Raw genomic sequence first — 49,005 nt, forward strand, 5'->3', positions numbered from 1 at the left:
GGGTTAGGGGGGTGGGTGGCGAGCGTCAGCGAGCTTCCTGCCCTCTCCTTTTAGAGCGCCGCTTGCGCGGCGACCCACCCCCGGCCCCTCCCGTTTACGGGAGGGGGGAGACAAGAAAATGGTATCGCACTCCGGCCTTCTGACCGTCATGGAACGCGCCGCGCGCAAAGCCGGCTCCAAACTGCGCCGCGACTTTGGCGAGGTCGAACATCTCCAGGTGTCCCGCAAGGGGCCGGCGGATTTCGTGACCAAGGCCGATCAGCAGGCCGAAAAGACCCTGGTGGAAGAATTGCAGAAGGCGCGTCCCGACTGGGGTTTCCTGCTGGAGGAGGGCGGCGAGATCGCGGGCGATCCAAGCAAGCCGCGCTGGATCATCGATCCGCTCGACGGCACCACCAATTTCCTCCACGGCATCCCGCATTTCGCGATCTCCATCGCGGTCGAGGAACCGCTTTACGGCGGCAAGCGGGAGGTGACGACCGGCCTCATCTACCAGCCCGTCACCGACGAAAGCTATTGGGCGGAAAAGAGCCGGGGCGCATGGCGGCACGACCAGCGGCTGCGCGTGTCGGCGCGGCGCGATTTGGGCGATTGCCTGATCGCCACCGGCATCCCTTTCATGGGTCATGGCGATTTCGCGCAGTGGACGCGCATCTTCGGCGCGGTGGGGCCTTCGGTGGCGGGCATCCGCCGCTTCGGCGCGGCTTCGCTGGACCTCGCCCATGTCGCCTCCGGCCGCTATGACGGCTTCTGGGAAAGCGGTCTCCAGCCCTGGGACGTGGCGGCGGGGCTGCTCATGGTGCGGGAAGCGGGCGGTTTCGTGTCGGACTTCCGCGGCGGCGATCAGGCGATAGAACGCAAGGAAGTCATCGCGGGCAACGACGCCATCCACAGCAAATTACATAAGTTGGTGGCTGGAGCGCTGCGCTGAAGCCCGGCTTTGATTAGGATGATTCAGTCCCGGCCATTGTTGCGAATCATTCTCATGCCTCCGGGCCTTGCTTCGCATATGCACCGGGCTTAAAGCGCGCCTCATTAATCATTGACCCAGGGGATACCGTTGGTCGATCTAGCTGAATATCTGCCGATCCTGATATTTCTCGGGATCGCCCTGCTGCTGTCCAGTGCATTCGTGTTCCTGCCGATGCTGGTGGGCCGCCTGACCGGAGCGCATCAGCCGGACCCAGCCAAGCTCAGCGAATATGAATGCGGCTTCCCGGCCTTCGAGGAACCGCGCAGCCAGTTCGACGTGCGCTTCTACCTCGTCGCGATCCTGTTCATCATCTTCGATCTGGAAGCGGCGTTCCTCTTTCCCTGGGCTGTCAGCCTCGACCAGATCGGCTGGGCCGGCTGGGCGACGATGATGATCTTCATAGCGGAGCTTGTGCTTGGCCTCGTCTATGCGTGGAAGAAGGGAGCACTCGATTGGGAGTAGAACTTGAGCGGCCCGCGCCCGGCACCTTGCTGCCCGCCGGGACCCAGCCCGACCAGGATTTCTTCAACGCGCTGAACAGCGAAGTCAGCGACAAGGGCTTCCTCGTCACCTCGACCGAGGAACTGTTCCAGTGGGCGCGCACCGGCTCGCTCTGGTGGATGACCTTCGGCCTTGCCTGCTGCGCGGTGGAGATGATCCACGTCAACATGCCCCGTTACGACATGGAGCGTTTCGGCGCCGCGCCGCGCGCCTCCCCGCGCCAGTCGGACGTGATGATCGTGGCGGGAACGCTGTGCAACAAGATGGCTCCGGCGTTGCGCAAGGTTTACGACCAGATGTCCAATCCGAAATATGTGATTTCGATGGGAAGCTGCGCGAACGGCGGGGGCTATTATCACTACAGCTATTCGGTAGTGCGCGGCTGCGACCGGATCGTGCCGGTCGACATCTATGTGCCGGGTTGCCCGCCGACCGCCGAAGCCTTGCTCTATGGCGTGATGCAGTTGCAGCGGAAGATCCGCCGGATCGGGACAGTTGAGCGTTAATATGGGTCATTCTGCTCCTAGGATCGCGACCATCGACGGGATCGCGCAGGAAATCGCCGGGTTGCTGGGTTCGATGCTGGTCGAAACCGTCGACCATGCCGATGAACTGAGCTTCACCGTTGTTCGCGAAAAGCTGGCCGATGCCTTGGTCGCGCTGCACGACAAGGCGCAATATCAGCAGCTTATGGAAATTGCGGGCGTCGACTATCCTGAACGTCCCGAACGGTTCGAGGTCTGCTACCATCTGCTCAGCGTCACGCGGAACCACCGGATTCGCGTCAAGGTTTCGACCGACGAGGACAGGCCCGTTCCCACCGTCACGCACCTCTGGCCGGTCGCCGGCTGGCTGGAGCGCGAAGTGTTCGACATGTACGGCGTGATCTTCGAGGGCAACGCCGACCTGCGCCGCATCCTGACCGACTATGGTTTCAAGGGGCATCCGCAGCGCAAGGACTTTCCGCTGACCGGCTATGTCGAACTGCGCTATTCCGAGGAAGACAAGCGCGTCGTCTATGAGCCGGTGAGGCTGGCGCAGGACTTCCGCAGCTTCGACTTCATGAGCCCGTGGGAAGGCGCGCAATATGTGCTGCCGGGCGACGAGAAGGCGCCGCAAGCGCCCGGCGCGCCGAGCGCCGCGCCTGCTCCGCCGCCACCGCCAGCCGCGCCCAAGGGCGAGCCGAAGGCGGATACGCCCAAGACGACGGACAAGCCCGGCGTCAGCGGAGCAGGGGAGCCTGCCGACAGCGAGGCGAACAAAAAGTCTGAGGACAAGGCCTGATGTCCGACTATCTGGAAAAGCTGGACCATTTGACCGATGCGGCGGACCCGTCCTTCGGTGACACGGAAATCCAGAATTACACGATCAACTTCGGTCCGCAGCACCCGGCGGCGCACGGCGTGTTGCGTCTGGTCATGGAACTGGACGGCGAGATCGTCGAACGCTGCGACCCGCATGTCGGCCTGTTGCATCGCGGCACCGAAAAGCTGATCGAATATAAGACCTATTTGCAGGCGCTGCCCTATTTCGACCGGCTCGACTATTGTTCGCCGCTCGGCATGGAGCACAGCTATGTGCTGGCGATCGAGAAGCTGCTGAACCTGGAAGTGCCGCTGCGCGCGCAATATCTGCGCGTGTTCTTCGCGGAACTGACCCGCATCTGCAACCACATGCTGAACCTGGGTTCGCACGTCATGGACGTCGGCGCGATGACGCCGAACCTGTGGCTGTTCGAAATCCGCGAGGATTGCCTCAACTTCTTCGAGCGCGCTTCGGGCGCCCGCATGCACTCGGCCTGGTTCCGGCCGGGGGGCGTGCATCAGGACGTGCCGCTCAAGCTGCTGACCGACATTGCCGACTGGCTCGACACGCGCCTGCCGCGCCTGTTCGAGGATGCGATGAGCCTGGTCGTCGACAACCGCATCTTCAAGCAGCGCAATGTCGACATCGCTGTCGTCTCCAAGGAAGACGCGCTGAAATGGGGCTTCTCCGGCCCGATGATCCGTGGCTCCGGCATCCCCTGGGACATCCGCAAGGCGCAGCCCTATGACGTCTATGACCGGATGGAATTCGACGTTCCGGTCGGCACCAATTTCGACTGCTATGACCGTTTCATGGTCCGCGTCGAGGAAGTCCGCCAGTCGGCCCGCATCATGAAGCAGTGCTTGAGCGAAATGCCCGAAGGGCCGATCGCCAGCTTCGACCGCAAGGTTTCGCCGCCCAAGCGTGGCGAGATGAAGCGGTCGATGGAAGCGCTGATCCATCACTTCAAGCTTTATACCGAGGGCTTCCACGTGCCTGCGGGCGAAGTCTATGTCGCGACCGAAAGCCCCAAGGGCGAGTTCGGCGTCTATCTGGTCGCGGACGGCTCCAACAAGCCCTATCGCTGCAAGATCCGCCCGACGGCTTTCTCGCACCTTCAGGCGATGGACTTCATGATGAAGGGCCACATGCTGGCCGATACGACCGCTGTCCTGGGCGCCATGGACATCGTGTTTGGAGAATGTGACCGCTAATGGCTGACGCAGTTCATATCCCGGACGAGGCCGAAACCCGCGCGCGCTGGGGCGCGTTCGCCTGGACGGCCGAGAACGCCGAACAGGCGAAGAAGGTCATCGCCCGCTATCCCGCCGGTCGTCAGCAGTCGGCGGTGATGCCGTTGCTTGATCTGGCCCAGCGTCAGGTCGGGGCGGAAACGCAGACCAACGGCTGGCTGCCGGTGCCGGTGATGGAATATATCGCCGACCAGCTCGATATGCCGTACATGCGGGTTTACGAGGTCGCGACCTTCTACACCATGTACAATCTGGCGCCGGTCGGCCGCTATCATGTGCAGGTCTGCGGCACGACGCCCTGCATGTTGCGCGGTTCCGACGACGTGTTCTCGGCCTGCAAGAACAAGGGTCTGGTGAAGGGCGGCACGACGCCGGACGGCCTGTTCACGCTGACTGAGGTCGAGTGCCTCGGTGCCTGCGCCAACGCGCCGATGGTTCAGATCAACGACGATAATTTCGAAGACCTGACCTATGACAGCATGAGCGCGATCCTCGACGATCTCGCCGCTGGCAAAAGTCCTAAGATTGGGCCGCAGATCGAGCGTCAGACGAGCGCGCCGGAAGGTGGGCCGACCACGTTGAAAGAGATGGTCGGTGAGAATCATGATTATCGGGGGGAGTGGGCGTGATGGCCGCCAACATTCTCCGTTCGTCCAAAGTAGCCGCTGAGCTTGTCGAAGCGGCGTATCGAAGGACAGATGTTTCGCGTGACCCTTCGATACGGGTCTTCGACTTCGCTCAGCCCCTACTCAGGGCGAACGGGTTTGAGTTTGGAGTGGCCGCATGAGCGACGTCATCGCACCCCTTGCCGACAAGGATCGCATCTTCACCAACGTCTATGGCTTCCAGGATTGGGGCATCGACGCGGCGATGAAGCGCGGCGATTGGGACAATACCAAGAAGCTGATGGAAATCGGCCAGGACGAGATCATCGAGCGCATCAAGGCCAGCGGCCTGCGCGGTCGTGGCGGCGCCGGCTTCCCGACCGGCATGAAGTGGAGCTTCATGCCCAAGGAAAGCAAGGACGGCCGCCCGAGCTTCCTGGTCATCAACGCCGACGAATCCGAGCCGGGTTCGTGCAAGGACCGCGAAATCGTCCGCCACGATCCGCACAAGCTGATTGAAGGCGCGCTGATCGCCGGTTTCGCGATGCGGGCGCGCGCTGCCTACATCTATATTCGCGGCGAGTTTATCTATGAGGCGAAGATACTCTTCGCTGCCGTCGAGCAGGCCTATGAAAAGGGCTTTCTCGGCAAGAACGCCTGCGGTTCGGGCTATGATTTCGACGTCTTCGTCCATCGCGGCGCGGGCGCCTATATTTGCGGCGAGGAAACAGCGCAGATCGAAAGCATCGAGGGCAAGAAGGGCCAGCCGCGCCTGAAGCCGCCTTTCCCGGCGGGCGCGGGCCTCTACGGCTGCCCGACGACGGTGAACAATGTCGAATCCATCGCCGTGGGTCCGACGATCCTGCGCCGCGGGTCCGAATGGTTCTCCAGTTTCGGGCGGGAGAATAACAAGGGCACCAAGCTGTTCCAGATCAGCGGCCATGTGAACAAGCCCTGCGTCGTCGAGGAATCGATGGGCATCAGCTTCAAGGAACTGATCGACCGGCATTGCGGCGGCATTCGCGGCGGCTGGGACAATCTGCTGGCGGTGATCCCCGGCGGTTCCTCGGTCCCGCTGGTTCCCGCCGCGCAGATCATGGACGCGCCGATGGATTTTGATGGCCTGCGTGCGCTTGGCTCCGGCCTTGGCACCGCCGCCGTTATCGTCATGGACAAGTCGACCGACATCGTCCGCGCCATTTCGCGTCTCTCCTATTTCTACAAGCATGAGAGCTGCGGCCAGTGCACCCCCTGCCGCGAAGGCACCGGCTGGATGTGGCGGGTGATGGAGCGTCTGCGGTCGGGCGATGCCGACATCAGCGAAATCGACATGCTCCATCAGGTGACCAAGCAGGTCGAAGGCCACACCATCTGCGCGCTTGGCGACGCGGCGGCTTGGCCGATCCAGGGCCTGATCCGGCACTTCCGGCCGGAAATCGAGCGGCGGATCAACGAGAATAAGGGTAGCGCCCCCGTCATGGAGGCAGCGGAGTGAAGCTCGCGCGACCCATAATCGGCGCAGTTGTGGTTGGGTTGGCTCTGTGCGGGTCCAAGCCTGCGTTTGCGAAAGCGCAGTCATTAAAAGAAATCAATAAGATACGGTCTATCACAGTTCAGTTCGGCGATTGTGTGATGAAGCATAATGCCGCTCTTGGGCGGGCGGTCGTTTTGAGCAATTTGTCGAATGATGTCATTTTGCATAGCGCGTCGCGCCTGATCGATGGGAATTGCTTGAATCGCACGGACGCCGGTATGGGCGCTCAAATGACTTTCACCGGCGACCAATTCCGCTATGCGCTGGCGGGCGCATTGGTTCGCATGGATTATCCTGTGCGCCGCCATTTTGATTTTACGAGCGTTCCACCACTTGTCCATGCTATCCCAAAGCCGATTGATCCTTCCCTGAAAAAGGGAAGTCGCAAGGCCGCAAAGGCGGAGGAAGAATATGCGAAGGATCAAGCCTTTCTCTTTCTTTCCCGCTTTGGCGAATGTGTAGCCCGTCGCAATCCCGACCGGACACAGGGTTTATTGCTCGCGGACATCGGAACGGTGGAAGAAAGGGCCGCTTTCAACGAATTGTCGGCACCGTTGGGAGAATGTCTTGGCGATGGCCAGATGAGTTTCGGTCGGGAGATGTTGCGAGGATCGCTTGCCCTTAACTTCTACAGGCTTGCAGGCGCGCCGTTGGACGCGCGGGTAGTGACCCTGAAGGTGGATAACTAATGCCTAAAGTCAAAGTAGACGGCGTAGAACTGGAAGTCCCGGCCGGGGCGACGGTTCTTCAGGCCTGCGAACTGGCGGGGAAGGAAATCCCGCGTTTCTGCTATCATGAGCGGCTGTCCATCGCGGGCAATTGCCGCATGTGCCTGGTCGAGGTGAAGCCCGGACCGCCCAAGCCGCAGGCTTCGTGCGCGCTCCCGGCCAGCGAAGGTCAGGAAATCCGCACAGACAGCGAAATGGTCAAGAAGGCGCGGGAAGGGGTGATGGAGTTCCTCCTCATCAACCATCCGCTCGACTGCCCGATCTGCGATCAGGGTGGCGAATGTGATCTTCAGGATCAGTCGGTCGCCTATGGCAAGGGCAGCAGCCGCTTCGAAGAGAATAAACGAGCTGTCACCGAGAAATATATGGGGCCGATCGTCAAGACGGTCATGACCCGCTGCATCCAGTGCACCCGCTGCGTGCGCTTTGCGGAGGAAGTCGCAGGCGTGCCGGAAATCGGCGCTATCTATCGCGGCGAAAATATGCAGATCACCACCTATCTCGAACATGCCGCCAAGAGCGAGCTGTCGGGCAATGTGGTCGATCTTTGCCCGGTCGGCGCACTGACTTCCAAGCCTTATGCGTTCGAGGCGCGCCCCTGGGAGTTGAAGAAGACCCACGCCATCGACGTGATGGACGCGGTGGGCACCAACATTCGTCTCGACAGCCGGGGCCGTCAGGTGCTGCGCGCCGTGCCGCGCATCAATGACGACGTGAATGAGGAGTGGGCGAGCGACAAGACCCGGCACAATGTCGACGGTCTGGTGCGCAAGCGGCTCGACAAGCCCTATGTCCGTAAGGACGGCAAGCTGGTTCCGGCGACCTGGAATGAGGCTTTTGCCGCGATTGCCGACGTGAAGCATGGCGGTTCGGTCGCAGCGCTGGCGGGCGATTTGCTCGATTGCGAGACGATGTTCGCGGGCAAGGTGCTGGTCGAGAAACTCGGCGGTTCGCTGCTTGAAGGGCGTCAGACCGGCCTTGCCTATGACGTGTCGAGCCTGAGCGCGGTGAACTTCAACACCACACTGCCCGGGATTGAGACCGCTGATGTGATCCTGCTGGTCGGCACCAATCTGCGCTGGGAAGCGCCGCTGGTGAACACCCGCATCCGCAAGGCGATCAAGAAGGGCGCGAAGGTCTTTGGCCTCGGCCCGCAGGTCGACCTGACCTACAAGGTCGAGTGGCTGGGTAATGATGCATCGCTGCTTGCCAAGCTGCCGGAAGCGGTGGTGGAAGCGTTCGGCAAGGCGGCGCGTCCGGCGATGATCGTCGGCGGCGGCGTGCTGGCCAAGGATGGCGCGCATGGCGATACGCTGGCGCTGGTCGAGACGCTGGGCCTGATCAAGGACGGCTGGAACGGCTATAACGTTCTGCACTTCGCGGCGGCGCGCATGGGCGGGCTGATGCTCGGCTATGCGACCGACGGCGGCGTTAAGGCGGTCGCGGCTGCCAAGCCGAAGCTGCTCTTCTCGCTGGGCGCGGACGAAGCCGACTATTCGGCTTTCCCGGACAGCTTCAAGGTCTATGTCGGCCACCATGGCGACAAGGGCGCGCATGCGGCGGACGTGATCCTGCCGGGCGCAAGCTATGCCGAAAAGGCGGGCACCTACGTTAATCTGGAAGGCCGGGTGCAGCGCGGCGAAAAGGCCGTGTTCGCGCCGGGCGATGCCCGCGAGGACTGGTCGATCCTGCGTGCCCTGTCCGAAGTGTTGGGGGCGACGCTGCCGTTCGACAGCTTCGAGCAGCTTCGTGCCGAAATGGCCAGGGCGGTTCCGGCGCTGGGCGTAGAGGGGCTGGCCGATTATGGCTGGTCAGTCCCGTCGCTGCCGACCGGCGCGACCGGTGAATTCGGTTCGCCGATCAAGGATTTCTACCTGACCAACGCCATCTGCCGCGCCAGCCCGACGATGCAGCAATGCTCGGCGGAACTGATCCATGGTCAGACCTATGCGGAGGCCGCAGAGTGACCGCTTTCTTCCAGAATCTCGGTCTGCCTTTCGAGGGCGCCTGGCTGCTGTCGACGATCATCGGCATATTGGTGATCGCCCTGCCGCTGATGCTGGCGGTGGCGATGATCATTTATGCCGACCGCAAGATCTGGGCGGCGATGGCGCTGCGTCGCGGTCCGAACGTCGTCGGTCCCTTCGGCCTGCTCCAGTCCTTCGCGGACGGCGCCAAGGTGTTCCTGCAAGAAACCATCATCCCTTCAGCGGCCAACCGGACGCTGTTCCTGATCGCGCCGATCATCACCTTCACGGTGGCGCTGATCGCCTGGGCGGTGATCCCGTTCCAGGTCGGCGTTGTGGTCGCCAACATCAATGTCGGCCTGCTCTACATCCTCGCCATCTCGTCGCTCGGCGTCTATGGCGTGGTGCTGTCGGGCTGGGCGTCCAACTCCAAATATCCCTTCTATTCCGCGATCCGCGCCAGCGCGCAGATGATCAGCTATGAAGTCTCGATCGGCTTCATCCTGGTTTGTGTCGTGCTCTGGGCCGGCAGCTTCAACCTGACCGCCATCGTGGAGAGCCAGCGGGGCTATTATGGTTTCCTGAACGGCAACGGCTTCAATCCGTTGCTCTTTCCGATGGCGATCATGTTCCTGATATCGGCCATGGCGGAAACCGGCCGCGCGCCCTTCGACCTTACGGAAGCGGAATCGGAACTGGTCGCGGGTTACCAGACCGAATATTCGTCCATGGCCTTCGCCCTGTTTTGGCTTGGCGAATATGCGAACGTGATCCTGATGTGCGGCCTGAACGCCATTCTGTTCTGGGGCGGATATCTGCCGCCGTTCGATTGGGCGCCGCTTTATCTGGTGCCAGGCATCATCTGGTTCCTTGCCAAGATCCTCTTCTTCTTCTTCGTCTTCTCCTGGGTGAAGGCGACGGTGCCCCGTTACCGTTACGACCAACTGATGCGGCTGGGCTGGAAGATATTCCTGCCGACCTCGCTCTTCTTCGTCTTCCTGGTTTCGGGCTTCCTCATGCTGACGCGCTATGGAGGCGCACAATGAGCCTCGGTTACTACGTCAAGAGCTTCACCCTCTGGGAGTTTGTGAAGGCGCACGCCCTGACCTTGAAATATTTCTTCAAGCCCAAGGCGACCATCAACTATCCCTATGAGAAGAACCCGATTTCGCCGCGATTCCGGGGTGAGCATGCGCTGCGCCGCTATCCCAACGGGGAAGAGCGCTGCATCGCGTGCAAGCTGTGCGAGGCGATCTGCCCGGCGCAGGCGATCACCATCGAGGCGCAGCCGCGCGAGGACGGCAGCCGTCGCACCACGCGCTACGACATCGACATGACCAAGTGCATCTATTGCGGCTTCTGTCAGGAAGCCTGCCCGGTGGACGCGGTCGTCGAGGGGCCGAATTTCGAGTTCTCGACCGAAACCCGCGAGGAGCTGATCTACGACAAGGCCAAGCTCCTCGAAAATGGCGACAAGTGGGAGCGGGCGATTGCCGCGAACCTTGCCGCCGATGCACCCTATCGTTAAGCCGCCGGCGTCAAAGGGAATATGATCCTGTGATTCACGTCCTCGCCTTCTACCTGTTCGCCATTTTGGTGGTGAGCAGCGGCGCGCTCACGATATTGTCGCGCAATCCGGTCCATTCGGTCCTCTGGCTGATCATGGCCTTCTTCAACGCGGCGGGCCTGATGGTCCTGCTGGGCGCAGAATTCATCGCGATGCTGCTCGTCATCGTCTATGTCGGTGCGGTCGCCGTGCTGTTCCTGTTCGTGGTCATGATGCTCGACATCGACTTTGCCGAACTACGCGCCGGTTTCGTCAATTATCTGCCGTTCGGGCTGCTGATCGCTTTCGTGCTGCTGGCTGAGATTGTCCTGGGCATCGGCCTGTGGAGCGCCGGTCCCATCGAACTGGCGCAGCGCGCCGCGCCGGTGAACCCGGAGCTTTCCAACATCCAGGCGATCGGCGGGCTGCTCTACACCCGCTACATCTTCCTGTTCGAAGCGGCGGGCATCGTCCTGCTGGTGGCGATGATCGGCGCGATCGTGCTGACCCATCGCGCTCGCGGCGGCGTCCGTGGCCAGAATGTCGCGAAGCAGAACCGCCGCCGTCCGCAGGATGCCGTGCACAACGTCAATCAGCCCGTAGGGCAGGGGGTGGAGCTGTGATCGGCCGCACTACCCCACCTCCGTTCGGTTCGAGCAAAGTCGAGAACCGCATGCGCAACCGCTTCTCGACTTCGCTCGAAGCGAACGGAAAGAGGGAGATCAAGGCATGATCGGCCTTCAGCATTATATGGTCGTCAGCGCGATCCTCTTCGTGATGGGCGTGCTGGGCATCTTCATCAACCGCAAGAACGTCATCATCATCCTGATGGCGATCGAACTGATCCTGCTCAGCGTGAACATCAACCTCGTCGCCTTCAGCGCCTTCCTCGGCGATCTGGTGGGCCAGGTGTTCAGCATGTTCGTGCTGACCGTCGCGGCGGGTGAGGCGGCCATCGGCCTTGCCATCCTCGTCATTTACTTCCGTGGTCGCGGCACCATCGCCGTCGACGATGTCAACCGGATGAAGGGCTGAAGCTCGATGATCCAGCTTATCGTCCTTCTCCCGTTGCTAGCTGCTGCCATCGCGGGCCTCGGCAACAAGGCCCTTGGCAAGCTGCCCGCAAAGATCGTCACCACCGGCGCGCTGTTCGCATCCTGCGCGATGAGCTGGCCGATTTTCATCAGCTTCCTGACCGGTCACGCCGAACCCTATGTGGCGCCGGTCTTCACCTGGATCCAGTCGGGTAGCTTCGACGCCCAATGGGCGCTGCGGGTCGACACGATGACCGCCGTCATGCTGGTGGTCATCACCAGCGTGTCCAGCCTCGTTCACCTCTATAGCTGGGGCTATATGGAGGAGGAGCCGGATCAGCCGCGCTTCTTCGCCTATCTGTCGCTCTTCACCTTCGCGATGCTGATGCTCGTGACGGCGAACAACCTGCTCCAGATGTTCTTCGGCTGGGAAGGCGTCGGTCTGGCATCCTATCTGCTGATCGGTTTCTGGTTCCGCAAACCCTCCGCCAATGCCGCCGCGATCAAGGCGTTCGTCGTCAACCGCGTCGGCGACCTTGGCTTCATGATGGGCATTTTCGGCACATATCTGGTGTTCAACACCATCTCGATCCCGGAAATCCTGGCCGCCGCGCCTTCCATGGCGGGTTCGACCATCGGGTTCCTGGGTCACCGGTTCGACACCATGACCGTGCTTTGCCTGCTGCTGTTCGTCGGCGCGATGGGCAAGTCGGCGCAGCTTGGCCTCCACACCTGGCTACCGGATGCGATGGAAGGTCCGACCCCGGTGTCGGCGCTGATCCACGCGGCGACCATGGTGACCGCGGGCGTGTTCATGGTGTGCCGCCTGTCTCCGATGTTCGAGGTCAGTCCGACGGCGCTGCACTTCGTCACCATCATCGGTGCCGCCACCTGCCTGTTCGCGGCGACCGTCGGTACGGTGCAGACCGATATCAAGCGCGTTATCGCCTATTCGACCTGCTCGCAGCTTGGTTACATGTTCTTTGCGGCGGGCGTCGGCGCTTATGGCGCGGCGATGTTCCACCTCTTCACCCACGCCTTCTTCAAGGCGCTGCTGTTCCTGGGCGCGGGTTCGGTCATCCATGCGATGCACCATGAACAGGACATGCGTTACTATGGCGCGCTGCGGAAGGAGATTCCGATCACCTTCTGGACGATGACGCTGGGCACGCTGGCGATCACCGGCGTCGGCCTTCCGCTCGTCGGCGTTGGTTTTGCCGGTTTCTATTCGAAGGACGGCATTCTCGAAGCGGCTTATGCTTCGGGCGGTGCGGGCGTCGGCGCCTATCTGGTGGGCGTGTTCGCGGCATTGCTCACCAGCTTCTATTCATGGCGTCTCGTGTTCCTGACCTTCTTCGGCAAGCCGCGCTGGGCCGCGTCGGAGCATATTCAGCACGCCGTCCACGGCCATCATGAATCGCCGGAGGAAGAAACCGTTCATGACGGCCATGGCCATGACGCGCACGCGCATGCCCATGCCCATGACGATCATGGTCATGGTCATGAGCAGACCGGCACGGCTGGCTATCACCCGCATGAAAGCCCCTGGGTCATGCTGCTACCGCTCGTGGTGTTGAGCCTGGGCGCGGTGTTCGCGGGCTTCGCCTTCCATGATCAGTTCATCGGTCCGGAGGGCGGCATCGAATTCTGGAAGGGCGCGCTCGCGTTCGACAGCCATCTGATGCACGCCGCGCATGAAGTGCCGACCTGGGTCAAGTTCGGCCCGTTCACGGTGATGCTGACCGGTCTGGTGATCGCCTGGCTGGCCTATCTCAAGTTCACCGACTGGCCGCAGCGCTTCGTCGCGACCTTCGGCGCGCTGTATCAGTTCTTGCTCAACAAATGGTATTTCGACGAACTGTACAATTTCCTCTTCGTCAAGCCTGCCTTCGCCATCGGCCGCTTCTTCTGGAAGTTCGGTGACGTGGGCTTCATCGACCGCTTTGGGCCCAATGGCCTCGCCGCGCTGGTCGTGCAGGGCAACAAAGTCACCCGTCGGCTTCAGTCCGGCTACCTCTATACCTACGCGCTGGTGATGCTGATCGGCCTCGCCGCGGCCGCAACCTGGGCGATGACACGATAATGGACGGCTTCCCCATCCTTTCCCTGATGATGGCAGTGCCGATGGCGGGGGCCATCGCCTGTCTGTTCGCAGGCGCCAACCAGGCCCGCTGGATCGCGCTGCTGGCAACGCTGGCCGATTTGGCGCTGGGCGTCATCCTCTGGATGAACTTCGACCAGTCGGGGGGCGCCGCTCAGTGGCAGTTCCAGGAATATGCGCCGATCTTCGGTCGCTTCGCCTGGGCGCTCGGCATAGACGGCATCGCGCTGCTGCTGATCGCGCTGACCGTTTTCCTGATGCCGATCTGCATCGGCGCAAGCTGGCTTGCGATCGAAAAGCGCGTGCAGGAATATATGGCGGCCTTCCTGTTCATGGAGGTGCTGATGATCGGCGTCTTCACGGCGCAGGATCTCTACCTTTTCTACATCATGTTCGAAGCCGGCCTGATCCCGATGTACCTGATCATCGGCATCTGGGGCGGCGCGGATCGCATCTACGCTTCGTATAAATTCTTCCTCTACACGCTGCTCGGCTCGGTCCTGATGCTGATCGCGATGATGTGGATGGTGCATGAAGCGGGCACGACCGACATTCCGACGCTGATGGCGTATAATTTCGATCCGCATATCCAGACCTGGCTGTGGCTGGCCTTCTTCGCCAGCTTCGCGGTGAAGATGCCGATGTGGCCGGTCCACACCTGGCTTCCCGACGCGCACGTCCAGGCGCCGACCGCCGGTTCGGTCATCCTGGCGGGCGTGCTGCTGAAGATGGGCGGTTACGGCTTCATCCGCTTCTCGCTGCCGATGTTCCCGGAAGCGTCCGCGCAGCTTGCGCCGCTGGTCTGGGGCCTGTCGATGGTCGCGGTGGTCTATACCAGCCTCGTCGCGCTGGTGCAGTCGGACATGAAGAAGCTGATCGCCTATTCGTCGGTCGCGCATATGGCCATCGTCACCATCGGCCTGTTCGCCTTCAATCAGGCGGGCCTGGAAGGCGCGATGATGGTGATGCTGGGCCATGGTCTGGTGTCGGGCGCGCTGTTCCTGTGTGTCGGCGTCATCTACGACCGCCTGCATACGCGGGAGATCAACCGCTATGGCGGCCTTAGCATCAACATGCCGAGATATGCGGTTCTGTTCATGCTGTTCACCATGGCGTCGGTGGGCCTACCGGGCACCAGCAATTTCGTCGGTGAATTCCTGTCGCTGATGGGCATCTATCAGGCGTCGAGCTGGGTTGCGCTGGTCGCCACCACGGGCATCATCCTGGGCGCGGCCTATATGCTCTATCTCTATCGCCGAATCTGTTATGGCGAGCAGAAGAATGCGGACGCGGCGGCCATGCCCGACCTGTCGATGCGTGAACTCTGGCTGTTGGCGCCCATCGCCGCGGCTGTGCTGTGGATGGGCGTCTATCCGGAGAGCTTCCTGGCGCCGATGCGTCCGGATATCCGCGCTCTGGAAGCCCGCCTTGCCCCTGCCGCTCCGGCTGGAGATTCCCGGATCAAACTGGGCGCGCCCAAGCCTGTCGAGGACGCCCATCATGAAGAAGCAACTGCAACATCTCATGAAGAAGCGTCGGGGGAGGCGCACTGATGATTGATTCCGCTTCCCTTCTGGCGGTCCTGCCGGAACTGATACTGACGGCCGGTGGCCTGATCCTGATGCTGATCGCGGCCTATGGCGGCGATGCCACGGCGCGCATCGTCAACTGGCTGGCGGTGCTGACGCTGGCGGCGGCCGGTCTGGCGCTGTCCTGTTCGCTCGCCCATGGTCCCGACGCCTTCGACGGGCTGGTCCGGGCCGACGCCTTCTCCGTTTTCGCCAAGGCGCTGATCTATGGCGCGGCGGCGGCGGCGATCCTGCTGGCTCCCCGTTATTTCTCGGTCGGCGGCGTACCGCGTCCGGAATATCCGGTGCTGATCCTCTTCTCATCCATCGGCATGGGCATGATGGTGTCGGCGGGCGATCTGCTGACCCTCTATGTCGGGCTCGAAATGCAGTCCCTCGCAGCCTATGTGCTGGCAAGCTTCATGCGCCAGGACGAGCGGTCGTCGGAAGCGGGCCTCAAATATTTCGTCCTGGGTTCGCTGGCGAGCGGCATCCTGCTCTACGGTTCGGCCCTGCTCTATGGCTTCACTGGCAGCACCGGTTTTGACGGCATCGCGGTCGCGCTGAGCGAAGGCGTGTCGAAGGGCGAGTTGTTCGGCCTGGTCTTCGTGCTGGCGGGCCTTGCGTTCAAGATCAGCGCCGTGCCGTTCCACATGTGGACGCCCGACGTCTATGAAGGCGCGCCGACCCCGGTCACCACCTTCTTCGCCAGCGCGCCCAAGGTGGCGGCCATCGGCCTCACCGTCCGCGTGGCGATAGAGGCGCTCGGCCCGGCAGGTCTGCAATGGCAGCAGGTGGTGATTTTCGTCGCACTGGCTTCGATCCTCTTCGGCGCGGTCGCGGCGATCGGCCAGACCAACATCAAGCGCCTGATGGCCTATTCGTCGATCAACAATGTCGGCTTCGCGCTGATCGGCCTGGCCACCGGCACGCCAGCGGGCGCGGCGGCGACGATGAGCTACATGGCCATCTATGTCGTCATGACCATCGGCGGCTTTGCCTGCATCCTCCAGATGCGCGATGCGGAGGGCCGTCCGGTCGAAACCATCGCCAGCCTTGCGGGTCTGTCGCGTTCGCGCAAGGGTCTGGCCGCGGCTCTGGCGATCTTCATGTTCTCCATGGCGGGCATTCCGCCGCTCTTCGGCTTCTGGGCGAAGTTCCTGGTGTTCGATGCGGCGGTCGCGGCGGGCCTGACGGCGCTGGCGGCCTTCGGCATCGCCATGTCGGTGATCGGCGCATTCTATTATCTGAAGATCATCAAGACGATCTATTTCGACGAACCGGCCGCGCCCTATGAAGCGCGCGGCGGGGCTGTCGAGAATGTCATCCTGACGGCGTGCGCGGCGGTGATCGTCTTCGGTTATTTCCTCAATCCGCTGCTCGACAGGGCGAGCGCGGCGGCAGCGGCGTCGCTGTTCTGACCGATCTTCGCTTCGTAGAGGAGACTGGCTCCACCAACGCCGACATGCTGGCCTTGGTGGAGCAGGGCGTTTCGGAGGGATGCTGGCTGCGTGCAGGGCGCCAGACCGGCGGGCGCGGGCGCATGGGGCGCGATTGGGAAAGCCCCGACGGCAATCTTTACTGCTCGACCGTGATCCGCCTGCGGGACGGAGATCCGCTGCCCCATACGCTGGCGCTGGTCGCCGCCAATGCCGTGCATGCGCTGGTGGCGCCGCTTTGCGCGGGGCAGGCGCGGATCAAATGGCCCAACGACATATTGGTCGACGGTGCGAAGATCGCCGGAATCCTGCTGGAGCGGGCGGGTGACGCCATCGTCGCGGGCATCGGCATCAATGTGACCGGACATCCGACGGGACTGGACCGTCCGGTGACGAGCCTTTTCGCGCAAGGATCGACGGAATCAGACGCCGCGGCACTGCAAGTCCGCTTGGCGCAATTATTCGCCCATTGGCTGGCGATCTGGCGGGCGCAGGGGCTGGAACCGGTGCGGACACACTGGTTGCTCAACGCCCATCCGACCGGCACGCCGATGCGCGTGGTGCAGCCCGACGGCGAAACGGTGGAGGGCAGCTTCGATACGCTGGACCGCCACGGAATGCTGATCCTCCGCTTGGCGAATGGGCAGAGCCGTGCCATTCATGCCGGCGATATCTTTCTCATCTGAGGGACGGGCCATGCTTCTCGCGATCGACGCGGGCAATACCAATGTGGTTTTCGCGCTGCTGGAGGGACGGGAGATCCGCGCCCGCTGGCGGATCGCCACCGACCCCCGGCGCACCGCGGACGAATATGCGGTGTGGCTGAACCAGCTTCTGATGCTGGAGGGCTATAAGATCGCCGATGTCGAGGCGGTGATCATTGCCACGGTCGTGCCCCGCGCCCTGCACAATCTTCAGGTGCTGGCCGATAAATATTTCAAGACGACCGCCCTTGTCGCAGGGCAGGCGCCGGTGGAATGGGGCATCGAACTGGACGTGGCCGAACCGGCCTCGGTCGGTGCGGACCGGGTTGTAAACGCCATCGCCGCCCACCATCTTTATCCCGAAGACCTGATCGTCATCGATTTCGGGACGGCAACGACCTTCGACGTGATCGATTATCATGGCGCCTACAAGGGCGGCATCATCGCGCCGGGCATCAACCTGTCGCTCGATGCGCTGGTGGCCGCCGCCGCGAAGCTGCCGAAGATCGCGATCGCGCCGCCGGAGAACCGGTCGGTTATCGGTCGGACCACGGAGGCGCAGATGCATATCGGCGTCTTCTGGGGCTATGTGGCGATGATGGAGGGGCTGGTCGCCCGCATGCGCGCGGAAATCGGCCGTCCCGCCAAGGTGATTGCGACAGGGGGCCTGGCGGTCCTCTTCGACGACAATAGCGATATTTTCGATGCGATCGCGCCCGATCTCACGATCCTGGGCCTCGCATCATTATATGAACGGAGTTTGAAAACAGAATGATACCCGGAAATGAGCTGATTTTCCTGGCCCTTGGCGGGTCGGGGGAAATCGGCATGAACGTCAATCTCTACGGTTGCCAGGGCAAATGGGTGATGGTCGATCTGGGCCTGACCTTTGCCGATCCCGCCTATCCCGGCGTGGACCTGATATTGCCGGACCTCGCCTTTATCGAAGAGCGCAAGGACGACCTTCTCGGCATCGTGCTGACCCATGGGCATGAGGATCATATCGGCGCCATTCCCTATCTCGCCGCCGACCTGGGCGTGCCCCTCTACGCCACGCCCTTCACGGCGGGCCTGATCCGGCTCAAGCTGGAGGAGGAAGGGCTTAGCAAAGAGGTGGAACTCAACGTCATCGACAATGAGGGCAGCTTCGCGCTGGGTCCGTTCGGCTTCCGCTACGTGCCGCTCGCCCACTCCATTCCCGAAGGCAATGCGGTGCTGATCGACACGCCTTATGGGAAGATATTCCATACCGGCGACTGGAAGCTGGACGAAACGCCCCTGCTGGGCCAGCCCTCTACCCCGGAGGAACTGACCGCGATCGGCGATGAGGGCGTGCTGGCACTGGTGTGCGACAGCACCAATGTCTTCAATCCCGAAGCCAGCGGCTCCGAAGGCGATGTCCGCGAAGGGCTGATGGAGACGATCAAGGGCGCGAAGGGACGGGTGCTGGTCACGACCTTCGCCTCCAACGCGGCGCGCCTGCAAACATTGGGAGAGGTCGCCAACGCCGTGGGGCGCAAGCTTTGCGTGGCGGGGCGGTCGCTCGACCGGATCATCTCGACCGCGCGGACGGCGGGTTACCTCAAGGATTTCCCACCGACCGTCGATTGGGACGATGCCATGGCGCTGCCCCATAATGAGGTGATGATCATCGCCACGGGCGGGCAGGGTGAGGCGCGGGCCGCCCTGTCCCGCATCGCCTTCGACAGCCATCCGATCAAGCTGGACGAGGGCGATCTGGTCGTCTTCTCCTCCAAGCAGATACCGGGCAATGAGATCGCCATCGGGCGCATCCAGAATGCGCTGGCGGCCAAGGGCGTGCTGATGGTGACGGATCGCCAGGCGGAGGTGCACGTCTCCGGCCATCCGGGGCGGCCCGAATTGCAGGCCATGTATCGCTGGGTGCGGCCGCAGATATTGCTGCCCGTCCATGGCGAGCGGCGGCACATGGCCGAACAGGCGCGGCTGGGCCTGGCGAGCGGAGTGCCCTCCGCCGTGGTGCAGTCCAATGGCGACCTGTTGCGTCTGGCCCCGAACGGGCCGCAGATCATCGGTCAGGAAGCGACCGGACGGCTGGTGCTGGACGGCGACGTCATCCTGCCGTCGGACGGATCGACCATGAACGAGCGGCGCAAGGTCGCCCTGCACGGGCAGATCAGCGTCGCCGTGGCGATGGACGGCAAGGGTCGGGTGATCGGCACGCCGGCCCTGCGCACCCAGGGCGTGCCGGTGGAAGAGGACAAGGCCGCCTTCCTGGAGGAAGCGGCGGAGGAAGCCGCCAGCGCGGTCGCCAAGGGTTCGCGGGATGAAGAAGCCCTGCGCGAGCGGGTGCGGCTTGCGGTGCGGCGCACGGCCACGCGCTGGACTGGCAAGAAGCCGGTGGTGGACGTGCTGCTCATTCAGGCCTAAGTCCGACGCCATGAACTGGTATGCGATCTTCGCCATCTATGTGCTGTTCTGGGTGATCAGCGCGTTTATCGTCCTGCCCTTCGGCATTCGCACGCCCGATGAAACGGGCGAGGCGCTGCTGAAGGGGCAGGCGGACAGCGCCCCCAGCAATTTCCGGCCCGGCACGGTCGCCGTCCGGGCGACCATCCTGTCGGCGGTGGCGTTCGGCCTTTATTACGCCAATTATGTCGAAGGCTGGATCACGCTGGAGCGGTGGACGCATATCGGCTGAGCATTTCGCCGAAGCGCTGATTCAGCCTGGAGCGATTACCATCATGTGCATCCGCGCCCGCACGCGAAAGCCCAGCCTTTCGTAGAGCGCCACCGTCGCTTCATGCGCGGCATAGGCGTGGAGGAAGGGGGTCTCGCCCCGTTCCAGCATGGCGCTGGCGACGATTCGCATCAATTGTTTCGCATGGCCCCGGCCGCGATGGTCGGGATGGGTGCAGACGCCGCTGACTTCGGCGAAACCGGGCATGCGCATCCGCTCACCCGCCATGGCGATCAGCTTGCCGCCCTCCCTGATGCCGATGAAGCGGCCGAGTCGATGGGTGAGGGGCAGGAACGGTCCCGGCTTCGTCAGGAGGGCCAGGGCGCGCATCTCCTCCGCATCCGCATCGGTCAGGAGGATATGGTCGACTGGCGCCGATTCCCCCAAAATCTCTTCCGCCACCATCTGCGCCAGCACGGCTTCGCGCACCAGGCGCGTGCCGGGCGGCGGCGCGGGGGCGTCAGGCTCCACGATCCATGCCTCGCCCCCCTCCGGCACGAGCGCGGCCAGCGCGCCTTGCGCCGCCGGGCCGTCATCCGCCGCGGCGGCGAAGGGGCCGTAGCGCGGATCGATGCGCAACGCCTCCCCATCTCCCTGCACCAGCGGCTTCCAGCCGCCATGAAGGGCGTTCCAGACCGGTCGATGCAAGGGATGATGGGGCACGATGGCCCTATTTTTCGGCTAAGTTGCGGAGAAAGCAAGCCCATCCCGTCCTTGCCCCGCGCCCCGGCGGCAAAAATCGCTCGATCGCGTAACAATCGGCATTTCAGGCGCGTCTTGGCGGGTGCGATTTACCAAATGGAAATCATGTTTCGGCAATGGTGGCGATGACGTGTCACGCCCTGAACGAAACTTGATCGCATTCTTGCGCGGGCGCATGGCGCCGGAGACTCAGCAAAGCGCTGAAGTGCAGGCGAATCTCGTCAAATCGCTCTATGCTTCCCCGGCATCGCTGATGATCGGCGCGGTCGCGGGCGGGGCGCTGGGCCTCGTCATCGCCTGGCATGCGCATATCGCCGCCATCACCGTCATCGCCGTCCTGATCGGGCTGGTCGGGCTCAGCCGATCGATCTCCGCCGTCTATTTCCAGCGGCAGCTTGCCCATGAAGGGGGCGGAACCCAGCCTATCTGGGGGCTGGCCTACGAACTGGGCGCGTGGTGCTATGCGGCGCTGCTGGGGATATTGTCGTTCGCGACCCTTTTGCTGTCCCACGACGCGAAGCTGCATGTGCTGGCCGTGTGTCTGGTGGCTTCCTATTCCGGCGGCATTTCCGGCCGCAATGCGGGGCGCGTCCAGGTCGCGATCGGCCAGACATGCCTGTCCTTGCTGCCGACCTCGCTGGGCCTCGTCCTTGCGGGCGGGTTGGGCTATACGGTGCTGGGCATCCTCTGCTTCCTGATGATCTTCGCCATGGCGGACATCACGAAGACGACGCACCGCATCGTGCTGGAGGCGTTGCAGGGCAAATATGAAAAATCCCAACTCGCCATCAAGTTCGAACGGCTCGCCCGGTTCGACAGCCTGACCGGCGTGGAGAACCGCATGGCGATGCAGATGCGGCTGCGCGAACTGTTCGACGGGCGACGATCCGACCGGGATGCGATGGCGGTGTTCTGGATGGACCTGGACCGGTTCAAGGAAATCAACGATTCCCTGGGACATATGATCGGCGACCAGCTTCTGTGCAGGGTCGCCGAAAGGCTTTCCCATGCGCTGGACGGGCGGGGCCATGTCGCGCGCTTCGGCGGGGACGAATTCGTCCTGATTTGCCCCGGCGCCGACCGTCCGGCGGCCGAACAGATTGCGGGCGACGTGATGGCCGAATTCGCCCATGATTTCGAGGTCGGCGGCTATCAACTGGGCGTCACCGCCTCTATGGGCATCGCCGTCGCGCCGGAGGATGGGCAGGACAGCGATGAACTGCTCCAACATGCCGACATGGCCCTTTATCAGGCGAAACATGCCGGGCGGAACCGCCATGCCCAGTTCGCCTGGTCGATGAAGGAGCGGCAGAACCGCACCTACGACCTGGAAATGGGCTTGCGCTGCGCCATGGCCAATGGCGAGCTGATGCTGCACTATCAGCCGATCTTCGACACGGAAACGGGTCGGATCGCGATCTGCGAGGCGCTGATGCGCTGGGATCACCCGACGCTTGGCCGCATTTCCCCGGCGGAGTTCATCCCGATCGCCGAAAGCTGTTCGATGATCGAGCCGATGACCGCCTGGGCGCTGGAGCGCGCCTGCCAGGATGCGATGGAATGGGATGAGAATGTCCGCGTCGCCGTCAATATCTCTCCGGTGCTGATCAAGAGCGACGGCCTGCCCCGCGCCGTGATTTCGGCATTGATGCAGTCGGGGCTGAAGGCGCGCCGGCTGGAACTGGAAGTGACCGAATCGATCTTTCTGGAGGATAGCGGCCGGACCAACCTGATCCTGTCCGACCTTCAGCGCATCGGTCTGCGGCTGGCGCTGGACGATTTTGGGACGGGCTATTCCTCGCTCGGCTATTTGCGCGACTATGCCTTTGACACGATCAAGGTCGACCAGAGCTTCATGCGCGGGGTGGAGGGCAATTCACGCCATCGCGCCATCGCCCAGTCGGTCGCCTATCTGGCCCATGCGCTGGACGTAGAGACGGTGGCGGAAGGCATAGAGACCGAAGATCAGTTGCGCTGCGCCCGTGAGATGGGCTTCACCAACGTTCAGGGCTTCATATTGAGCCGCCCGGTGCCCGCCGCCCAGGTGCTGGAGATGATGCGGCGCATGGACGACGCCAGCGGCGCCGTGGCCATGCCCCAGGACCGCCGCCGCGCCTGATCCTATCGGTGCAGGCGGGTCTGGGCGGAGGCCAGGCGGCGCATCATCCGCACATCCTTCAGGTCGAGCTTGAGCGCGGTTTCCGCCCAGTTTTCGACGATGTCCTTCAATTCCTCATATTCCAGCGGATCGACCCGCCGCCCTGCCTGGAACACGCCGACATGGCCCGCATGGTGGGGCGTGCTGGCCGCGATATAGTCGCGCACCGCCTGTTCGCCCTCGCCATCCTCCACCAGCGTGTGGACGATGCCCATGTCGTACATTTCCTGCGCGCTGTAGACCTTGCCGGACAGGATCATCCGCTCCGCCAGCAAACGCCCCAGCCTGCGCGCCAGAATGGAATAGGCCCCCATGCCGGGGAACAGGCCGAAAAGCATTTCGGGCAGGCCGAAACGGGCGCTGCGCTCCGCGATCACGACGTCGAAACAGAGCAGCGCTTCGAATCCGCCGCCCAGCGCGTCGCCCTGCGCCAGCGCGATGGAAACCACCGGCAGGTCGCCGTTGCGCCAGGTGCGATGCACCACGTCGATGCAGGCGTGGCCGTAATCGACCAGGCCGGGCAGGTCGCCGCGCTCGATGCAGCCCGCGAACAGTTCCAGGTCGCCGCCCAGGTTGAACACGCCGGGAAAGCGCGAACCGGCCACCATATATTTGACCGGCAGCTTGCCCGCGTCGAACAGCCGCTTGGTCTCCACATACCAGTATCGGACGTCGCGCAGCATCGCCGGGCTGAAATTGGGCCGATTCGCAGGCGTCATGAACGCCCACAATGTGGCCGACGCCGCGTCCCAGCCAACGTCGATCTGGCCCAGGTCGAACATGGTCGACGTGCCGATTTCCTGCGCTGAAACCATGCTTTCCGTAACGGAAGCCAAAGTCGCGTCCTCCTCCGCCGGAAGATGGGCGGGCGTCAGGTCGTCCATATGTTCGCGCGCGGAATTAAATCGCCCGGAATCAATCATCTGAGCCCCCAAACTGCAACTGTTCATGAGGAAAACAGCGTTGCATCCCTTATGCAACCGCGCCGAAGAGTCTTGCTCCCAAATTAACCATTTTTATTAGCTACTGTTGCTTTCATGCCGCCCAAAACAGGGTTATCGAAGGGTAAATGTTGCTGAAACGCAACAAACCGCTCTTTTGAAAACCCGTCGCAAATGCGGCGCAGGCCTTTGTTAACCTTTATTAATTACGATGGCGTCCATGAACGCGCCACGGAAAGATATGCAGCTTGTGACCCTGCTGCTGCACGACATGCAAGGCCAGGCCTGGCGGCTCAGCCTGTCTGCGGATTGCCTTCCCTTCATCGGCAATTACCGCCGGGTGGAAGGCTTCAACATCGACGCCGTCGTGGCGCTCGACGGGCTGCGCAAGAAGGGCTGAAGCGCGCCTTTGCGGCCTTGTCTGGTGGGCCTTTCGACCCTACAGCGCGCAGCGTGACCCATCCCCGTTTTTCCTTTTCGATCGCCGCGACCGACGGCAGGGCCCGTACCGGCGTCATCCAAATGCGCCGCGGCGACATCCGCACGCCCGCCTTCATGCCGGTGGGCACCGCCGCCACGGTCAAGGCGATGCGCCCGGCCGAGGTGCGCGCGGCCGGTGCCGACATCATCCTGGGCAACACCTATCATCTGATGCTGCGTCCCGGCGCGGAACGCATGGCGCGGCTGGGCGGTCTGCACGGCTTCATGGGTTGGGACCGACCGATCCTGACCGACAGCGGCGGCTATCAGGTGATGAGCCTGAGCGCGCTGACGAAGATGAGCGAGGAGGGCGTCGCCTTTTCCAGCCATATCGACGGGTCGAAGCATATGCTGACCCCGGAACGGTCGATGGAGATCCAGCGGCTGCTGGACAGCGACATCGTCATGGCGTTCGACGAATGCACCAAGAATGGCTGCACCCATGACGAAGCGGCTCGGTCCATGGAGCGCTCCATGCGCTGGGCGAAGCGTTCCCGCGACGGCTTCGACGCAGGCGGGGAGCATGCGGATCGGGCAGCCCTGTTCGGCATCCAGCAGGGTTCGTTGAATGAGGGTCTGCGGCGCATTTCTGCGGAAAAGCTGATCGAGATCGGCTTCGACGGCTATGCCGTGGGCGGGCTGGCGGTGGGCGAGGGGCAGGAGGCGATGTTCGCCACGCTCGATTTCGCGCCGGACATGCTGCCTTCGGACAAGCCGCGTTATCTGATGGGCGTGGGCAAGCCCGACGACATTGTCGGCGCGGTGGAGCGGGGGATCGACATGTTCGATTGCGTCCTGCCGACGCGCAGCGGGCGCAACGGGCAGGCCTTTACCTGGGCCGGGCCGCTCAACATCCGCAACGCGCGCTTTGCGGAGGATATGGGGCCGCTCGACCCGCGCTGCGGCTGTCCGGTATGCTCGACTTGGAGCCGCGCCTATCTGCACCATCTGGTGAAGGCGGGCGAAATGCTGGGCGCCATGCTGATGACCCAGCACAACATCCATTTCTATCAGGCGCTGATGCAGGAAATGCGCGACAGCATCGCGGAGGGGCGTTTCGCGCATTTCGCGACGGATTTCCGGCGAGATTATCAGCGCGCCTGAGAGCGGCTTAACCTAATCCTCCCCATCGATAGATGGGGAGGGGGACCAGCAGAAGGCTGGTGGAGGGGAAATGCGCAGGTCGCGCCTTACCCCATAGGCCGCTATTCCAGCACCGTGATCGCTATCGCATAATCCCCAGTCTCCGGATCATGCTCCAGCGGCGAGCGCAACTGGCGCGACAGGCCCGTCAGCACGCGCCCATAGCGCTCCTCCAGCCGGGCGGTCATGTCCGCCGACCCGCGCAGCGCGGGGGAAAGGATGTGAAGCACCGCCCGGTTCGTCTGGCCCGGCTCCAACTGCACGGCGATGCGCATCGCCGTGCGCGGGTTGGACAACATCGCAAGCTCCACCAGTTCCGTCAGCAGGAAGGCGATCGGCACCGCCACATCCTGGCTGATGTGCAGATTGTCGCTGTCGATCTGAATGCCGAAGCGGCGCGCTTCGGCGGGGGCGGAACTGCGCAGGCTGGCCGACAGTTCGCTGACCAGCGATCGCACGCCGACGCCGCGATGCTCCTCCAGCTCCGCATAATGGTTGCGGTGCACGACGGACAGCGCGTCGACCCGCCGCTGGATCGTCGCATAGGCCTCCACCGCTTCGGCGTCATGGGCGGATCGCGCATGCAGGTTGATCAGGCTGGCGATGATCTGAAGGTTGTTCTTGACCCGATGATGCACTTCCCGCGTCAGTTTGCGCTGGGTTTCCAGCCCGTCCGCCATCTCCGCCTCATGGGTGGCGACATCCTCGCTGATTTCGCGGAACGTGTCGCCCAGCGCGACGATCTCCTGCGCGGGGGTGCGGATGCGGCGCATCGGCTCCAGCACCTCGCCCGGCTGATAGGCGGCCACCGACCGGCGCAGCACCACCAGCGGCCGGATCAGCAGGCGGTTGACGACGAACCAGCCTATCGCCGCCGCCGCGAACCACATGACCAGCGGCAGGAAGAGCGAGAGCATGCGCGCCACCGTCGCCGGGGGATCGCGCAGCGTCATCGTCAGCAGGATGTTGGGCGGGTCCAGCCGGGCCGAAAGCGTGGTGCCGCGCCCGCTTGAAAGGCCCGCCGGTTGCGTCACGATCATGCTGTGGCTGCCGTCGCGCAGCGTGATCTGGCGGTTCTGCAACGTGCCCGCCGGGTTTGTGATCGCCTCCAGATAGGCGCGCGAATAATAAGCGACCGCGACGACCGCGCCGTTGCCGCTTCGCGCCCGGCTGACCAGATAGGGCGACGTGGGCAGCAATTGCGCGGGCGCGCCGGTGAAATGGGCCGACGGCGGCAGGCCTGCAGGTTCCGGTAGGGTCGAACCGCACAGCAGCCGCCCCGTCCGGTCGTAGATATAATGGCGGCCCCCGCCGCGATCATGGGACGCCAGGAATTTCGTCAGGCGCGCGCACAAGGCCCGGTCCGGGCCGGATGTTGCGAAACTGTCCGCCGTCAGCAGCAGCGCCGTGCGGTCGAACGCCAGGTCGGAGGATAATTTGCGGGCGCTTTGCGTGACCGCGACGCGCAGCAGGGCTTCCTTTTCCAAATCGGCCGTGCGGATCGCCTGGAGCGATGCGACCAGCGCGATCAGGCCCAGCGGCAGCAGCGCCAGCGTCAGGATAAGGAACATCTTGACGCCGGTGGAATGGGAAACGGCGTTCAACCTGCGCAGGACGGGGCCAGCGGCTGGAATAAGCGCGCCCTCGGTCGGGGATGGTGCGGGGTTCGTGTCCATTTAGCTGATGTCGAACATCAAGCGCTGTTTTTCCCCGAAAGGCAATCAGCGGATTTTCCAAGAAGCGCCATGTCCTCTCCGCTCCATCCTCCCGGCGATGCCTGTCCGGCCGTTTCCCGGCCCGGTCGATCGGGGAGAGTTCAGTCCAGCTTGCTGAGGAGGTCGAGCATTTCGGCGGGAATATCCTCCTCCACCGCGCGTTGATAGACGGACCGCAGGGCATTGGCGACCTGGCCGTCGTCCTTCGCCGCGGAACCGCGTTTCTTGCGGGCGGCCCCGCCCTTCACGCCAGAACCCGGAGTGCTGGTGCCGACATCTTTCCTGTCCCCTCCCGTCACATCCCGTTCCGTCGTTGAAGCAACCAAAACACGCCCCTCTGCAGCCATTAATGTCATGCCAGCCTGCTCTTTTCGCGGCTTTCCCCTATGACGTCAATTGAACGTCCGGGGAATTAGATCAGAAAATCCCAAAGATTGTCGAAAAAACCGAACGGCAGTGAAACAAATTCCCCGGTTGTTGGTTCCCTTCGCGAAGCATTTTTTGCCTCGACCCGCCGATGAACGGCGATGGCACCGAAAGGGGGAACGGGAAAGGGGAAGGGGGCTTGCCACATCGGCCTCGTCCATTCATCCTCCCGATCCAACGAATGTTTCGAAATAAAGCTGCCCGATGGGCTGGGAGAATTTTTACAGATGTCGCTTGGTCAGCAACTGCACCCTCATCTTCCTTTCCTACGCCGTTATGCGCGCGCGCTGACAGGCAGCCAGACGCATGGCGACGCCTATGTCCGCGCCACGTTGGAGGCTATCGTGGCCGCGCCGGACGAATTTCCGGCGGCCGTCGACCCGCGCCTTGGCCTCTACAAGACCTTCCATGCGATCTGGTCCTCCTCCCATTTGGAGGACGCGCCCGTGCTCACCGGCGCCGACGGGCAGGAGGCCATCGCCCAGGCGCGTCTCGCCCGGCTGACGCCGCTGCCGCGCCAGGCGCTGCTGCTCACGGCGCTGGAGGGTTTCACGGTCGAGGATGTCGGCTATCTGATCGACCTGGACGGCGACGATGTGGAGGCGCTGGTCAGGGAAGCGCTGACCGAGATCGAGGCGCAGACCCGCGCCAAGGTGCTGATCATCGAAGATGAGCCGATCATCGCCATGGACATCGAAACCATCGTCCGCGACCTGGGGCATGAGGTGACCGCGATCGCCGTCACCCGTGAGGATGCGGTGCGGGAGGCGATGGCCGAACGGCCCGGTCTGGTGCTGGCGGACATCCAGCTTGCCGACGATTCCAGCGGCATCGACGCGGTGAAGGATATTCTTGCCGAATATTCGGTGCCGGTGATCTTCATTACCGCCTTCCCGGAACGTCTGCTGACGGGCGAGCGGCCGGAACCCACCTTCCTCATCACCAAGCCGTTCCAGCGCTCCACGGTGAAGGCGGCCATTTCCCAGGCGCTGTTCTTCGACGAGGCGACGGCCCCGGCCTGATCGTTGCGGCGGGCTTTCTGGAATGAGGCAGAAAAAAGGGGAACCCCGGTCCGCGACTCGCGTTATTGATGCGTAACGATCGGGAGAGACCTTCATGGCCGAGCAGGAGCAGCATATCGCGACCGAAAAAGCCCGCGCAGGCTCTACGCCGCATATCGTTCGCTATGTCCTGGCCATTTCGCTGACGCTCGCGATCATCGTGATGGCCGTGATATTGCTGGGTTATTGAAGTCGGTCGTTGAGAAGAAGAATATTGGGATGCGGACGCATATATGGCTTTGACGACTTCCGTTCATGCAGCGAGGGCGACAGCCGGTGAGGGGGTTGTTTCCATGAGTGACGGCGCAAGTCCGGATGTGGAGCGCGAAGCCCTTTCGGACGCGGATTTCAAGCGTGAACTGGCCGCCGTGATCCCGCACCTGCGCGCCTTCGGCCGGTCGCTGTCGGGCAATCGCGACGTGGCGGACGATCTGGTGCAGGAAACGCTGCTGAAGGCCTGGGCCGCGCGCAGCCGTTTCCAGGCGGGCACCAACATGCGGGCATGGACCTTCATCATCCTGCGCAATCATTATCTGTCGCAGATGCGCCGCTCGCGTTTCCGGGGCGATTGGGACGATCTGGCGGCCGACCGGCTGCTCGCCGCGCCCGCCGGGCAGGACAAGCATGTCGAACTGTCCGACATGCAGCGCGCCCTGCTGCAATTGCCGCAGCCGCAGCGGGAGGCGCTGATCCTGGTCGGCGCGGGCGGCTTTGCCTATGAGGAGGCGGCCGACATCTGCGGTGTCGCCGTCGGCACCATCAAGAGCCGCGTAGCGCGCGGCCGCGCCGCCCTGGAACAGATATTGGAAAATGGCGACCTGCCGTCCCGCCGCAGCCAGGAAACCAGCGAAGCGGCGATCCTGGACGAGATCATGGACGATGTCGACCGCCTGAGCCGGGGGCGCGAAGCCAGGGAAGGCAGTGAAGATAGCGACTCCGACCCGGAGTAATCTGTGCTACACTCCGCTTCTCTCTGGATTTCAGGATCGGGAGAAGCAGCATGGACGAAGGGCGCAAGGACGAGTCCCATGAACCGGCTTCCGTACCGGGCCGGTCGCGCGGCAGCTTGATCATCTTCCTTCTGGTCGCCATGGCTCTGGTGCTGGCGATCGGCTTTTTCTACATGACGAAGGATCGGGACGACCGCCCGGCCGACGCCGTGATGCAGGCGGTCGAGGCTCCCGACAGCGCCGCCCATGTGGTTGGCGATGCGGCGATGAACGCGGCGGACGCGGTCCGCGATCATTGACGGGAAAGGATGTTGCGCGGTCCGCCCCGTGCCTTGACCCGCCCGTCCCCTGATCCGCCGTGAAGCCCCGGCGGCCTGTTCAGAAAATCTTTGCGATTGTCGTGCATCGTGCCTGTCGGTGTCGGATTTCCTTACAGCGCCTGTAAGGCGATCCGGCGACGATCCGCCCGCCGGGCGCAGCGGGAAACGCGCGACGAATGATAAGATTGTTCAAACATTATGTGCCGCATGCGGTGTTGCTGCTGGGCCTGCTGGATTTCCTGCTGCTGATCGGCGCGGCCGAAGGCGGCTGGATATTGCGCGCCCACCAGATCGGCATGGCCGTCGATCCCGCCGCGACCCGCCTGGCGCCGCTGCTCAGTTTCGGCATCGCGATCCAGACGGCGATGATCGCCGTCGGCGTCTACGGTCCGGAATCGCTGCAATCCATCCGCTACGCGCTGGCGCGGCTGCTGGTCGCGATCTCGCTGGGCGTGCTGTTCCTGTCGGTCATGCATTTCCTGCTGCCCGACATCACGCTCTGGCGCTCCAACTCGCTCTACGCCATGGGTCTGGCCATCGCCTTGCTGCTGGCGATCCGCCTGCTTTTGGGGTCGATGCTGGGCGGCGAGGCGTTCAAGCGGCGGCTGGTCGTCCTGGGCGCGGGCAATCGCGCCGACCGCATTCGGGAGATCGAGCAGCGCAGGGGTTCGGGCTTCCTGGTCGTCGGCTATATCGCGATGAACGACGGCGCGCAGGTGATCCCGGAAGCGATCAACCGCAACGCCATCTACAATCTGGCCGATTTCGTGGTCCGCCTGGCCGCGAGCGAGGTGGTGCTGGCGCTGGAGGAGCGGCGCAACGCGCTGCCGCTGGGCGACCTGCTGCGCATCAAGACGACCGGCGTCCATGTGAACGAAATCTCCACCTTCCTGGAGCGGGAAACCGGCCGCGTCGACCTGGACAGCGTGAATCCAAGCTGGCTGATCTTCTCCGACGGCTTTTCGGCGGGCCGCCGCCTGTCCAGCATCGCCAAGCGGCTGTTCGACATCGTCGCCAGTTCGATCCTGCTGCTGCTGACCGGCCCGGTCATCCTGCTGGCCGCTATATTGGTGAAGCTCGACAGCAAGGGCCCCGCCTTCTACCGCCAGCAGCGCGTCGGCCTTTACGGCGAGGAATTCTGGATCGTGAAGCTGCGCACCATGCGACAGGACGCGGAACTGACCGGCCAGGCGGTCTGGGCGGAAAAGGACGATCCGCGCATCACGCGCCTGGGATACTGGCTGCGCAAGCTGCGCATCGACGAACTGCCGCAGACCTGGACGGTGCTGAAGGGGGAGATGAGCTTCGTCGGCCCGCGCCCCGAACGCCGCCAGTTCGTCGAGGATCTGGAACAGCATCTGCGCTATTATGCCGAACGGCATATGGTGAAGCCGGGCATCACCGGCTGGGCGCAGATCAACTATCCCTATGGCGCGTCGATAGAGGATGCCCGCAACAAGCTGGAATATGATCTTTATTACGCCAAGAACTACACGCCCTTCCTGGATCTGCTGATCCTGATCCAGACGTTGCGCGTCATCCTCTGGCCGGAGGGGGCGCGGTGAGCGCTCTGCTGCAATTCGTCGGCGATTGGGGCCATGCGCTGGCCGCCATATTGTTCGCGGCATTGGGCATCTTCGTCCTGCGCCGCCGGGAAGAGCCCGAACATAGCCTGCTGGCCGCCGCGTTGCTGCTGACCTCCTGCTGGTCGCTCTACGTCTCCTTCGGCGGGGTGGAAAAGCCGCTGACTGGCATTGGCGAGAATATCCGCAACGCTGCCTGGCTGCTGCTGCTGTTCGCCATGCTGCGGCGGAACGGGCCGGGGCGGGGGGAATCGCTGGTGGCGATCGGGTCGGTCTATGCCGCGGTGGCGGGCATCATCCTGCTCCAGACCTTCACCGACCTCATCTGGCGGCAATTGTCTCCGCTCAGCGACCTGCACCGCGCGCTTCTCCATGTCTCGCTGGTGCTGCACATGATGACCGCCATCGGCAGCCTGATGCTGGTCCATCACCTCTATATCGGCTGGCCGCCGCAGAATCGGGAGCGGGTGGCGCTGCTGCTCGGCGCGCTGGCGGCGATGTGGACCTATGACTTCACCCTCTATGCCATAGCCGCCGTCACGACGGATCGCGCCCATGAACTTTATGCCCTGCGCGGACCGATGATGGCGCTGCTCGCCCCGGTGATCGCTGCGGGGATGCGCAACGACATCGCCGCGCGGGTGCAATTGTCGCGCGCGCTGACCGTCCGGTCGCTCTCGCTGGCGGCCCTGGCGCTCTATGTCGTGGTGCTGGCCGCGACGGCGGTGGTGGTGGAACTGGTCGCCGGTCCCTATGCGCGGGTGGTCGAGATAGGCGGCGTCTTCTTCATGGCGGTGAGCGCGCTGGTGGTCCTGCCCTCCCGCCGCCTGCGCGCCTTCTGGAAGGTGCAGGTGGCCAAGCATTTCTTCCAGCATCGCTATGATTATCGCACCGAATGGATGCGCTTCGGCGATACGATAGGCCGCCCCGGCGACAATGCGCTTCCCCTGGGGGAGCGCGTGGCGAAGGCGGTGGCCGACATCACCGATTCCCCCGCCGCCGTGCTGATGCTGCGGGCGGACGACGGCGCGCTGGCGTTCGAGACGCATTGGAACTGGCCGGGCGAGATGCCCGATGGCGCGGTCGTTCCCGCGCCGCTCGCCGCGCTCATCGAACAGAGCGGCTGGATCATCGACATAGACCGGCCGCCCGGCGGCGCGGGAGAAGTCAGCGCGCCCGGCTGGATGACGGTCGACCGCCGCGCCTGGGCGCTGGTGCCGCTGATCCATTTCGGGCGGCTGATCGGCGCGATCCTGCTTGCTCGCCCGCCCATCGACCGGCGGCTCGACTGGGAGGATTTCGACATGCTGCGCGCCGCCGGACGGCAGGCGGCCAGCTATCTGCGCGAGGCGCAGGGGCAGCAGGCGCTGGACGACGCCCAGCGTTTCGAAGAGTTCAACCGCCGCTTCGCCTTCATCATTCATGACGTGAAGAATCTGGTGAGCCAGCTTTCGTTGCTCGCCCGCAATGCGGAGCGGCATGCCGACAATCCGGACTTCCGCGCCGACATGGTGCTGACGCTGAAGGAATCGGTGGGCAAGATGAACGACATGCTGGCCCGCCTTTCGCAGCATAATAAGGGCAGGGCGGAAGAGCCGCGCCCCATGGCGCTGCGCGACGTGGCGGAGCAGGTCGCGCGTTCCCGCTCGCGCCAGCATGCGATCATCGTCGCGGGCGACGCGCCGCAGGTGCTGGCCGACCCGGCGCGGGTCGAGCAGATCGTCATCCACCTGCTCCAGAACGCCATCGACGCCAGCGCGCCGGACGATGTCGTGGAATTGCGGCTGTCCGACGACGGGCACGACGCTTTGCTGGACGTGATCGACCAGGGCCGCGGCATGACCGCCGAATTCATCCGCCGCGAATTGTTCAAGCCCTTTTCGTCCAGCAAGGTGGGGGGCTTCGGCATCGGCGCGTTCGAGGCGCGGGCGCTGGCCCAGGCGATGGGCGGCCGGATCGATGTGGAAAGCAAGCCCGGCGTGGGAAGCCGGTTCACGTTGCGCCTGCCTTTGGCGCTGGGGGATTTTAGGGGGAAGGCCGCCTGATGAGCGACATGCGACCGAAATTGCTGATCGTGGAGGACGATCCGGGCCTTCAGCGGCAGTTGCGCTGGGCCTATGAGGAATATCAGCTCTTCATCGCGGGCGACCGCGAGGAGGCGATCGAGATGCTGCGCGAGCAGGCGCCCGATGTTGTGACGCTGGACCTGGGCCTGCCGCCCGATCCCGACGGCACCAGCGAAGGCTTCGCCACGCTGGAGGAGATATTGCGCATCAAGCCGGATACGAAGGTCATCGTCGCGTCCGGCCATGGGGCGCGGGAAAGCGCGCTCCACGCCATTTCCGGCGGTGCCTATGATTTCTACCAGAAGCCGGTCGACATCGACGAACTGGGGCTGATCGTCCGCCGCGCCTTCCATGTCCATGCGCTGGAACGGGAAAATGCCCGCCTGGCCGAAACCGCGCCGGAAGGGGGGCGGGTGCTGGGACGGTTGATCACCGCCGCGCCGGAGATGATGAAGGTCGCCCGCACCATAGAGCGGGTGGCGGCGGCGGACGTCTCCGTCCTGCTGTTGGGCGCCAGCGGCACCGGCAAGGAATTGCTGGCGCAGGGCCTGCATGACGCCAGCCCGCGCCGGGAAGGGGCCTTCGTCGCGATCAACTGCGCGGCGATTCCGGAAACGCTGCTGGAGGCGGAACTGTTCGGGCATGAGAAGGGCGCCTTCACCGGCGCGGTCAAGACCACGCCCGGCAAGATCGAACTGGCGCAGGGCGGCACATTGTTCCTGGATGAAGTGGGCGACATCCCGCTGACCCTGCAGGTGAAGCTGCTGCGTTTCCTGCAGGAGCGGGTAATCGAACGGATCGGCGGGCGTCAGCCCATCGCGGTCGACACGCGGATCGTCTGCGCCACGCACCAGAATCTGGAGGAAATGATCGCGGCGGGCACGTTCCGGGAGGATCTCTATTACCGGCTGGCGGAGATTGTGGTGCGCATTCCCGCGCTTCGGGAGAGGCCGGGCGATCCGGCGCTGCTGGCGCGGCATTTCCTGCACCGCTTCGCCAAGGACATGAACCCGCAGGTGAAGGGCCTTGCGCCGGACGCGCTGGCGGCGCTGGACGTCTGGACCTGGCCCGGCAATGTGCGGGAACTGGAGAACCGCATGAAACGCGCCGTCATCATGGCGGACGGGAAACATGTCACCGCCGCCGATCTCGACCTGGATGGGGATCGCGCCGAAGGGGGCGACGTGGTGAACCTGAAAGCGGCGCGGGAAATGGCCGACCGCCGCGCCATTCGTCGGGCGATAGCGCGCACGGACGGCAATATATCAGGCGCGGCGAAGATGCTGGGGATCAGCCGTCCGACGCTTTACGACCTGCTGAAACAATATCAGATGCAGAATTAGGCCGCCAAATCCTCCCTACGCGTAGCGTGGGGAGGGTCGAAGAGAGGCACGTGACTCTCTTCGACGCCGCTGAAAGCGGTGGTGGAGGGGAAAATCGGAGGTCGTGCCACTTCCCCTCCACCAGCCTTCGGCCGGTCCCCCTCCCCATCTATCGATGGGGAGGAATAGGAGAGGTTGGCTTTCCACCCAAATCGGTCTGCCCCTAAACCCGTTCAACCCCCAGATCGGCCGCGCTGATTCCCAGCCGCCTGATCTGCTCCGCCACCGGCGGCCAGACCGTATCCATGAACCGCGCCCGCTCCATGTCCCGCAGCCTTCGCGTCGCGCCGTCCGCGACGAACATGCCGACGCCGCGCTTCACCGCCACCAACCCATCATCCTGGAAGCATTGATAGGCCTTGGCCACCGTTAGCGGATTGGCCCCCTGTTGCGCCGCCAGGGCGCGCACCGAAGGGAGCATATCGCCATCGCGAAATTCGCCGTCCAAAATCGAAGCGGCGATAATCTCCCGCAAGCGGAGATAGACGGGTTTGGAGTCGTCGGCCATGGTGCATCAGTGCCATAATACAGCGTTGCAGGTCAAGCCATGCTCTTGCGCGAGGCTGGCTGAAACAGGTAATTATCTGTCCCAGACCGAAACGATATTATCATATTCTGGCCGAGGCCGTTCTTCCTGCGCCTTGCCCGGCGTGCCGATGAAGACGAAGCCCGCGATCCGCTCCTTCCCCTGCGCGAAGGCCGCCCGCACATCCTCATTATAGCTGGGCCAGCCGGTCAGCCAGCCCCCCGCAAAGCCCAGCGCATGGGTCGCATGAAGCAGGTTCATGATCGCCGCGCCCACCGACAATTCCTGCTCCCAGAGCGGAATCTTGCTGCCCTCCACCGGCGCGGAGAGCGCAACCACCAGCGTCGGCGCCTGATGGGCGAACTGGTGCATCGCCTCTATCTCCAGCCGGCCCGCGTCCGGCTTTTCGGCGCGATAGGCATTTTCCAGCAACGTCGCCAAAGTCCGGCGCTTCTCCAGCGGCACGATCACGAACCGCCAGGGGGCCAGCTTGCCATGATCGGGCGTCCTTTGCGCCACCTCCAATATCGCGCGGAGCTGGCCCTCGTCCGGCCCCGGCGCGATCAGGTCGCGGGGCTTGCCGGATCGGCGGGTCTGGAGAAGCGAGAGCGGAGAAGTGCGGTCATTGAACATGGCGTTCCAAATGGCTCTCCCGCCCTTCCGGCGCAAGGGCGCCATCCTCCTTTGACAGATGAATAATTTCGGCTCTAGGGGAGGGGGATGACAGGGGCGTCCGGCGCTCTTCCCGACAAGATAGGATGATGGCCTGAATGGCGACCTCCGTTTCAACGACCGCCCCGGCGGGCAAGACCTGGCTCGGCCATCCCCGCGGGCTGTTCCTGCTGTTCTTCGTGGAGATGTGGGAACGCTTCTCCTTCTACGGCATGCGCGCCCTGCTGATCTTCTACCTGACGCAGCATTTCCTCTTTTCCGACCGCGACGCCAGCTATGCCTATGGCGCCTATATGTCGCTCATCTACATCTCGCCGCTGATGGGCGGCTATCTGGCGGACCGTTATCTGGGCCAGCGCAAGGCGGTGCTGTTCGGCGGCATCGTGATCGCCGCCGGCCATATCATATTGGGTCTGGAGGGCGAGAATGCGGGGCCGATGGGCCTCGGCCTCTTCTGGCTGGGTCTGGGGACGGTCATCACCGGCACGGGATTCCTGAAATCCAGCGTATCGGCGCTGGTGGGCCAGCTTTACCCGCGTGACGACATGCGTCGCGATCCGGCCTACACGATCTTCTATATGGGCATCAATGTGGGCGCGACCATCGGCCCCATCATCTGCGGTTATCTTGGCCAGACATGGGGCTGGCACTGGGGCTTCGGTGCGGCGTCGGTCGGCATGATCGCGGGCGTGATCGGCTTCATGCTGTGCAAGCCGTTGTTGCAGGGCAAGGGTGAACCGCACGATCCCGAACGGCTGAAGGAACGGGTCGGCGGCCTCATCAGCCGCGAATGGCTGGTCTATCTGTCCAGCCTGGCGTCGATCGGCCTGTGCTGGTTCCTGATCCAGAGCCATGCGATCGTCGGCTGGATGCTGGCGGCGTCCAGCGTCGCGGTCGTGCTGTACATCCTTTGGGAAGCCTTCGGCCGGATGGAGCGGATCGGACGCGACCGGATGCTGGCCGCGCTGTTCCTGCTGGTCGTCAACCCGATCTTCTGGGGCCTGTACGAACAGACCGGATCGTCGCTCAGCCTGTTCACGGATCGCTATGCGGACCGGACGATATTGGGCTTCAACGTCCCGGCGTCCATGTTCCAGTCGGTCAACGCCGCCTATATATTGATGTTCGGCCCGGTCCTCGCGGGCCTGTGGATATGGCTGGCGAAGCGGGGATGGGAACCGTCCACCCCCGCAAAGTTCGGCGTTGCGCTGGCGCTGGTGGGCGCGGGTTTCCTAATCCTGGTGGCGGGGACCGGCGCGCCCGGCACGCTGACGCCGGTGCTGTTCATCTTCCTGCTCTACCTCTGCCACACGCTGGGCGAACTCTGCCTGTCGCCGGTCGGCCTGTCCGCTATGTCGAAACTGGCGCCGTCGCGCATGATCGGCCTGATGATGGGCATCTGGTTCCTGGCCATGGCGCTGGGCGAATATGCCGCCGGGCTGATCGCCGCGGCCACGGGCGGGGAGGGCGGGGCGGCCTCCCGCGACGATGTGCTGGCGGTCTACGGCACCATCGGCTGGTGGTCCGTGGGCGCGGGTCTGGTCGTCATGGCGCTGGCGCCGCTGGTGAAGCGGCTGATGCACGCCGACCGCTTCGGGGAAGAGGGAGAATAAGGCGCTCCTACTGCGTCGCACCCCATATGTCGCCGGCGCGGACAAAGCCCTTCTGTCCCCCCACGTCGAAGGCGCACCAGCCCTTCCCGCAGGAGCCGAGCCGCCCCACCACGCCCTTCTGGGCGCGGAACAGGGGACGGGCGTCCTCGCTGGCGGAGGCGCGCATCGGCGCGATGTCGGCTGTGACGATGGCGGTCGGCGTGTCGCTCAGCAGCCGGACGTGCATCCAGCCCTGCGTGCCGCTCGAATCCTCGATCTTGCGCCACAGGCCCAGCACCTGCACCACCTTCACCGGCAGGTCGCGGCGGCGATAGACCCAGTTGGACGGGTAATCCAGGCTGGGGCCGACGCGCATGCGGGCCTCCTCCTGCGTCAGCGAAGCCCAATAGGGCACCGGCTTGGCAGGGGAGGCCGATGCCACGCCCGCCCAGCAAGCCGCCGCGAGGATGCCCGCGCCCAGATAGCCCTTCATGCCCATTATGTCCCCATCATTGATGCCGCGACCATAGCCGTTCGCAGCCCCGGCCGACAACCGCTCTCTTGGCGCTTATGGATAAGCGCTTGACCATCGCGCCAACGGGGAATAGCGGCCGGATATGGCCAAGAAACCGCGCCCCGCCAAGCCGCGCGTCATCGTTACGCGCCGCCTGCCTCCCAATGTCGAGGCGCGCATGGCCGATCTGTTCGACACCGTCTTCAACATCGGCGACGTGCCGATGGACCGCGCCGCGCTGACCCGCGCCATGGCGCAGTGCGACGTGCTGGTGCCCGCCGTCACCGACCAGTTGGACGCCGCCCTGATCGACGCCGCGCCGGAACGTCTGCAACTGATCGCCAGCTTCGGCAGCGGGGTCGACCATATCGACCTCAGCGCCGCGCGGAAGAAGGGGATCATCGTCACCAACACCCCCGGCGTGCTGACGGAAGACACCGCCGACATGACCATGGCGCTGATCCTGTCGGTGCCCCGCCGCCTGGCGGAGGGGGAGAAGCTGGTGCGATCCGGCGCCTGGCCCGGCTGGAGCCCGTCGGGCATGCTGGGGCACCGGATCGGCGGCAAGAAGCTGGGCATCATCGGCATGGGCCGCATCGGCCGCGCTGTCGCCCGCCGGGCGGCCGCCTTCGGCCTGTCCATCGCCTATCACAACCGCCACCGCTTGCCGTTCGAGGTGGAGCAGGAATTGCAGGCGCACTGGCATGCCGATCTGGACGCGCTGCTGGCGGAAAGTGACATTGTTTCCATCCATTGTCCGCTCAACGCCGACAGCCGGGACATGATCGATGCGCGCCGGATCGCGCTGATGCGGCCCGACGCCTATCTGATCAACACCTCGCGGGCCGAGATCACGGACGAACCCGCGATGATCGCGGCCCTTGCCGAGGGGCGGATCGCTGGAGCGGGGCTGGACGTCTATACCCATGAACCGGCGGTCGATCCCCGGCTGCTGGACCTCTCTAACGTCGTGCTGCTGCCGCATATGGGGTCCGCGACGTTCGAGGGGCGCGACGCCACCGGGGCGCGGGTGATCGCCAATATCCGAAGCTGGGTGGACGGACACCGGCCGCCCAATCAGGTGCTGGAAGGCTGGGTCTGACCCGCCGTCGCCCCTTTCCCGAATTCGACCGCCGCAGCCTGATCCGAAGCCTAGGCGGCGCGCTGGCCCTTGGCGGGGCTTTCCCGTCCTGGGCGCGAAGCGGCACGGCGGGCCTCATCCCCGCCCCCGGTGTGCTGAACGGCGAGACCATCGCGCTGACGGTGGGGGAAAGCCATTTCTCGACCGGAGGCCGCTCCGCCCATGCGGTGACGGTCAACGGCACGCTGCCCGCGCCGCTCATCCGCCTGAGGGAAGGGCAGAATGTCCGCCTGTCCGTCACCAATAGCCTCAGCGAAGACACCTCGATCCACTGGCATGGCCTGATCGTTCCTTTCCAGATGGACGGCGTGCCGGGCGTCAGCTTTCCGGGCATCAGCCCGGGCGAGACCTTCACCTATGAATTCCCGGTCCGCCAGTCGGGCACTTACTGGTATCACAGCCATTCCGGGATGCAGGAGGCGATGGGCCATTACGGCCCCATCGTCATCGACCCCGCCGGGCACGATCCGGTCCACAGCGACCGCGAACATGTGATCCTGCTGTCGGACTGGAGCCCGGTGCATCCGCATGTGCTGCTCAAGCGGCTCAAGCAGATGGGCGGCTATTTCAACATGCAGAGGCAGACGCTGGCCGGGCTGCTCGCGGGGAAGGACCAAAAAGCCGGGGAGCGCCTGCAATGGGGCGCGATGCGGATGGACCCCACCGATATTTCCGACGTCACCGGGTCGACCTACAGCTTCCTCGTCAACGGCCATGGCACGGCGGAAAACTGGACCGGCCTCTTCACGCGGGGCGAGCGGGTGCGGCTGCGGATCATCAACGCCTCGGCCATGACCAATTTCAACCTGCGCCTGCCGGGGCTGCCGATGACGGTGGTCCAGTGCGACGGACAAAATGTGCAGCCGGTCGAGACGGACGAATTCCAGATCGGCATCGCCGAAACCTATGACGTGGTGGTGCAGCCGGGGGAAGCGAAGCCCTATGCCCTGATCGCGGAGGCGATAGACCGTTCCGGACTGGTGCGCGCGACGCTTGCGCCCCGGATCGGCATGGCGGCGGACGTGCCCGCTCTGCGCGAAAGGCCACTGCTGGGCATCAAGGATATGGGCATGGACATGTCCGGCATGGGAGATATGCCTGGCCATTCCATGAAGATGCGCGACCCGTCCGTCGCGCCGCAGGTGAAGATGGGGCCGGGCGTCGCCACCCTCTCTCCCATGCCGACGGACCGCACCGCCGACCGGCCCACGGGGCTGGAGAGCGTCGATCACCGGGTGCTGACCTATGCCGACCTGAAATCGCTGGAACCCAACAGGGCCAACCGCGCGCCCACGCGGACGCTGGACATTCACCTGACCGCGAACATGGAACGCTATATGTGGTCCTTCGACGGGGTGAAGCTGTCGGACGGGGCCGAACCCATCGCCTTCCGCCATGGGGAACGGGTGCGGGTGAACCTGATCAACGACACGATGATGCCGCATCCCATCCATCTGCACGGACATTTCTTCGAACTGGTAACGGGCGCGGGCGACCATGCCCCGCGCAAGCATACGGTGAACGTCCTGCCGGGCGGAAAAGTCACTTTCGACCTCACCGCCGACGCGCAGGGCGACTGGGCGTTCCACTGCCACATGCTGATGCACATGCATGCCGGGATGATGCGCATCGTCACCGTGCGGCATGAGAATGGGGCGGCGTGAAGAGGTTCGCCATCCTGCTGCTCGCGTGCCTGCCGGTTCCCGCCCCGGCGCAGGAGATGGACCATAGCCACATGGATCACGGCGCGATGGAGGCCCCGCCGCAGGCGCCCCCCGCCGCCGATCCCCATGCCGGGCACGGTCAGCCCGCCGCCAATCAGGGCACTCCGCCGCCGATCCCAACCAATCACGCTGCCGAAGCCTTCTACAGCGCCACCGAAATGGTGCGCTCCCGCGCCGCCATGCTCAGGGAAAGCGGCGGCATGACCTTCTCCCGGCTCATGCTGGACCGGCTGGAATATCGCACGGGCAGGGGCGCCGACGGCTATCACTGGGAGGGCGAGGGCTGGATCGGCGGCGACATAGACCGCTTCGCTTTCAAGACCGAAGGGGAGGGCGCGATCCATGACCCCCTGGAGCGCGCGGAGGTCCAGGCGCTCTACAGCCGCGCCATTGGCCCCTGGTTCAATCTGGAGGCGGGGGTCCGCCACGATATCCGCCCCGGCCCGCAGCGGACCTACGCGGTGGTCGGGATAGACGGCCTGGCGCCCTATTGGTTCGAAGTCGGCGCGCAGGCTTTCCTCTCGGACAAGGGCGACGTCCATGTGCGGCTGGAGGGCAGCTACGACCAGCGCATCACCCAACGCCTGATCCTGCAACCGGCGGCGGAGGTGAGCATCGCCGCGCAGGACGTGCCGGAATTGGGGATCGGATCAGGCGTCTCCGACATCGAACTGGGGCTGCGGCTGCGCTACGAATTCGCCCGGCAGTTCGCGCCCTATATCGGCTTCAATTGGGAACGGAAGTTGGGCGAAAGCGCCCGCTTCGCCCGCGCCGAGGGGGATGGAGCCTCCGCCACCCGCTTCGTGATGGGCGCGCGCTTCTGGTTCTGACCGGCCCGATGCGCCCAATGGCATCGCCCACATAATCGAAACCACCCATCCGTTCGGGCTGAGCCTGTCGAAGCCCTTCCTTTCTTGAAGGCCCCAATCCCGCATCGCAACTTCGCAGAACTTCCCAACCCGGAACCCGCCGCTCCGTTGTCCGTTGAAAAAGCCAGGTCTTTCAATGGAAGGAGTTCGCAATGATCCGTCTGGCCATCATTTCCCTCGTGATCGCCGCTGTGCTGGCCATATTGGGCTTCGGCGGCATGGCGGGCACGTTCGTCGGCATCGCCAAATTCCTGTTCGTGCTGGCGATCGCGCTGTTCGCGATCTTCCTCGTCCTCGGCCTGCTGGCTGGCAAGGGCATCAAGAATGCGATAGATTGACCCCATGACGGAAATCGGTGCTGGAGTGAATGAAACGGGCCGCCTGATCCGCGATGAGGCCGGGTTCCTGCTCCAGCGCGATCTGGGCGGCAGTTTCCGCCTGATACTGCTGCGCGTACCCGTCGATCATGTCGAAAAACGGGTGCGCGTGCAGGGCTATTATGCCGGGGACGGCATAGTGGAAGTGGAAGGCGTGGCCGCCGCCTGATCAGCCGGCGGCTTCCCTTCCGTCAGGGATTGATCGAATCGCGGGCATCGCAGGACGTCATGACGTCATGCGTGCTCACAAAACGCGCGCAGGCGCCGAAACCCCTGTTATTCTCCAGCGGAAGCGCGGTTTCGCAATAGGCGCATTCCGCCATCAGCCGGCCGACCATCCACTGGCTGCGGCCGCAACTGGGGCAATGATTGGCTTCCCCTGGATGATAGTGAATGATGTAACCCCTTATGGCCGGGTCAAAAGACTTGCCGGTCGCGAGGCTGGACACTGGGCGCATCGTCTCTTCCTCCTCAGACACGTATCACGGCATCGATGCAAAATCGGAAATACCCCCGAACTTCACATCAGCATGGATGCAACGACGAACGTCAGAGCGAACGACCCATATCATCTCTGCAGAGCCCGCTCCTTGCACCAGAACGCGGCCGCAACCCAATGTATCCCGCGCCGGATGATCGCGTCTACAAGAAAGATTCGCGGAATCGTCCCATTTTCGCGCCTTCGCATTTGACTCGGAGCGTGCAGGCGCTATGGCGGCGCGCATCGGGACATACCCGCTTCAGCCTGCACGGCAGGGGGCGTATCCCGCCACCTTGCCGTCCGGTTTCCTTCCGTGCGGCGAGCCTATGGTGGTGTACGTCATCCTGCCTGCTCCTGGCTGGGGCACTGCGAGGAGACGCACGACTCATGACCGCCATCGGACAGGACACACTCGGCACCCGCGACCTTTTGAAGGTCGGCGGCAAGGACATCGCCTATTATTCGTTGAAGAAGGCCGCCGCCAAGCTGGGCGACGTTTCGCGGCTTCCCTTCTCGATGAAGGTGCTGCTGGAAAACCTGCTCCGTTTCGAGGATGGCGTGACCGTCACGACCGACGACGTGAAGGCGATCGTCGACTGGCAGAATGACAAGGGCAAGGCGGAGCGTGAGATCCAGTATCGCCCCGCCCGCGTGCTGCTTCAGGACTTCACCGGCGTTCCCTGCGTCGTCGACCTCGCCGCGATGCGCGACGCGATGAACGCGCTGGGCGCCGACGCGACCAAGATCAACCCGCAGGTTCCCGTCCACCTCGTCATCGACCACTCGGTCATGGTCGACGAATTCGGCACGCCCAAGGCGTTCGAACAGAATGTGGAAATCGAATATCAGCGTAACATGGAACGCTACGACTTCCTGAAATGGGGTAGCAAGTCGCTCGCCAATTTCTACGCCGTGCCGCCGGGCACCGGCATCTGCCATCAGGTGAACCTGGAAAATATCGCGCAGGCCGTCTGGTCGAGCGAAGGCCCCGACGGCGTCACTGTCGCCTATCCCGACACCTGCGTCGGCACCGACAGCCACACCACCATGGTGAACGGTCTGGGCGTGCTGGGCTGGGGCGTCGGCGGGATCGAGGCTGAAGCCGCCATGCTCGGCCAGCCCGTCTCGATGCTCATCCCCGAAGTCGTCGGCTTCCGCTTCACCGGCGAACTGAAGGAAGGCGTGACCGCCACCGACCTGGTGCTCACCTGCACCCAGATGCTGCGCGCCAAGGGCGTGGTCGGCCGCTTCGTCGAATATTTCGGCCCCGGCCTTGCCTCGCTGAGCCTTGCCGACCGCGCGACGCTCGCCAACATGGCGCCGGAATATGGCGCGACCTGCGGCTTCTTCGGCATCGACGACAAGACGCTGGATTACATGCGCCTCACCGGCCGCACCGAAGAGAATATCGCGCTGGTCGAAGCCTATGCCAAGGAGCAGGGCTTCTGGATCGACCCCGCCGTCGAACCCGTCTTCACCGACACGCTGGAACTGGACCTCGGCACCGTCGTCCCCAGCCTGGCCGGTCCCAAGCGCCCGCAGGACCGCGTCGCGCTGCCGGAAGTCGATGACGTGTTCAACGCCGACATGGCCAACACCTACAAGAAGGCGCAACAGCGCGTTCCGGTCGAGGGCAAGGATTTCGACATCGGCGACGGCGACGTCACCATCGCCGCGATCACAAGCTGCACCAACACGTCGAACCCCGGCGTTCTGGTCGCCGCCGGCCTCGTCGCCAAGAAGGCGAACGAACTGGGCCTGAAGCCCAAGCCCTGGGTCAAGACCTCGCTCGCCCCCGGTTCGCAGGTCGTCACCGACTATCTGGAAAAGGCCGGGCTTCAGTCGCATCTCGACGCCATCGGCTTCAACCTCGTCGGTTATGGCTGCACCACCTGCATCGGCAACTCCGGCCCGCTCGCCGAACCGATCAGCAAGGCGATCAACGACAACGGCCTGGTCGCCGCTGCCGTCATCTCCGGCAACCGCAACTTCGAAGGCCGCGTGTCGCCCGACGTGCGCGCCAACTTCCTGGCATCGCCGCCGCTGGTCGTCGCCTATGCCCTCAAGGGCACGGTGATCGAGGATTTCATCACCACCCCCATCGGCAAGGGCAAGGAAGGTCAGGACGTGTTCCTGAAGGACATCTGGCCGACCAATGACGAAGTCGCCACCACCATGGCGGGCTGCATGGACCGCGCCATGTTCCAGGCGCGCTACGCCAACGTCTACAAGGGCGATGCGCACTGGCAGGCGATCGACGTCACCGGTTCGGATACCTACAAGTGGCGCGCAGGTTCGACCTATGTCGCCAACCCGCCCTATTTCGAGGGCCTGTCCATGACCCCGGCGCCGGTCACCGACATTGTCGAAGCCAAGCCGCTGGCGATCTTCGGCGATTCGATCACCACAGACCACATTTCGCCCGCCGGTTCGATCAAGGCCTCCTCGCCCGCGGGCAAGTGGCTGAGCGAACATCAGGTCAGCCAGGCCGACTATAACAGCTACGGTTCGCGCCGCGGCCATCACGAAGTCATGATGCGCGGCACCTTCGCCAACATCCGCATCAAGAATCTGATGCTGGACGGCGTCGAGGGCGGCATGACCCGCTATGAAGGCGAAGTCATGCCGATCTACGACGCGGCGATGAAGCACAAGGCGGACGGCACCTCGCTGGTCGTCATCGGCGGCAAGGAATATGGCACTGGATCGTCGCGCGACTGGGCGGCGAAAGGCACCAACCTGCTCGGCGTCCGCGCCGTCATCGTCGAAAGCTTCGAGCGTATCCACCGTTCGAACCTGGTCGGCATGGGCGTGCTGCCGCTCCAGTTCAAGGACGGCCAGAACAAGGACACGCTGGGCCTGACGGGCGACGAGACCTTCACCATTCAGAATGTGTCGGGCCTCAAGCCCCGCCAGGATGTGGACGTGATCGTGAAGCGCGCCGACGGCTCGACCTTCACCTTCACCGCGCTGTGCCGCATCGATACCGTCAACGAACTGGATTATTTCCTGAACGGCGGCATCCTCCAATATGTGCTGCGCAAGCTGGCCGCCTGATCGGCCGACGCGCTGAATAGGAATGAAGGGCTCCCGCCACAGCAGGGGCCCTTTTTTCTTGGCGGGAAGGGGAGCTTGCAGAAGCTGTCTGGTGGCCGTTTTTAGGCTAGGAGCGGACATTAATACCTCCCCTCCCCTGAGGGGGGGCATAATGACGGCCTTTCACCCAAATCGCTCTATCCGCCAAGCCTCCCGCCAGAGCAGGAGCATGCCGCGTTTCTATCCCTCCGGCCGCGTCCAAATCCACGTTCCGCCGATCAGCGCCGCCCCAACCGGGAGCAAAAACCACGGAAAGGGCGAAAATGCCAAAGCCAGCACCACGCTGAACGCGAAAGCCGCCAACGCCGCCTTCTTCCCCCGGCGGCTGATTGCGCCCTTTTCCCGCCAGCGCCGGATATGCGGGCCGAAATGGCGATGCTCCAGCAACCGGGCCTCCAGCGCCGGGCTGGACCGTGCAAAGCAGAAGGCCGCCAGTATCATGAACGGCACGGTCGGCAACAGCGGCAGAAAAGCCCCGATCGCCCCCAGTCCCAACGACAAAAACCCACAAAACAGATAAAAATGCCGCCGCATCAGGCCGCAGGCAGCCGTAGCCGCACCATCGCGCCGCCCAGATCCTCGCTTTCCTCCAGCGCGACCGACCCGCCGTAGATTTCCGCGACGTCCCGCACGATGGCCAGGCCAAGCCCAGTGCCCGGCTTCCCCGAATCTAGCCTGACGCCCCGGTCGAAGATGCGCGTCCGGTCCTCCTCCGCAATTCCCGCGCCGTCATCCTCGACCAATATCTCGACCATATTGCCCTTGCGCCCGACCGTTGCGAATACGCTGCCCCCGCCATATTTGGCGGCATTTTCGACCAGATTGCCCAGCATTTCGTCCAGATCCTGCCGTTCCACACGGACATCGGCGTCCTTCACCCCGTCCATGTCGATCCGCACATCGGGATAGAGCCGCTGGACGGCCCGCTCGACCGCTTCCAGGCTGGTCCAGACCTCCGCCCGGCTGTGCGCCGCGCCGCGCCGTCCCACGGCCCGCGCCCGCGCCAGATGATGGTCGACCTGCCGCCGCATCGTCGTCGCCTCCCGGATCACGGTGTCGCCCAGATCGGGCGACTGGGCGGTGGCGGCGTTCATGATCACGGTCAGCGGAGTCTTCAACGCATGGGCCAGATTGCCCGCATGGGTCCGCGCTTCCTCCGCTTGCCGCTCATTATGGGCCAGCAGGGCGTTCAATTCCTCCACCATCGGCAGCACTTCGGCGGGCATCGGCTCGGTCACGCGATTCTTCTCGCCGCCGCGCATCCGTACGATCTCCTGCCGCACCTTGCGCAGCGGTCGCAGCCCGTAAAGCGTCTGCAACGTCGCCAGCACGATCAGCCCCAGCGCCAGCAGCGCGAAACTCTCGAACAGGGTCGAGCGCAGCGTCTTGATCTGCGCGTCCAGCCCTTGCCGCGCCTGCGCCACCATGAACATCCAGCGCGTGTCCGACCCTGGCAGGACGATGCTGCGCTCCAATATGCGCAGATCCTCGCCCGGAAACTGATTGCTGTCGTAGATATGGGGGGCATCGTCCTGATGCTCCGGCTTCACCTTCAGCGCCCGGTCCCAGAGCGAACGGGACCGCCAATCCTCATGCCCCTTGCCGCTGATCTGGTAATAAATGCCGCTATTGGGTTCCAAAAAGCGCTGGTCGGCGGGTTCGCGGTTGAACAGCACCTCGCCGTCCGGCCCGATCTCCGCCGACGCGATCATGGCGGTCAGCACATAATTCATGCCGTCGTCGAAATTGCGCGTGATCGCGTCGGACAGCACCCGGTCCAGCGCCAGTCCGCCGCCCAGCAGCAACAGGCTGATCCACAGCGCCGCGATGCCGATCATGCGGCGGCTGAGCGATCCGGTGGAATGGACCTGCGAAGGGGAGGGGAGATCGGTCAAAAGACGATCAAGCCTGTATCTCCGTTCGCCCTGAGCTTGTTGAAGGGCCGCACTTTCTTTGAGAAGAACAAGGCTTCGACAAGCTCAGCCCGAACGGAGGTTGGCGTTACCGCCCCGGCTCATCGAGGCTATAGCCCAGGCCCCGGATCGTCGTGATGACGTCCGCGCCCAGTTTCTTGCGGATGCGCGTCACGAACACTTCGATGGTGTTGGAATCGCGGTCGAAATCCTGATCGTAAATATGTTCGATCAATTCGGTGCGGCTCACCACCTTGCCCTTGTGGTGCAGCAGGTACGACAGCAGCTTATATTCCTGCGCGGTCAGCTTCACCGGCTCGCCCTTCAGCGTCACCTTGCCCGACCGCGTGTCCAGCCGCACGTCGCCCGCCGTCAGTTCGCTTGACGCATTGCCCGAAGCGCGACGGATCAGGGCGCGCAGCCGGGCGATCAATTCTTCGCTCTGAAACGGCTTGGCCAGATAATCGTCAGCGCCCGCGTCCAGCCCGGCGACCTTGTCCGACCAGCTATCGCGCGCGGTCAGCACCAGCACCGGAAAGCCCCGGCCTTCCTTGCGCCAGCGGTCCAGCACGGTCAGCCCGTCGATGGTCGGCAGGCCCAGGTCCAGCACCACCGCGTCATAATTTTCGGTCGCGCCCAGAAAATGCCCGTCCTCGCCATCGTCGGCCAGGTCCACGGCATAGCCCGCGCCCTCCAGCGTATTGCGGAGCTGTTGCCCAAGGCTCGGTTCATCTTCGACGATCAGCAGACGCATATGGCCCCGTTTCCGTTATTATGCTGTCAGCGCGCCTAACGCGCCCAGCCGATTATATCGCCCGTGCGCCCGTCCGCATCAACCCATACCACCTTGCCGTCCTTCACATATTTCAGACGATAGCGGTTGGAGGAGGGATTGAACTCGCTGCCCAGATAGGTCGCCCCGCCCATGGCGGCGTCGACCCGGCGTTTGATGACGGAAAAGGGCATGACCTGCCCGTCCAGCATGGCGCGGCGCGCGGCATCCTGCTCGTCGCGCTGGCTGCCGGCGTAAACGGCCGGATTCGCGACGAAAAGCGCCGCCATGGCTCCCAGGCCCGCAATCAGTTTGAACCGCATCATTCGCATGACCTTGGCATAGCCGCGAACCATTGAACAGGTGGTGAATGGCGCGGGGGGTAGTCATCATCCCCCCTCCCGCAGGCGGGAGGGGGTTAGGG

At 63.9% G+C, this 49,005-nt stretch carries 49 protein-coding genes; 37 read left to right on the plus strand and 12 right to left on the minus strand.

All coding sequences use genetic code 11. The features are described from left to right. The first annotated feature begins 118 nt into the window (after nucleotides 1-118). From BV95_RS15775 to BV95_RS15870, 20 genes are all read left to right on the plus strand, one after another. Entirely contained in the window at nucleotides 119-931 is an 813-nt protein-coding gene (locus BV95_RS15775) for an inositol monophosphatase family protein (protein ID WP_013847139.1), read from the plus strand. A gap of 129 nt (nucleotides 932-1,060) precedes the next feature. Beyond that, entirely contained in the window at nucleotides 1,061-1,435 is a 375-nt protein-coding gene (locus tag BV95_RS15780; RefSeq protein ID WP_013847138.1) for an NADH-quinone oxidoreductase subunit A, read from the plus strand. Then, complete coding sequence (locus tag BV95_RS15785; protein WP_013847137.1) at nucleotides 1,426-1,980, plus strand: NuoB/complex I 20 kDa subunit family protein; 555 nt, start codon at nucleotides 1,426-1,428, stop codon at nucleotides 1,978-1,980. Before BV95_RS15780 ends, BV95_RS15785 begins: the two co-directional genes overlap by 10 nt. Nucleotide 1,981: 1 nt before the next feature. Continuing rightward, nucleotides 1,982-2,758: an NADH-quinone oxidoreductase subunit C gene (locus BV95_RS15790; protein ID WP_037454025.1), complete on the plus strand. Its 777-nt coding sequence runs from the start codon at nucleotides 1,982-1,984 to the stop codon at nucleotides 2,756-2,758. Further along, nucleotides 2,758-3,993 carry an NADH-quinone oxidoreductase subunit D gene (locus tag BV95_RS15795; protein WP_013847135.1) on the plus strand — a complete coding sequence of 412 codons (1,236 nt, stop codon included), beginning with the start codon at nucleotides 2,758-2,760 and terminating at the stop codon, nucleotides 3,991-3,993. The genes BV95_RS15790 and BV95_RS15795 overlap by 1 nt, the downstream gene beginning before the upstream one ends. Continuing rightward, nucleotides 3,993-4,661 carry an NADH-quinone oxidoreductase subunit NuoE gene (gene nuoE, locus BV95_RS15800; RefSeq protein ID WP_037454028.1) on the plus strand — a complete coding sequence of 223 codons (669 nt, stop codon included), beginning with the start codon at nucleotides 3,993-3,995 and terminating at the stop codon, nucleotides 4,659-4,661. Before BV95_RS15795 ends, nuoE begins: the two co-directional genes overlap by 1 nt. Nucleotides 4,662-4,815: 154 nt before the next feature. Beyond that, entirely contained in the window at nucleotides 4,816-6,132 is a 1,317-nt protein-coding gene (gene nuoF / locus BV95_RS15805; RefSeq protein ID WP_037454031.1) for an NADH-quinone oxidoreductase subunit NuoF, read from the plus strand. Beyond that, nucleotides 6,129-6,860 carry a hypothetical protein gene (locus BV95_RS15810; protein ID WP_037454035.1) on the plus strand — a complete coding sequence of 244 codons (732 nt, stop codon included), beginning with the start codon at nucleotides 6,129-6,131 and terminating at the stop codon, nucleotides 6,858-6,860. The genes nuoF and BV95_RS15810 overlap by 4 nt, the downstream gene beginning before the upstream one ends. Next, nucleotides 6,860-8,866: an NADH-quinone oxidoreductase subunit NuoG gene (gene nuoG / locus BV95_RS15815; protein WP_037454038.1), complete on the plus strand. Its 2,007-nt coding sequence runs from the start codon at nucleotides 6,860-6,862 to the stop codon at nucleotides 8,864-8,866. Before BV95_RS15810 ends, nuoG begins: the two co-directional genes overlap by 1 nt. Next, on the plus strand, nucleotides 8,863-9,912 hold the full coding sequence (gene nuoH / locus BV95_RS15820) for an NADH-quinone oxidoreductase subunit NuoH (protein WP_037454040.1): 1,050 nt from the start codon (nucleotides 8,863-8,865) through the stop codon (nucleotides 9,910-9,912). The genes nuoG and nuoH overlap by 4 nt, the downstream gene beginning before the upstream one ends. Continuing rightward, nucleotides 9,909-10,394, plus strand: coding sequence for an NADH-quinone oxidoreductase subunit NuoI (gene nuoI / locus BV95_RS15825; protein WP_022682896.1), 486 nt, complete (start codon nucleotides 9,909-9,911; stop codon nucleotides 10,392-10,394). The genes nuoH and nuoI overlap by 4 nt, the downstream gene beginning before the upstream one ends. 29 nt (nucleotides 10,395-10,423) lie before the next feature. After that, entirely contained in the window at nucleotides 10,424-11,035 is a 612-nt protein-coding gene (locus BV95_RS15830) for an NADH-quinone oxidoreductase subunit J (RefSeq protein WP_037454043.1), read from the plus strand. Between the two features lie 106 nt (nucleotides 11,036-11,141). Then, a complete protein-coding gene (nuoK, locus tag BV95_RS15835; protein WP_004211745.1) occupies nucleotides 11,142-11,447 on the plus strand; it encodes an NADH-quinone oxidoreductase subunit NuoK in 306 nt (101 codons plus the stop codon). 6 nt (nucleotides 11,448-11,453) lie between these two features. Continuing rightward, nucleotides 11,454-13,529: an NADH-quinone oxidoreductase subunit L gene (gene nuoL / locus BV95_RS15840; protein WP_037454045.1), complete on the plus strand. Its 2,076-nt coding sequence runs from the start codon at nucleotides 11,454-11,456 to the stop codon at nucleotides 13,527-13,529. After that, entirely contained in the window at nucleotides 13,529-15,100 is a 1,572-nt protein-coding gene (locus tag BV95_RS15845; RefSeq protein ID WP_037454048.1) for an NADH-quinone oxidoreductase subunit M, read from the plus strand. The genes nuoL and BV95_RS15845 overlap by 1 nt, the downstream gene beginning before the upstream one ends. Continuing rightward, the gene (gene nuoN / locus BV95_RS15850) at nucleotides 15,100-16,536 is read left to right on the plus strand and encodes an NADH-quinone oxidoreductase subunit NuoN (protein WP_037454050.1); all 1,437 of its coding nucleotides are present in this window, start codon (nucleotides 15,100-15,102) and stop codon (nucleotides 16,534-16,536) included. The genes BV95_RS15845 and nuoN overlap by 1 nt, the downstream gene beginning before the upstream one ends. Then, on the plus strand, nucleotides 16,533-17,240 hold the full coding sequence (locus BV95_RS15855; RefSeq protein ID WP_255265428.1) for a biotin--[acetyl-CoA-carboxylase] ligase: 708 nt from the start codon (nucleotides 16,533-16,535) through the stop codon (nucleotides 17,238-17,240). The genes nuoN and BV95_RS15855 overlap by 4 nt, the downstream gene beginning before the upstream one ends. A gap of 10 nt (nucleotides 17,241-17,250) precedes the next feature. Further along, nucleotides 17,251-18,033 (plus strand): type III pantothenate kinase, encoded by a 783-nt coding sequence (locus tag BV95_RS15860; RefSeq protein WP_013847124.1) that lies wholly within the window; start codon nucleotides 17,251-17,253, stop codon nucleotides 18,031-18,033. Beyond that, nucleotides 18,030-19,667 carry a ribonuclease J gene (locus tag BV95_RS15865; protein ID WP_037454056.1) on the plus strand — a complete coding sequence of 546 codons (1,638 nt, stop codon included), beginning with the start codon at nucleotides 18,030-18,032 and terminating at the stop codon, nucleotides 19,665-19,667. Before BV95_RS15860 ends, BV95_RS15865 begins: the two co-directional genes overlap by 4 nt. 10 nt (nucleotides 19,668-19,677) lie before the next feature. After that, nucleotides 19,678-19,938: a DUF1467 family protein gene (locus BV95_RS15870; RefSeq protein WP_037454059.1), complete on the plus strand. Its 261-nt coding sequence runs from the start codon at nucleotides 19,678-19,680 to the stop codon at nucleotides 19,936-19,938. A 21-nt stretch (nucleotides 19,939-19,959) separates the two neighbouring features. On the opposite strand, the gene BV95_RS15875 is transcribed toward BV95_RS15870, so the two are convergent. Further along, nucleotides 19,960-20,640 (minus strand): GNAT family N-acetyltransferase, encoded by a 681-nt coding sequence (locus BV95_RS15875; protein ID WP_037454062.1) that lies wholly within the window; start codon nucleotides 20,638-20,640, stop codon nucleotides 19,960-19,962. 214 nt (nucleotides 20,641-20,854) lie between these two features. Between BV95_RS15875 and BV95_RS15880 the strand changes: the two genes are divergently transcribed. Then, a complete protein-coding gene (locus BV95_RS15880; protein WP_174544469.1) occupies nucleotides 20,855-22,798 on the plus strand; it encodes a putative bifunctional diguanylate cyclase/phosphodiesterase in 1,944 nt (647 codons plus the stop codon). A gap of 2 nt (nucleotides 22,799-22,800) precedes the next feature. Here the strand turns inward: BV95_RS15880 and BV95_RS15885 are convergent, their stop codons facing one another. Further along, nucleotides 22,801-23,721 carry a crotonase/enoyl-CoA hydratase family protein gene (locus BV95_RS15885; protein ID WP_234703208.1) on the minus strand — a complete coding sequence of 307 codons (921 nt, stop codon included), beginning with the start codon at nucleotides 23,719-23,721 and terminating at the stop codon, nucleotides 22,801-22,803. A 277-nt stretch (nucleotides 23,722-23,998) separates the two neighbouring features. On the opposite strand from BV95_RS15885, the gene BV95_RS15890 reads away from it, so the two are divergent. Next, nucleotides 23,999-24,178 (plus strand): hypothetical protein, encoded by a 180-nt coding sequence (locus tag BV95_RS15890; RefSeq protein WP_037454117.1) that lies wholly within the window; start codon nucleotides 23,999-24,001, stop codon nucleotides 24,176-24,178. 53 nt (nucleotides 24,179-24,231) lie between these two features. Beyond that, nucleotides 24,232-25,362: a tRNA guanosine(34) transglycosylase Tgt gene (tgt, locus tag BV95_RS15895; protein WP_037454071.1), complete on the plus strand. Its 1,131-nt coding sequence runs from the start codon at nucleotides 24,232-24,234 to the stop codon at nucleotides 25,360-25,362. Nucleotides 25,363-25,463: 101 nt separating this feature from the next. On the opposite strand, the gene BV95_RS15900 is transcribed toward tgt, so the two are convergent. Together BV95_RS15900 and BV95_RS23825 are read right to left on the minus strand one after the other, a co-directional pair. Continuing rightward, complete coding sequence (locus tag BV95_RS15900; protein ID WP_037454120.1) at nucleotides 25,464-26,972, minus strand: sensor histidine kinase; 1,509 nt, start codon at nucleotides 26,970-26,972, stop codon at nucleotides 25,464-25,466. A gap of 245 nt (nucleotides 26,973-27,217) precedes the next feature. Further along, entirely contained in the window at nucleotides 27,218-27,415 is a 198-nt protein-coding gene (locus BV95_RS23825; RefSeq protein WP_156028680.1) for a NepR family anti-sigma factor, read from the minus strand. 354 nt (nucleotides 27,416-27,769) lie between these two features. Here BV95_RS23825 and BV95_RS15905 point away from each other — a divergent pair, with 354 nt between their 5' ends. From BV95_RS15905 to prsR, 7 genes are all read left to right on the plus strand, one after another. Then, on the plus strand, nucleotides 27,770-28,564 hold the full coding sequence (locus BV95_RS15905; RefSeq protein WP_037454074.1) for a response regulator: 795 nt from the start codon (nucleotides 27,770-27,772) through the stop codon (nucleotides 28,562-28,564). A 94-nt stretch (nucleotides 28,565-28,658) separates the two neighbouring features. Continuing rightward, the gene (locus tag BV95_RS24790) at nucleotides 28,659-28,793 is read left to right on the plus strand and encodes a hypothetical protein (protein WP_037454077.1); all 135 of its coding nucleotides are present in this window, start codon (nucleotides 28,659-28,661) and stop codon (nucleotides 28,791-28,793) included. 103 nt (nucleotides 28,794-28,896) lie between these two features. Next, complete coding sequence (locus tag BV95_RS15915) at nucleotides 28,897-29,553, plus strand: sigma-70 family RNA polymerase sigma factor (RefSeq protein ID WP_037454080.1); 657 nt, start codon at nucleotides 28,897-28,899, stop codon at nucleotides 29,551-29,553. Between the two features lie 50 nt (nucleotides 29,554-29,603). Further along, on the plus strand, nucleotides 29,604-29,852 hold the full coding sequence (locus tag BV95_RS15920) for a flagellar basal body-associated FliL family protein (RefSeq protein WP_037454083.1): 249 nt from the start codon (nucleotides 29,604-29,606) through the stop codon (nucleotides 29,850-29,852). A 197-nt stretch (nucleotides 29,853-30,049) separates the two neighbouring features. Then, on the plus strand, nucleotides 30,050-31,438 hold the full coding sequence (locus BV95_RS15925) for a TIGR03013 family XrtA/PEP-CTERM system glycosyltransferase (RefSeq protein WP_037454086.1): 1,389 nt from the start codon (nucleotides 30,050-30,052) through the stop codon (nucleotides 31,436-31,438). Continuing rightward, entirely contained in the window at nucleotides 31,435-33,501 is a 2,067-nt protein-coding gene (prsK, locus tag BV95_RS15930; RefSeq protein ID WP_037454088.1) for an XrtA/PEP-CTERM system histidine kinase PrsK, read from the plus strand. The genes BV95_RS15925 and prsK overlap by 4 nt, the downstream gene beginning before the upstream one ends. After that, a complete protein-coding gene (gene prsR, locus BV95_RS15935) occupies nucleotides 33,501-34,865 on the plus strand; it encodes a PEP-CTERM-box response regulator transcription factor (RefSeq protein WP_037454090.1) in 1,365 nt (454 codons plus the stop codon). The genes prsK and prsR overlap by 1 nt, the downstream gene beginning before the upstream one ends. A gap of 202 nt (nucleotides 34,866-35,067) precedes the next feature. Here prsR and BV95_RS15940 read toward each other — a convergent pair whose 3' ends face one another. Together BV95_RS15940 and BV95_RS15945 are read right to left on the minus strand one after the other, a co-directional pair. Continuing rightward, nucleotides 35,068-35,412 carry a GntR family transcriptional regulator gene (locus BV95_RS15940; protein ID WP_013847107.1) on the minus strand — a complete coding sequence of 115 codons (345 nt, stop codon included), beginning with the start codon at nucleotides 35,410-35,412 and terminating at the stop codon, nucleotides 35,068-35,070. Between the two features lie 72 nt (nucleotides 35,413-35,484). Continuing rightward, nucleotides 35,485-36,063, minus strand: coding sequence for a nitroreductase family protein (locus BV95_RS15945; RefSeq protein ID WP_037454093.1), 579 nt, complete (start codon nucleotides 36,061-36,063; stop codon nucleotides 35,485-35,487). A gap of 137 nt (nucleotides 36,064-36,200) precedes the next feature. Here BV95_RS15945 and BV95_RS15950 point away from each other — a divergent pair, with 137 nt between their 5' ends. Continuing rightward, on the plus strand, nucleotides 36,201-37,715 hold the full coding sequence (locus tag BV95_RS15950) for a peptide MFS transporter (protein ID WP_037454095.1): 1,515 nt from the start codon (nucleotides 36,201-36,203) through the stop codon (nucleotides 37,713-37,715). A 7-nt stretch (nucleotides 37,716-37,722) separates the two neighbouring features. Here the strand turns inward: BV95_RS15950 and BV95_RS15955 are convergent, their stop codons facing one another. Beyond that, a complete protein-coding gene (locus tag BV95_RS15955; RefSeq protein ID WP_037454122.1) occupies nucleotides 37,723-38,193 on the minus strand; it encodes an SH3 domain-containing protein in 471 nt (156 codons plus the stop codon). Nucleotides 38,194-38,311: 118 nt separating this feature from the next. Between BV95_RS15955 and BV95_RS15960 the strand changes: the two genes are divergently transcribed. The 5 genes from BV95_RS15960 (at nucleotide 38,312) to BV95_RS15980 (ending at nucleotide 42,488) form a co-directional block, all read left to right on the plus strand. Then, nucleotides 38,312-39,310: a 2-hydroxyacid dehydrogenase gene (locus tag BV95_RS15960; protein WP_037454098.1), complete on the plus strand. Its 999-nt coding sequence runs from the start codon at nucleotides 38,312-38,314 to the stop codon at nucleotides 39,308-39,310. Next, nucleotides 39,307-41,013, plus strand: coding sequence for a copper resistance system multicopper oxidase (locus BV95_RS15965; RefSeq protein ID WP_037454101.1), 1,707 nt, complete (start codon nucleotides 39,307-39,309; stop codon nucleotides 41,011-41,013). Before BV95_RS15960 ends, BV95_RS15965 begins: the two co-directional genes overlap by 4 nt. Beyond that, nucleotides 41,010-41,903, plus strand: a complete 894-nt coding sequence (locus tag BV95_RS15970) for a copper resistance protein B (protein WP_037454104.1) — start codon at nucleotides 41,010-41,012, stop codon at nucleotides 41,901-41,903. Before BV95_RS15965 ends, BV95_RS15970 begins: the two co-directional genes overlap by 4 nt. 191 nt (nucleotides 41,904-42,094) lie before the next feature. Further along, complete coding sequence (locus BV95_RS15975) at nucleotides 42,095-42,280, plus strand: DUF1328 domain-containing protein (protein ID WP_013847100.1); 186 nt, start codon at nucleotides 42,095-42,097, stop codon at nucleotides 42,278-42,280. Nucleotides 42,281-42,284: 4 nt separating this feature from the next. Next, nucleotides 42,285-42,488: a DUF5818 domain-containing protein gene (locus BV95_RS15980; RefSeq protein WP_037454107.1), complete on the plus strand. Its 204-nt coding sequence runs from the start codon at nucleotides 42,285-42,287 to the stop codon at nucleotides 42,486-42,488. A gap of 22 nt (nucleotides 42,489-42,510) precedes the next feature. On the opposite strand, the gene BV95_RS15985 is transcribed toward BV95_RS15980, so the two are convergent. Then, nucleotides 42,511-42,777: a hypothetical protein gene (locus tag BV95_RS15985; protein ID WP_013847098.1), complete on the minus strand. Its 267-nt coding sequence runs from the start codon at nucleotides 42,775-42,777 to the stop codon at nucleotides 42,511-42,513. Between the two features lie 410 nt (nucleotides 42,778-43,187). On the opposite strand from BV95_RS15985, the gene acnA reads away from it, so the two are divergent. Continuing rightward, on the plus strand, nucleotides 43,188-45,857 hold the full coding sequence (gene acnA, locus BV95_RS15990; protein WP_037454110.1) for an aconitate hydratase AcnA: 2,670 nt from the start codon (nucleotides 43,188-43,190) through the stop codon (nucleotides 45,855-45,857). Between the two features lie 219 nt (nucleotides 45,858-46,076). Here acnA and BV95_RS15995 read toward each other — a convergent pair whose 3' ends face one another. The 4 genes from BV95_RS15995 to BV95_RS16010 all read right to left on the minus strand — a co-directional run bounded on the left by BV95_RS15995 (nucleotide 46,077) and on the right by BV95_RS16010 (nucleotide 48,937). Beyond that, complete coding sequence (locus tag BV95_RS15995; protein WP_013847096.1) at nucleotides 46,077-46,430, minus strand: YbaN family protein; 354 nt, start codon at nucleotides 46,428-46,430, stop codon at nucleotides 46,077-46,079. After that, nucleotides 46,430-47,734 (minus strand): sensor histidine kinase, encoded by a 1,305-nt coding sequence (locus tag BV95_RS16000; RefSeq protein WP_037454124.1) that lies wholly within the window; start codon nucleotides 47,732-47,734, stop codon nucleotides 46,430-46,432. The genes BV95_RS15995 and BV95_RS16000 overlap by 1 nt, the downstream gene beginning before the upstream one ends. 163 nt (nucleotides 47,735-47,897) lie before the next feature. Next, complete coding sequence (locus BV95_RS16005; protein ID WP_013847094.1) at nucleotides 47,898-48,563, minus strand: response regulator transcription factor; 666 nt, start codon at nucleotides 48,561-48,563, stop codon at nucleotides 47,898-47,900. A 35-nt stretch (nucleotides 48,564-48,598) separates the two neighbouring features. Further along, a complete protein-coding gene (locus BV95_RS16010) occupies nucleotides 48,599-48,937 on the minus strand; it encodes a hypothetical protein (RefSeq protein ID WP_037454113.1) in 339 nt (112 codons plus the stop codon). Nucleotides 48,938-49,005 lie beyond the last annotated feature (68 nt).

It is taken from the genome of Sphingobium chlorophenolicum, assembly GCF_000722875.1.
GTDB lineage: Bacteria > Pseudomonadota > Alphaproteobacteria > Sphingomonadales > Sphingomonadaceae > Sphingobium > Sphingobium chlorophenolicum.

Bases quoted from the DNA above. Each gene is read 5' to 3' on its own strand.
- BV95_RS15775 (WP_013847139.1), top strand. From the start codon at position 119: ATGGTATCGCACTCCGGCCTTCTGACCGTCATGGAACGCGCCGCGCGC.
- BV95_RS15790 (WP_037454025.1), top strand. From the start codon at position 1,982: ATGGGTCATTCTGCTCCTAGGATCGCGACCATCGACGGGATCGCGCAG.
- BV95_RS15795 (WP_013847135.1), top strand. From the start codon at position 2,758: ATGTCCGACTATCTGGAAAAGCTGGACCATTTGACCGATGCGGCGGAC.
- nuoE (WP_037454028.1), top strand. From the start codon at position 3,993: ATGGCTGACGCAGTTCATATCCCGGACGAGGCCGAAACCCGCGCGCGC.
- nuoF (WP_037454031.1), top strand. From the start codon at position 4,816: ATGAGCGACGTCATCGCACCCCTTGCCGACAAGGATCGCATCTTCACC.
- nuoG (WP_037454038.1), top strand. From the start codon at position 6,860: ATGCCTAAAGTCAAAGTAGACGGCGTAGAACTGGAAGTCCCGGCCGGG.
- nuoI (WP_022682896.1), top strand. From the start codon at position 9,909: ATGAGCCTCGGTTACTACGTCAAGAGCTTCACCCTCTGGGAGTTTGTG.
- nuoK (WP_004211745.1), top strand. From the start codon at position 11,142: ATGATCGGCCTTCAGCATTATATGGTCGTCAGCGCGATCCTCTTCGTG.
- nuoL (WP_037454045.1), top strand. From the start codon at position 11,454: ATGATCCAGCTTATCGTCCTTCTCCCGTTGCTAGCTGCTGCCATCGCG.
- BV95_RS15845 (WP_037454048.1), top strand. From the start codon at position 13,529: ATGGACGGCTTCCCCATCCTTTCCCTGATGATGGCAGTGCCGATGGCG.
- nuoN (WP_037454050.1), top strand. From the start codon at position 15,100: ATGATTGATTCCGCTTCCCTTCTGGCGGTCCTGCCGGAACTGATACTG.
- BV95_RS15860 (WP_013847124.1), top strand. From the start codon at position 17,251: ATGCTTCTCGCGATCGACGCGGGCAATACCAATGTGGTTTTCGCGCTG.
- BV95_RS15865 (WP_037454056.1), top strand. From the start codon at position 18,030: ATGATACCCGGAAATGAGCTGATTTTCCTGGCCCTTGGCGGGTCGGGG.
- BV95_RS15870 (WP_037454059.1), top strand. From the start codon at position 19,678: ATGAACTGGTATGCGATCTTCGCCATCTATGTGCTGTTCTGGGTGATC.
- BV95_RS15880 (WP_174544469.1), top strand. From the start codon at position 20,855: ATGGCGCCGGAGACTCAGCAAAGCGCTGAAGTGCAGGCGAATCTCGTC.
- BV95_RS15885 (WP_234703208.1), bottom strand. From the start codon at position 23,721: ATGGACGACCTGACGCCCGCCCATCTTCCGGCGGAGGAGGACGCGACT.
- BV95_RS15890 (WP_037454117.1), top strand. From the start codon at position 23,999: ATGAACGCGCCACGGAAAGATATGCAGCTTGTGACCCTGCTGCTGCAC.
- BV95_RS15900 (WP_037454120.1), bottom strand. From the start codon at position 26,972: ATGTTCCTTATCCTGACGCTGGCGCTGCTGCCGCTGGGCCTGATCGCG.
- BV95_RS15905 (WP_037454074.1), top strand. From the start codon at position 27,770: ATGTCGCTTGGTCAGCAACTGCACCCTCATCTTCCTTTCCTACGCCGT.
- BV95_RS24790 (WP_037454077.1), top strand. From the start codon at position 28,659: ATGGCCGAGCAGGAGCAGCATATCGCGACCGAAAAAGCCCGCGCAGGC.
- BV95_RS15915 (WP_037454080.1), top strand. From the start codon at position 28,897: ATGAGTGACGGCGCAAGTCCGGATGTGGAGCGCGAAGCCCTTTCGGAC.
- BV95_RS15920 (WP_037454083.1), top strand. From the start codon at position 29,604: ATGGACGAAGGGCGCAAGGACGAGTCCCATGAACCGGCTTCCGTACCG.
- BV95_RS15925 (WP_037454086.1), top strand. From the start codon at position 30,050: ATGATAAGATTGTTCAAACATTATGTGCCGCATGCGGTGTTGCTGCTG.
- prsR (WP_037454090.1), top strand. From the start codon at position 33,501: ATGAGCGACATGCGACCGAAATTGCTGATCGTGGAGGACGATCCGGGC.
- BV95_RS15940 (WP_013847107.1), bottom strand. From the start codon at position 35,412: ATGGCCGACGACTCCAAACCCGTCTATCTCCGCTTGCGGGAGATTATC.
- BV95_RS15945 (WP_037454093.1), bottom strand. From the start codon at position 36,063: ATGTTCAATGACCGCACTTCTCCGCTCTCGCTTCTCCAGACCCGCCGA.
- BV95_RS15950 (WP_037454095.1), top strand. From the start codon at position 36,201: ATGGCGACCTCCGTTTCAACGACCGCCCCGGCGGGCAAGACCTGGCTC.
- BV95_RS15955 (WP_037454122.1), bottom strand. From the start codon at position 38,193: ATGGGCATGAAGGGCTATCTGGGCGCGGGCATCCTCGCGGCGGCTTGC.
- BV95_RS15960 (WP_037454098.1), top strand. From the start codon at position 38,312: ATGGCCAAGAAACCGCGCCCCGCCAAGCCGCGCGTCATCGTTACGCGC.
- BV95_RS15975 (WP_013847100.1), top strand. From the start codon at position 42,095: ATGATCCGTCTGGCCATCATTTCCCTCGTGATCGCCGCTGTGCTGGCC.
- BV95_RS15980 (WP_037454107.1), top strand. From the start codon at position 42,285: ATGACGGAAATCGGTGCTGGAGTGAATGAAACGGGCCGCCTGATCCGC.
- BV95_RS15985 (WP_013847098.1), bottom strand. From the start codon at position 42,777: ATGCGCCCAGTGTCCAGCCTCGCGACCGGCAAGTCTTTTGACCCGGCC.
- acnA (WP_037454110.1), top strand. From the start codon at position 43,188: ATGACCGCCATCGGACAGGACACACTCGGCACCCGCGACCTTTTGAAG.
- BV95_RS15995 (WP_013847096.1), bottom strand. From the start codon at position 46,430: ATGCGGCGGCATTTTTATCTGTTTTGTGGGTTTTTGTCGTTGGGACTG.
- BV95_RS16000 (WP_037454124.1), bottom strand. From the start codon at position 47,734: ATGATCGGCATCGCGGCGCTGTGGATCAGCCTGTTGCTGCTGGGCGGC.
- BV95_RS16005 (WP_013847094.1), bottom strand. From the start codon at position 48,563: ATGCGTCTGCTGATCGTCGAAGATGAACCGAGCCTTGGGCAACAGCTC.
- BV95_RS16010 (WP_037454113.1), bottom strand. From the start codon at position 48,937: ATGGTTCGCGGCTATGCCAAGGTCATGCGAATGATGCGGTTCAAACTG.